Below are 57,671 nucleotides of genomic sequence, written 5' to 3' on the forward strand. Positions count from 1 at the left end.
TAATGACCAGGACTTTTGAGAATAGGTCATATTCACCACCAGTATCAAGAAAAAGAATAATATGTTTTTTTTATAGTGTATCATTTACAAATGCTTAAATATCTTTATGATGCCAGATTCTTTTCTAATCTTGTGCCAAAAACACAAATAACTGATTTTTAGTTATTTACATATAGAGTATTATTGTTTCATTTTTTAATATGTAAAATTATTATACAAATAGTGTCAAATAATTTTACACTTGTATGGTAGTACTCTTTACAATTTGTAGTTTTATATCAGTTCCGACTTGAATTTGTTCATAAGAAAACAAAATATTTTGGCCTTAGGCAAAAAAGAAAAGTTCAGCATAGCCTTAGTTATGGTTAATTTTTATTTTGAAGGATAAGAGAAAAAGATGCCGTTTTATTGGGTAAATTCAAGTCAGAAATGATATTACTAGTGTCAAGTAAATAGTTGTTATGCAGAATGGAAAAATTTTAATTATTGACGATAATAAAAGTGTGCTAAGTGCTTTAGAAATTTTATTGCAATTTGAGTTTAAGCATATACAAACCTTATCAAATCCCAACCAAATTTCATCTTTCCCTAATCTAAGTGATTTTGATATTGTGATTTTGGATATGAATTTTTCTGCGGGTGTAAACACGGGAAATGAAGGATTGTTTTGGCTTAGAGAAATAAAGAAAAAGGCAGCCCATACGTCTGTGATTATGATGACGGCTTATGGTGCTGTGGATCTAGCCGTAAAGGCATTGAAAGAAGGTGCCACAGATTTTATATTAAAGCCCTGGAATAATGAAAAGTTAATGGCCACCATAAAATCGGCGTATTCGTTACGTAAATCCAGGAAAGAAGTACAAGAGCTTAAACAAAAAGAAAGTCACCTTAAGCAAGTGATCAACCAAAATACCAATTATATTATTGGCAATTCTAAGGCACTTACTTCGGTTTTAAACCTGATTCGAAAAGTTGCCAAAACCGATGTAAACGTTTTAATCACAGGCGAAAACGGAACAGGAAAAGAGCTTATTGCCAGAGAACTGCACAGAATGTCTTCTCGTATGAACGAAGTGTTTATAGGAGTAGATATGGGGTCTATTTCTGAAACCTTATTCGAAAGCGAACTTTTTGGACATACCAAAGGCGCCTTTACCGATGCCAAAGAAGATCGTGCAGGAAAATTTGAAGCTGCCAACAAGGGAACATTATTTCTTGATGAAATAGGAAATTTATCATTGCAAACACAAGCCAAGTTATTATCTGCCATACAAAACCGAACCATTGTTAGGGTGGGTTCTAACAAATCTGTACCAGTAAACATTCGTCTGGTATGTGCTACAAATTGCAACCTACCACAGATGGTCGAAGAGGGTATTTTTCGCGAGGATTTACTATACAGAATTAATACCATCCATATAGAGGTACCGCCATTGCGAGAAAGGGACAACGACATCTTGGTATTGGCTGATTTTTATCTAAAAAAATTCGCTTCAAAATATGGAAAACCTGCTCTTAGGATTAATGCTGCCGCAGAACAAAAACTACTTGAGTATCGCTGGCCAGGTAATGTACGTGAATTGCAACATACCATAGAGCGAGCCGTTATTTTGTGCGAAGGAAATGTACTTAAACCTACCGACTTTTTATTAAGTACTACCACAGCAATCTCTATGGATAAGGGTCCAGAGACCCTGGATGAAATGGAACGCCTTATGATCAACAAAGCTTTGGATTCTAATAACGGTAATTATAGTGCCGCTGCCAACCAATTGGGTATTTCTAGACAAACATTGTATAACAAAATCAAAAAACTAGATCACTAATGGCAAGCAGAAAATTCTATCTACAGCTCATCCTTAAGGTAATATTTCTTACACTCACTGCAGTACTATCTGGTTATTTCCTTTTTAAAGAACAGTATGTATTATTTTGTGTCTTACTCTTGGGGGTTGTTATACAAACGTTAATGCTTATCAAATACCTTAACCATACCAATAGAAAAATCTCCTATTTTTTTAATGCGGTTAAAAATGAAGATTTTACACTTAGGTTTCCAGAATTTGGAGGTCCTAAGTCGTTTAACGAACTTCATAAAAGTTTAAATGCATTAAATGCGGTCATTCAAAAAGTTCATCTCGAAAATCAGACACAAGAGCAATACTATCAAGAAATTCTAAAGCAGGCAGAAATTGGTATTCTTACCTTTAATCCTAAAGGACACATTTTATATTCAAACCCCAAGGTAGAAAAACTGTTAAACCATTCACCATTAAATCATATTAAGCAATTAAATCATATTGATAAAAAATTGTACGAATTGTTTAATACTATCAAACCTTTTGAGCAGAAGCTTTTTAAACTCACCAACGAACGAGAAACCATACAGTTATCGATTAAATCTACAGAAACTACCTTAAACGGAGACATACTTAGATTAATAACCATACACGATATTCATAAAGAATTAGATGAAAAAGAAACCGATTCCTGGATAAAACTCATTCGGGTATTGACCCACGAAATCATGAATTCTTTGACTCCTATTACTTCGATTTCAGAGTCCATTTTACGCTATTATAAAAATGAAAACAAAATCATCACAACCGATCAGATCGATGAGCATAAAATTCAGAATACTGCAAAAGGATTAGAGGTGATTAAAAACCAAGGAAACGATTTGATGAGTTTTGTACAATCCTATCGAAGCTTGTTAAGTGTGCCTGCTCCCGATAAAAAAATAATCAAGGTAGCCGATTTACTAGACAAAGTGGCTATTTTAATGCAGCAAGAAATAGGGTTTAATCATATTGCTTTTGGTATCGATAACCATACAGATGGGTTGGAAATTTATGCCGACGAAAAACAGCTTACACAAATCTTGATGAATCTGTGTAAAAACGCTATACAAGCATTAAAAGAAACAGAAAACCCCGCGATTAGATTTATTTCTGGCATTACCAAGGATCATAAAAAATACATCGCAGTTTCTGACAATGGACCAGGAATTCCAGCCGATATGATCAATGAGATTTTTGTTCCTTTTTATACTACCAAAAACGAAGGTACCGGTATTGGATTAAGTCTTTCTAAACAGATGATGCATCTTCATGGTGGCAGTCTCTCTGTGCACACGACTCCTTATGAAGAAACCTCATTTTCGTTGTTATTCTAAAGACCCTGTTTTAGGATTATCTATATTGTCGTTTAGAACTTAAACCCATTTAAACCATAGAGAATCTATTATATCTTCAAGTACTATTGTATAAATCGGATTAAATTTTAGGTTTCTTATTATTACCATTCATCGTAAGAATACCTTAGGTTCGTCTACAGAAATCTAACATTCAACTAATTTCTACCTCATCAGGCCCTTATTATCTATACTTTTATATCAAAGTTTTTACAAAATAGTTTTGCAGGGTGTATAATGGATTTGTTATACACCCTTTGGGTTAAATATGAATCAACTATTTAGAGTCAATCGTATCCAACTGTAGCGTTTTTAATAAGGCATCAAAATAATAGTCTTCCTGATCAGGTACAATTACTACTTTATAGGCTGTATTTTTAATTACATAATGCGATGCTGTCTCTGGATCTAGTGTGGTAGTATGTCGATCTACTATTTTCTGAATATAGTCATTTATAAGTAGCACCTCATCATAACTTATATCTCGACGAAACGTAGGGCGTTCGCTTTTATACACCAAATAGTCACTTCTAAAACTTAATGACTTTTTAATCCCATTGTACGGAACGAATTCGAACGTAAAATCCTTTGAAGTAAATATCTTATTTACGTTCTCTACCGTAGGCTCTACCTTTTGAGCACAGGAAGCTACCAAAACAACTATTATAAGGATCTTGCTATACTTCATATTATTTTTTAGTTTACCGTATGGTAAATACCATACTATGGTCAAGGAAATTGCAACCAAAAAAATACCGTATCTTGATTATCATTAATGATAATCAAGATACGGTATTTAATCTTTACTTCTAAAAAGAATTTAGCCCATTAATTTGAAGCTAATCTCTTTATAGAATTTTCAAAATCAATATCGTTAAGATTACTGATAAGTAATCCTATTCCACCTTTTTTAGAGGCTACAATATATTCTGTCTGAAACTTTCTCTGGCTTTTATACGCTTTGAGATACTTAAGTTTTACAACTTTAGAATCTGGAGTAAAGAAAAAGCGACCGTGAATTCTTTTGTATCTAACTTCTTGTTTATTAGATTCTCGTTCCAGTTGTCTGTTCATAGCTGATACTACTTTTGCTGCTCTATGCTCAGAGAGCAAATAGAAATCACATACATAGATAAAAACGTAATTTTCGACATTGTTTTGATCAACAAAAATCTCGTAATCTACATTTTTACTTTCAACTTTTTTTAATTCATCTAATGCAATTTTTTTGAATTTTGATGTTTCATCCAGCAAATCTAATTCTTTCACAAACTCATCACGTGTTGTTTTTACATAACTACTGGTAAGAGTAAGCGTATTATTCTGAAACTTTATGGTATTCTTAGAATACATAAAAGGTTTAGAAGCATTAGGCCCTTGACTGCAACTAACAATTAGCACTGCAATAGATAATAGTAGAATTTTTCTCATAGGCTTATTTGGGTTAATTAATAAACTATTCGCGAATAAGCCCTAAACTTCGATTAAAACATAGAAAATCTATTACAATTTTCTAATATCTTAAAAAACCAATTGTGTGTGATGATTTTTATATCTAACCGTAGTAAAACTATGCAGAAATAAAAGTTTTGGTTTTTATTACTTGTAAAACTCTGTGAAAAGTTCTACAATATGTAGTGAGTTAAGTGATTGTCAAGCAATATACTAAAAAAAAAGCAGTCTACAACCATTCAACAGGTTTTTTGAGCACTTTAACTATTTTCTCTTCCTCACTTCCTACATCTGGGTTATGATCATATCGCCATTGTACATGCGGAGGCAAGCTCATTAAAATACTTTCTATCCTACCGTTGGTTTTGAGTCCAAACAGGGTTCCTTTGTCATGAACCAAATTAAATTCTACATAACGACCTCGTCGAACTTCTTGCCAATCTCTTTGTTTTTTATCATAAGAGATATCTTTTCTTCGCTCTACAATTGGGGTATAAGCATCTAAAAAGCTATTACCTACTTCTGTAACAAAATCATACCAATGTTGCATAGACATTGTATCATTTGCTTTGCAATAATCAAAAAATAATCCTCCTATACCTCTTCCTTCCTGGCGATGTGCATTATAAAAGTACTCATCACATTTCTTTTTATAGGTAGCATAAAAATCTGGATGGTGTTTATCACAAGAATTTTTACAAACCTGATGAAAGTGCTTTGCATCCTCTTCAAACAAATAATAAGGTGTTAAATCCTGCCCACCTCCAAACCAGCTATCTATAATGATACCTGTAGCATCGTACATTTCGAAATAGCGCCAATTGGCATGCACTGTAGGTACCATCGGATTTTTGGGATGTAATACCAGTGATAAGCCGCAGGCAAAAAAATCAACATCTCCTACCTTAAAATAACTCTGCATTGCTTTGGGAAGTGGTCCGTGTACTGCAGAAATATTTACACCTCCTTTTTCGAACACATTCCCGTTCTCGATCACCCGAGTTCTGCCTCCCCCTCCTTCTGGTCGTTCCCAAAGGTCTTCATGAAATTTTGCTTTTCCATCTATTGCTTCTAATCTCGAGGTAATACGGTCTTGTAAATGCAGTATATATTGATAAAACTTGTCTTTCATTCTCTATTATTGTCACGGTTGGTCTGCGACTCAACTGTAATTTTGTTGTTTTAAATACATCTCTTTAAGAAGCCTTGTTGCAATTTATGCTTCGATTAGTCCTTTTTCTTTTAAGATTCTTACAGTTTCTGTAGAAGCTGCTACCACCGACAAAGGTAAGGTAATCATAAAACCTATAATAGGAATAAACAACATTGCGACAAAAATAATTCCGTTTCCGATAGCAATCCCTCTATTCTTTTTTACAAATAGAATGCTCTCTTTATACTTAAAATGACGTTCCATGGTATAATCCATATTTCCAAAACCAGCATAATACGCTTGTATCAAGAAAATCAAAACCGTTGCTACAATACCTATAAAAGGTATAAAACTTAACACCAGTAAAGGAATCATAAAAAGTAATTCTTTGAGCAAATTTCTAACATTTATACGAATACCACGTATCAGTTGTTCTGCAAAAGAGGTTTCGCGATGAGAATGGTTTGTATCCCCCAGAAGATGGGCTTCTATTTTTTCGGAAACCGGACTCATAAATGGAGCCGATAGTGCCATTACAATATGTTTGTATAATAGTAAGCCGAGCACAATGATGCATACACCTCCTATATAAGTACTTATAGTAGTAAATGTTTCTGATCCCCATTGCCAGGGCCAAATTCTAGCTATCAATACTCCCAGGTTATCAGAAAAGAAATAGGCCAATGAGGCAATCGAAATACCAATTATCGTACTGATTAAAATGGGAATCCCAAAATACTGCCACAAACCTAGTTTTGATATTAGGTTAAACGCCCCAAAATAAGCTGTAATACCTTGAATGATTTTTTTTAGCATAGTAAAGATTATTTTGATCTACTACCTATTAGTAGCTACTTTTCGAATTTTGTTTCACGCAAAAAACAACGATCCATTTTTATCTTGGTAGTCGACTATTTACCAGAGAAATTTGCTTTTCTTTTTTCAAGAAAGGCGGTGGTTCCTTCTTTAAAATCATGAGTTCCAAAACAGTTTCCGAATTGTTCAATTTCTACCTGGTAACCATTGACACCGTCTTCATATACCGCATTCACAGATTTGATAGCCGCTCCTATTGCCACTGATGAGTTTTTGGCAATTTTTTTGGCCAACTTTTCTGCTAGAGACATTAGTTCTTGTAACGGGGTTACATAATTTACCAACCCATATTGTAATGCTTGATTTGCATCAATCATACCTGCGGTCATGATCATCTCCATGGCCCTTCCCTTACCTACCAATTGTGGTAAACGCTGTGTACCTCCATATCCAGGGATAACACCCAACGACACTTCGGGCAATCCCATTTTTGCAGTATCACTGGCCACTCTAAAATGTGCTGCCATTGCCAATTCTAATCCTCCTCCCAATGCAAAACCATTAACAACTGCAATGACCGGTGTCGAAAGATTGGCTACAAAATCAAAAAGTAACTCCTGCCCTTTGGCTGCTAGTTGCTGCCCCTCTACAACCGAAAAAGAAGCGAATTCGCTAATATCAGCTCCGGCAACAAAGGCTTTTTCTCCGCTACCAGTTACCAGAATAACCTTGGTTGCTGCATCTAATTCTGCAACTCTAAAAGCAGCGTGTAGTTCTTGAATCGTTTCTTTATTTAGCGCATTAAGTTTTGAAGGGCGATTGATCGTAATTTTTGTAATCCCATTATTTTGAGACATTAGAATATTTGTGTACATCATCTATATATTTTACCTCTTTTCGCTGAGAAATTACAGTATTATCACAATCTATGAAGGTTGTTTTGGCACTGTTCAAACCCAAAAAGAAATTTATTACTCTTTTGGAAACAGAACTTTAAAAATAGTTCCTTTTTCTTCTTGCGATGTAAAGGTAATGTTTCCTTTATAGGTCTCTACTATATTTTTTACCATCGCCAGACCTAGTCCCATTCCACTTGTTTTGGTAGTAAATTTGGGTTCGAAAACCTTTTTTGTATTCTCTTCTGATATTCCTACTCCATTATCTGCTACGGTAATTACCACATTATTATTTTCTGTGAATACATCTACAATAATTTTGGGAGTACGACCCTTTGGAATGGCTTGAATCCCATTTTTAACCAAATTAGTAACCACTCTTATAAGTTGTGTTCTGTCAAACTTTGCTATGATCTCTTCTTTTTCTGAAGGAAATATGATATAGTTCTCATTAAAAATATCCAGCGCCAATCCTACAATTTTTACTACATCCAGAGTTTCACTCTTTTGAGCCGGCATTTGCGCAAAATTAGAAAACGCAGAGGCAATAGAACTCATGGTATCGATCTGTTGTATCAGCGTATCACTATATTCCTGCACCTTTTGAAAAATATTGTCATCGTTTGGGTCAAATTTTCGCTGAAAACTCTGCACCGTTAACCGCATAGGTGTTAGCGGGTTTTTAATCTCATGAGCTACTTGTTTCGCCATCTCTCTCCAGGCAGCTTCTCGTTCACTTTTTGCCAACATAGCCGCACTTTGCTCTAGTTCATCGATCATACTATTATAAGCATTTACCAAAGAGTAAATTTCTTCGCTGGCATCGCCAATAGTTATTCGTTTGTTTCTCTTATCCAAACGAGTTTGATCGATTGTTTCTGAAATCGTTTTTAAAGATCGGGTTATATATTTGGATAAAAAATAAGCCAATAAAATTGCTATAAAAAGCATTAAAAGATACACTTGTCCCAATCGCTGAAGAAACTCTAATAACTCACGGGTAATCAAATCGTCGTCTTCCAGGTAGGGTAAATTAAGAACTGCCAATGGTCGGGCTCTACTATCTGAAATATAGGTATACGATGTAAGAAACTTATCTCCGTTTTTTTCTGATTTTACAAGATATCTTTTATTATACAATGACGCCAAAGTATCAATAATAACAGAGGTTAATTTTTTATCTACCATATTGTCTACAAAACTACCTTCAGAGGTAATCAATAGCTGACCTGATAAATCATAAATATTAATGGGTAATGAGTGTTCTTCTGAAATTTGATAAATTCTACCTTTATGCCTAAAAATCGATATTACATTTTCTTCGGTAACTGGATAGGTTGTACTTTTTAAAACATTATTAATGGTAATCTTAATACGTTCTTCTTTTCTTTCTAATCGTTCCTGGTGATATTCCTCAGCCTCCTCTTTATATTGATAAATGGTAACTGCAGCGATTAATATAGAAGCCAGAAGTATCAATACTGTCATTGAAATAAAAATCCGGGTACGAAGAGAGAGTTTTGATAGCTTCATCTTGTTTTTTGATTCGTAAATATAACAAATATCGCACCAAAAAAGGACTTTAAAAAAATCTAACGCTCTTTTGCTAATCAAATAAAAATAAACTTCTAGTTCTAGAATTTTAATGGAGCCACAAACCTTGTTTTTATAAGTTTGTTAGTCTTTACTACAGCCTTTTTTTCTTCGGTAATTGGGTTATAGGTAAATGCCTTTTCCGAACCCTCTTCTTCCGATGTCCATAGCTCAATATTCTCAAAATCATTAAATCTAACCCAGAAAAATGGATGAATACCTCCAAGTTTATCCAGTTCTTTCATCTTTTTTATTTCTTCTATAGATGGGTTTCTTACTTCTAAATCCTGTTCGACATAATTCTCTTGCCAACCCAAAATACTAATGATATCACTTTTGCGTACCAAAAGTGCTGTTCGGTTATTTTGATTTACTTCAAACACGATATACCTACTGTTTTCTGCACTAGAAAAGTCTTCTAAAGTCAAAGGGTATAGGTCTCCTATTTTTAGGTCTTTGGTGGTTATATCGATAATGGTTTTATCTTCACCAACCAATACGCTGTTATCTCTGTATTTTACATAAGGCCTAAAATAGTATTTGGTAGTAGGGTTTAAAAACCAAACCCGAACACCATGCCCTCCTAGTATGATCTGACTTTCTGAAGATTTTAGAGTGGTAAAATCTTTAAAGTCATTATTGGTGCTATATTGTACCCCTACCTCGACTGGTGCTTCTCCTATCATTTCTTTTATAGCTACTGAAAAAACAGCGCTTCTAATGGTTATCCCAAGATCAATAGGAGGATTGATTTCTAACGTAACAGATTTACTACCTCCTTCTTTTACTGTAATAACTTTGATAACATTACCATAAAAATAATCTCCTTTATCATTTTGAATAAACCCCCTGATATAGTATTCGGTATTTTGACTCAAACCCCTTATTTTACCCTTGGCTTTATCTCCTGGGCCTATTGCATCTACAGTTTTACTAACAGATGTTAAGGTAGGGTTAGGCGATGTGGCATATACAAAGCCTCTTTTAATCGAATTGCTGTTTCCATCCTCAAAACTTCCTGAAACAGTGAGTGTCACTTTTCCATCACTTTCGATAAAAAAAGTTGGACTTTCGTTTGTTATAAAGAATGCATTTTTAAAATCTTCAATCACCCCTCCTGCGTCATCATCTGTAGTACAAGAAATTAATAGTAACGAAAGGAACATTACTTGCATACAGGCTTTTAAAACCTCTTTTCTTTTACTCATCATTTTAAAGATTTGATAAGAAATCGTACATTTTAAATATTTGATTAAAATGTACGATCTTTTCTTTTATTAATAGTTTATATCCAGCACATGTCTGGTTTTAAGGGTTGTATTGGTCTTTGCTATTGATGTTTTTACCTGAGAAACAGGGTTGTAGCTATAGGCATTGGTCGCTCCATCTTCTTCATCTATCCAATAATTGGTGTTACTAAGCGTATCTGCTCTTCCTGAAAAGATTAACCATTCGGCATCGACACTAAAAATATCAGATGGTAAATTGTCTAATTTTGTTTTAATGAGTTGTAGCTCTTCTTGTTTTGGATTTCTTAGAGATAACTCACCTAAATCATATTCATCTTTCCACCCTTCATTAGCAACGATATCTTCTTTCAGAATTATCTTGGCTGTTTTTGCTTCTTTATCTACTGCAAATACAACAAAACGACTTTTTTCTACATCAGCAAACTCTGCCGTAGTTAGCGGATAATCTAAACCTATTAACAGATTTTCTGTTGTTGCTTCGATTTTGTCATTACCCCCGTTATCCACTTTTTGATCATTGTATCTCGCATAAGGTCTAAAGTAATATTTGGTAACCGGTGTTAGAAAAATAACATCGACGTTATAGATTCCAGCAACAATTTTATTAGCTGTAGATTTTGCAACTTTGGATGCTGAAAAATCACTACTCGTACTATATTCGATTCCTATTTCTAAGGGTGTATTTCCTTCAATTTCTTTAATGTTTAAGGATACTACTATATTTCTATTACCTTTACGAGGGTTTTCAAGGTTCATTTTTATTGATCTTTCGCCCTCCCATTTTGGTGTAGTAACCTTAATTTCGTTACCATAGAAATAGGAATTATCGTCTTTTTTTATATACCCCCTAATATAGTAGGTGGTATTTTGATCTAACTCCTTTATATCTGCATTTCCATCGCCATCAGGTTCAACAGTCAAACTTCCCGAAACTACTTTTAGGTCTGGAGAAGTACCATACACATATCCTCGACCGGTAGAAGCGACTCCTCCGTCAGACCAGCTCCCAGTAACTTTTACAGTGACTTTTCCTGTTCCATCCGTTTCTATAAATGCTTCAGGATTCTCATTCGTAACAAATGAAGGATCTGCTACATTTTGATTAACACTACCCGAATCATCTTCTTCTGAACAGGATACAATAAGTACAGAAAGTACAAGTACTTTAAATATTACCAACAAAAATTTCTTTCCTCTATTCATAATTTTATGTTTTTTCACAATTCTATTTTACAATTCTTATCTTTAAAAACCTGGTTTGTTTCTATGACGACCTTGTTCCTATTGTACCCTATATGTTTTTAAAAAAAAACAACAAATACCTTTTTATCAATTGCTTAAGTATGATAAAAAATTAAAAATGCGCCTATTACGTACAGTTCTTTTCAGGGATCTATTGTATAAAACGATTATTGTATAACCCAAATTCATTACATTTACCTAGTTTTCATATTATGGATAATTCTGTTTTACTTTCTATACGAGACCTCAGTATTAGCTTTCCTTCTAGGACTCATAAAAATCAGGTGCTATACAATGTCTCCTTCGATATACATACGAACAAAATCCTTGGAGTAGTAGGAGAATCTGGCAGTGGTAAATCGGTCACATCGCTTGCCATTATGGCGTTATTACCTCAAAAATTAGCTCGTATCGACTCTGGCTCTATACACTATCAAAATGATTCGTTATTAGATTTGGATCAGAAAAAATTAGAAGCATTACGAGGTAATGAAATTGCTATGATTTTTCAAGAACCGATGAGTTCTTTAAATCCATCTATGAAATGTGGTAAACAGGTACTCGAAATCTTACTTAGGCATACTTCGTTAAAAAAATCAGCAGCCAGATCCGAAGTACTTTCATTATTTCATAAAGTAAAATTACCCGATCCCGATCGTGCTTATAATGCCTATCCTCATGAATTAAGTGGAGGCCAAAAGCAACGTATTATGATTGCCATGGCAATTGCTTGTAAACCAAAACTTCTTATTGCAGACGAACCTACTACAGCACTTGATGTAACGGTACAGAAAGAAATTATCGCCCTCCTTAAAAGTTTACAAACAGAGTATAAAATGAGTATTCTTTTTATCTCTCACGACCTTTCATTGGTTTCTGAAATAGCAGACCATGTGGCGGTAATGTATCAAGGAAAGGTTGTAGAATACGGAACTGCAAATGCCATATTTCATGCTCCTGAAAAGGAATATACCAAAGCATTGATCAATGCCCGCCCCCCTATGAATGTTCGGTATAAAAAATTACCAACGATTTCCGATTTTTTGGAAGACACTACTCAAAATCCAGAAATAATTACCACAAAAGATCGAGAACTACAACATCAAAAATTATATAGCAAACCTCCTTTATTAGAAGTTATTAATGTTAAAAAGAGTTACTTTTCCAAAGCAGGATTGTTTGGTACATCAGAATTTAGAGCGGTCGATGGAGTAAGTTTTAAACTTTATGAAGGAGAGACTTTGGGATTGGTTGGAGAATCGGGTTGTGGTAAATCGACACTTGGCAATACTATTTTACAACTTGACAAAGCAGATGAAGGTCAAATTTTATATAAAGGTCAAGACATTACACAATTATCATCCAAAGAAATTAGGGTGCTTAGAAAAGAGATTCAACTCATATTTCAGGATCCGTTTGCATCATTAAACCCTAGATTGACTGTTGGTAACGCCATCATGGAACCCATGAAAGTTCACAATTTATATACTAATGATAAAGAAAGAAAAGAAAAGGTATTAGAACTACTCAAAAGAGTAAGTCTTGACGAAAATCACTTTAATCGTTATCCGCATGAGTTTAGCGGGGGTCAACGACAAAGAATAGGCATTGCACGTACCATTGCATTGCGTCCCAAACTAATTGTTTGTGATGAATCTGTAAGTGCTCTTGATATTTCGGTACAGGCACAAGTACTTAATTTATTAAACGAGTTAAAAGAGAATTTTGGGTTTACCTATATTTTTATATCTCATGATCTTGCAGTTGTAAAATACATGTCTAATCAATTATTAGTGATGAACAACGGGAACATAGAAGAACATGGAGATGCAGATCATATCTATCAAAATCCACAAAAAGAATATACCAAAAAGCTTATCGAAGCAATTCCCAAAGGAAAATAATAAGGTAGTAGCAACTATATTTTTTGCAAATAAAAAACCTGTTAAGCCATATACTAGATTAACAGGTTTAATTCATCGCGACTTGGGGAGTTGCGATTAATCAACAACAAAAAATCACATTAACAAAAATACTTTCTTAGCTACATAAATACAGTTTGAAACTAGTTCTAAAGTTGGTTTCATGGTTTTTTGTAGCTTGTTTAGACGCTTTTTCATAATAGGGACAATATGTGTGGGTTACTAACTCATTTAATTCTTAAAAACGTCTGTTATAGGGGACATCATTTTTAAGTGGTACTAATATCTAATTTATTTTTAATAAAAACGTTTAAATACTTAAAAAATAGATGAAATACACAAAACTTTAACATTTAAAACTAAAAACTTCATTTTACCTACTAAAATAGGTGTTTTTAGTTTTCAAAATACTATTATTTTGTAGCTTTTTTCTTTCAAAAAATTAAAAATATGAACGTTACATTAGAAACGAAGCAATATTAAATTTATTATTCGTTCGATATTATTTATTATTCGTTATCCTGTAATTAGAATTAGGAAGAAATCAATCCAATGTCATTTCTGGAATATTTCCCTCTACGATCAGATTTCCTTCGGTAGCGTTTCTTATATCTTCTACAGATACCCCAGGTGCTCTCTCAAGTAATTTGAAACCTTTTTCTGTAACTTCCAAAAGCGCTAAATTGGTCACAATTTTCTTTACACAGTTTACTCCTGTGAGCGGAAGTGAACATTTCTTAAGTAATTTGGATTTTCCTGCTTTATTGGTATGCATCATAGCTACAATTATATTTTCTGCACTGGCAACCAGATCCATTGCTCCACCCATTCCCTTCACCATTTTACCGGGTATTTTCCAATTGGCAATATCACCATTTTCAGAAACCTCCATCGCTCCTAGAATTGTTAGATCGACGTGTTGCCCTCTTATCATACCAAAACTCGTTGCCGAATCAAAAAAAGAAGCTCCCGGCATGGTGGTAATTGTTTGCTTTCCTGCATTTATAATATCTGAGTCTTCTTCGCCTTCATAAGGAAAAGGTCCCATACCCAGCACCCCGTTTTCACTCTGAAATTCTACTTCTATTCCTTGCGGAATATAATTAGCAACCAGAGTAGGAATCCCAATTCCTAAATTAACGTAGTATTTATCCTTTAATTCTTTGGCAATACGCCTTGCTATTCCGTTTTTATCTAACATAATACTTTTACTCTTTTTGAAACAATTGTCACATATTTCTTAAGTATTCGACTTTTAGGACACACCCCTTGATCGAACTGTGCGTTGTTCTATTCTTTTTTCATAATCCGTCCCTTGAAATATTCGCTGTACAAAAATACCCGGAATATGTACCTGGTTAGGATCCAACGTTCCCACAGGAACTAATTCTTCTACCTCTGCCACGGTAATTTTTGCTGCACCACACATACATGGATTAAAATTTCTAGCAGTTCCTTTAAAAATCAGATTGCCCGCTTCGTCCCCTTTCCAAGCCTTTACAAAAGCAAAATCTGCTTTAAATGCATGCTCTAGCACATACATCTTACCATCAAACTCTCTGGTTTCTTTTCCTTCTGCTACTTCGGTACCATAGCCTGCAGGAGTATAAATCGCAGGAAAGCCCCCTTGTGCGGCTCTGCACCTTTCTGCCAGGGTACCTTGCGGAATCAATTCTACATCCAACTCACCACTTAACATCTGCCGTTCGAATTCATCATTCTCACCTACATACGAAGAGATCATTTTTTTGATTTGCTTTTTTTGAAGTAAGAGCCCCAATCCAAAATCATCGACCCCTGCATTGTTAGAAATACAGGTAAGACCATTTATATTTGATTTTACAAGTGCAGCTATTATATTTTCGGGAATCCCACAAAGGCCAAACCCTCCAAGCATAAAGGTCATATCACTTTTTATTCCTGCTACTGCTTCGGTTACATCGGCTACCGTTTTACGAATCATATGAGTCAATTTTTAACTGACTAAATGTACTAAAAATATGGTAGTATATTACCATCCAATTGATGGCTTTATTTATGAAGTAATCCTATTCTTATAATATAATGTACATTGTTACATAAATACGAAGGAATATAGTATTATTTCCTCTTAGAATGAATGAATATACTAACAATAGCAACCATCTTTATGAATTATTATACTATTTCTAGTTTTAAAGAGTATGGGTTATCCATGTAAGTTTATAAACTAAAGTCATCTATATTGTCATCCTGATCTTTTCTCTTTCTAAAGGCATCACAATCTACTTCAATACTTAAGTTTTCTGGTTTTGTAAAAGCTGCTGTAGATACATTTAATTCTTTATCAGCATAGCACTTTTTCATATACAATCCCCAAATAGGCAATGCCATAACAGCACCTTGTCCATAGGCTACAGATTCAAAGTGTGTTGCTCTATCATCTGCACCTACCCAAACACCTGTACACAAGTTAGGAACAACACCCATAAACCAACCGTCGCTTTGATTTTGAGTAGTTCCTGTTTTACCTGCTATTGGGTTTTTAAATTCGTAGGGGTGCCCGGTGATAACATTTTTGAAAATGTAATTTGAAGAAGCTTCTGATCGCAAACGAGCACCCGAACCGTATTGTGTAACTCCCTCCATAAGGTTGATCGTTACATAAGCAGCTTCTTTACTGATAACATCTTTTGTTTCTGGTACAAACCGGTATAACACCATCCCATTTTTATCTTCGATACTGGTTATAGTAACAGGTTTGGTATAAATTCCTTGATTAGCAAAAGTACTGTATGCACCAACCATTTCTGAGAGCTTTAAATCTACCGATCCTAATGCGATTGACGCTACTTTCGGAATTTCTGATGCTACCCCCATTTTCTTTGCCAAGCGCACAATTGGCTCTGGTCCGACTCTATCCAATAATCGAGCAGAAATTGTATTCACAGAACTAGCCAACGCTTCCTTAAGGTTCATATATCCCGAATAACTTGGAGGGCTGTTTTTTGGCGTCCAATCCTTACCTATAACTCCATGAGATCCTGCCGGAATCGTTATCTGGGATTTTGGTAATGTATCACATGACGACAACTTAAGTTGGTCAATAGCGGTAGCATATACAAATGGCTTAAAAGTAGATCCTACCTGTCTCGCTCCATGATACACATGATCATATTGAAAATGCTTATAGCTTATCCCCCCAACCCATGCTTTTACATGACCCGTTTTTGGTTCCATAGACATTAATCCTGATCGTAGAAATTTCTTATAGTAGAGAATAGAATCTTTAGGAGTCATAATGGTGTCAATTTCTCCTTTCCAGCTAAAAATACGCATCTCTGTTTTCTGATCAAAAGACTTCTTTATTTCGGCTTCTGTTTTTCCCTCACTCAACATTTGCATTCTTCGAGCAGATGATCGGATACTTTTATTAATAATCCATTTTACTTCATCTTCTGCAATATTTCTAAAAGGACTAGTTTTATTGCTCTTTTCTTGTTTATCAAACTCCTTCTGAAGATTAGATACATGCTCTTTTACAGCTTCTTCTGCATATCGTTGCATACGAGAGTCTATAGTTACATTTATTCGTAATCCGTCTCGATATATATTATAGTATTGTCTTTCACCTTCCTCAACATTTTCTTTTGGGTTCTTTTTTACCCAATCAGCCATCCAACTTCTTACATATTCTCTAAAATAAGTCGCCATGCCGACATTATGCCCTTCTGGAGAATAGTTTAGCGTAAGTGGTAATTCTCTTAACTTTGCTCTTTCCTTCTTATCTAGGTATCCATACTTTTCCATTTGCTTTAAAACAACATTTCTTCTATTTCTTACTCTTTCTGGCTTACGCAATGGATTATAATAGGATGAGTTTTTTAACATTCCAATTAAAACAGCGGCTTCTTCTACCTTCAGTTCTTTGGGGCTTTTACCAAAATAAATTCTAGATGCAGAACTAATCCCAATTGCGTGATTCAAAAAATCATACTTATTAAGATACATCGCAATAATCTCTTTCTTTGTGTATTGTCTTTCCAAACGAGTTGCAATTACCCATTCTTTTATTTTTTGAAAATATTTTTTCCAATTCTTTGCTCTCTTACCAACAAATAGCAATCTGGCTAACTGCTGAGTAATTGTACTAGCACCTCCTTTTTTACCAAGAAAAACAAAAGCTCTCATAGTACCTCTAGGATCTATGCCAGAATGCTCATAATATCTAGCATCTTCTGTAGCGATTAATGCATCTACCAAATTTTGAGAAAGATCATCATAACTAACTGGAGTACGATTTTCTTTAAAAAAAGTTCCTATTTGCTTGCCATCTGAAGAAATAATCTGAGTAGCCAGATGATTTTGAGGATTTTCTAAATCTCTAAATGTTGGCATTTCGCCAAAAGCACCCCAACCGGCTAAAAGAAATAAAAGCATTACCAACAATAATCCCGATCCAAATAATATCCAAAATGCTTTAATGAACTTTAGCGTATTATTTATCTGGGATTTTACTCTCTTTTTTGGTTTAGATTTAGGTTTTGCCTTTGCCATATTCTGGTTATTTAAATCAATGGTTTTAGGTTATATAAATTCTTTTTTTTTGCTGAAGGGAGTTTCTTAAGCACATTTTATACGCTATTTACACCGTGTAAATACATAAAATATTTCAATAAAATTTACCACTAGCAGAGCGTAGGGTTATTTAAACAACACATATATGTAACAATGAAGGAAAATGTTACTTACTATTTATTAATTACTAGATAAAATATAGATGCATTCTTAATTTTTCAATCAGAATTTCGCTTAAATGCAATATTATTACGACACTTCGTAACTTATTTATAAACTAAACTCGTCGTCTATATTTTCATCTTGATTATTTTTCTTCCTGAAAGCACCACAGTCCACTTCGATACTTAAGTTTTCTGGTCTTTTAAAAGCAGCTGTAGATACATTTAAACTCTTATCTGCATAGCATTTTTTCATATACAACCCCCAGACAGGTAATGCCATAGCAGCTCCTTGACCAAAAGTAATTGTTCTAAAATGTGTTGCTCTATCATCTGCACCCACCCATACACCGGTACATAAGTTGGGAACGATCCCCATAAACCAACCATCACTTTGATTTTGCGTTGTTCCTGTTTTACCTGCTATAGGATTTTTAAATAGATAAGGATGTCCTGTCACCACACTTTTAATATCATATCGAGACGAGGGTCCAGTTCGCAATCGTACTCCAGAACCAGATTGTGTTACCCCTTCCATAAGGTTAATAGTTACATAGGCTGCTTCTTTGCTAATCACATCTTTTGTTTCTGGTACAAACTGGTATAATACCATTCCGTTTTTATCTTCGATACTGGTAATGGTTACAGGTTTGGTATAAATACCCTGGTTTGCAAAAGTACTGTATGCACCTACCATTTCTGATAGTTTTAGATCTACAGATCCCAAAGCAATAGAAGCTACTTGTACAATTTCTGATTCTACCCCCATTTTCTTCGCTAAACGCACAATAGGTTCTGGTCCCACTCTATCCAACAAACGAGCAGAAATTGTATTTACAGAACCTGCTAATGCTTCTTTAAGGCTCATATACCCAGAATATCCTCCTCCACTATTTTTGGGTGTCCAATCTTTATCTATTACCCCATGAGAACCTGCAGGAATCGTTATCTGAGATTTTGGCAATGTATCACAAGGAGATAATTTAAGCTGATCGATCGCCGTGGCATATACAAACGGCTTAAAAGTAGACCCCACCTGTCTTGCTCCTTGATATACATGGTCGTACTGAAAATGTTTATAATTTACACCTCCTACCCATGCTTTTACATGGCCAGTTTGTGGTTCCATAGACATTAACCCCGATCGTAGAAACTTTTTATAGTAAAGAATAGAATCTTTAGGAGTCATAATGGTATCTATTTCTCCTTTCCAGCTAAAAATGCGCATCTCTGTCTTTTGATCAAAAGACTTTCGTATTTCATCTTCGCTTTTACCTTGACTCAGCATTTTTTTCCTTCTCGCAGAAGATCTGATACTTCTATTAAGTATTCCTTCAACTTCTGCTTCTGATATATTTCTAAAAGGAGTAGTTTTGTTTTTCTTCTCTTGCTTGTCAAACTCTTTTTGCAGATTTGCCATGTGCTCTTCTACTGCTTCTTCTGCATATTTTTGCATACGAGAATCTATAGTCACATTAATTCGCAATCCGTCTCTATAGATATTATAGTATTGTGTATCTCCCTCATCATTTTTTTCTTTCGGGTTCTTTTTTACCCAATCGGCCATCCAGCTTCTTACATATTCTCTGAAATAGGTAGCCGTACCGTCGTTATGTCCTTCTGGAGAGTAATCTAATGTCAACGGCAATTCTTGAAGTTGATCACTTAGTTTTTCATCAATGTACCCATATTTTGCCATTTGCCCCAATACTACGTTTCTTCTGTCTCTAACCATATCTGGTCTTCGAAGCGGGTTAAACAATGATGAGTTTTTTAGCATCCCTACTAGTACAGCGGCTTCTTCAATCTTAAGATCCTTAGGACCCTTTCCAAAATAAATTCTAGAAGCTGAACTAATACCAATAGCCTGATTCAAAAAATCATACTTATTAAGATACATTGTAATGATTTCTTTTTTGGTATATTGTCTCTCCAGTCGAGTTGCAATTACCCACTCCTGGATTTTCTGCAAATACCTTTCTAGTTTATTTCTTGATCCCCCAGTAAACAACTGTTTAGCCAACTGTTGTGAGATGGTGCTGGCTCCTCCTTTGGTTCCTAAAAATATAAAAGCTCTAAGTGTTCCTCTGGCATCGATACCAGAATGGTCATAATATCTTGCGTCTTCTGTAGCTATCAATGCATCTACCAAATGCTGTGGTAGATCTTCATAATTAATCGGTGTTCTGTTTTCCTTGAAAAAAGTCCCTATTTGTACCCCATCCGAAGAGATAATCTGTGTCGCCAAATCATTCTGAGGGTTTTCTAATTCTTCAAATTTTGGCATTTCGCCAAAAGCTCCCCAGCTTGCTAAAAGAAATAAAAGCATTACAAGTAGTAATCCTGTCCCAAACAGTATCCAGAATCCTTTTATAAACTTAAGGGTACTATTAGTTGCAGGTTTTGCCTTTTTTTTGGATTTGGGTTTTGCCTTTGCCATATTTCAGTTATTTAAATCTATGGGTATGGGTTATATGAATTCGTTTTAAATCTATTTTATCGGTTTGTTAACCTTATTTTACTGTTTAATTTAGATACCTTGGGTATTGGTCCATTATCATGGCTTCTCTACATTTTCGATTCTAAAGCCAACATCTGTAATCCCTTCTAATGAAGATACCCCGTTTATTTCTCCATTCTTTCGCATGGCATGCTGCAATGAAATTGTATACTCTCCTGATTCCTTAAAGTATACTTTTTCTTTATACCATAGTTTACTCTCTTTAACATCAGAAAAACCTGTCCCAAGCCATTGACCATCGGGTGCTGCCATAGTATATTCTAAGGTATCCTTAACTATTTTACCGTTAGGAAATTTCATCTCACTAATGATAAATAAGTTACTATATTGATAATCGTTAGTATTTCGAACGTTAATAAAAAGATTATATGCTTTTAAAGAATCTAGATTAGGAAGAGAAAATTCAATTTCTTCATCTATTTCCCATGTATTTGAAACGGTTTTGTACTGATCAAAAACTCCTGTATCATCACAAGAAATCATACTTATAACCACAAAAACTAGTAAAAAAACCTTACGCTTTATCATTATTTCTGTTACGAGACTTGCGTCTTTTATTACGTTGGTTATTTGATTTATTAGAATTATTCTGTTTTTTACGTTCTGTAGCATCGCTTTTACCTTTTGTATTTGCTACTGTCTTTTTTTCTTGTGTTTTCCCTTTTTCCTGCGTTTTTCCTTTTGCCTGCGACTTTCTTTTATTTCTATTTCTTCTTCTATTACTTCGTTTTGGCTGATCGAATCTTGTTAAACTATCCTGCCCTACAACGTTTTCATAGTCGGTTTTGGTATCTTCAATAAATTCTGAAGCATATTCTTCGAGACTTGCTACCTTTTCTCCATTCGCATTTGCTGTAATTATTTCACTTACATCTTCAGTAGAAATCTTGTGCCAATTCATCCATTCTCCTTCATAAGCATACCACAATACGCCTTTAAAAATATCAATCTTTTGACAAATTGCGGTTCCTTTTTCGGTTTTCAGTTTTGTTTCTGTTTTAGGAAAATTAGATAATGCATCTATATAAGCATCTAACTCATAGTTTAAACAGCATTTTAGTTTTCCGCACTGACCAGCCAATTTCTGAGGGTTTAGTGATAATTGTTGATAGCGGGCCGCACTGGTATTAACCGATCTAAAATCGGTTAACCAAGTAGAGCAACATAATTCTCGACCACAAGAGCCTATCCCTCCCAATCGTGCTGCTTCTTGTCTAAATCCAACTTGACGCATTTCTATACGTGTGCTAAATTCTTGTGCAAATTCTTTGATCAATTGTCTAAAATCAACACGCTCTTCTGCGGTATAGTAAAATGTAGCTTTAGAACCATCACCCTGAAACTCTATATCAGAGATTTTCATCTGTAATTCTAATCGTATGGCAATTTCACGAGCACGAACTTTCATCCCTTCTTCACGATCTCTTGATTTTTGCCAAATATCGATATCTTTTTGAGTAGCTTTTCTATAAATTTTCTTAACCTCATCGCTATCTAATGCGACTTTTTTCTTTTTCATCTGGATACGCACTAACTCTCCAGTCAATGTTACTATACCAACATCGTGACCAGGAGAAGACTCGGTAGCTACAATATCTCCTATGCTTAATGATAAATTTTCGGGATTACTAAAGAAGCTTTTTCTTCCATTCTTAAATCGTACTTCGACGCAAGAAAATGGTGTCGAACCACTCGGTAATGACATATTAGACAACCAATCAAAAACTGTTAACTTGTTACAACCATCGGTACCACAGGTACCATTGTTTTTACAGCCCTTTGGTTGTCCATCCTTTGCAGAGGAACAACTGTTACACCCCATATTTTTTACTATATATTGAAATTTGTTTGTGATCAAACACAACAAATGTGGTTCTTACTATCGTTAGAAACTCTTTGTTTCTAACCTCTAAATCGTTAAAGATACTATATGATAAGAGAATAAAAAAATTATCTGCACCAGCGCTCTTTTTCTTTTTATCTTTATTGTTTGTATTTCAAGGCTTCAGAACGACCTTTTTTAAATATCTTATTACTATTCCCTTTGCCTTTACGCAATGCTTTTTGTTCTTCAAAAGGGAGCCTGTTAATTTCCTTACAAGATGTAGAACAACAATTTTCCATTGCTGTTGCGCATTCTTCACACTGAATAAATAAAAGATGACATGCCTCATTTTCACAATTTACATGTGTATCACAAGGTTTACCACATTGATGACAACAAGCAATTACATCATCAGAGATACGTTCTGATCTCCTATGATCAAAAACAAAATTCTTTCCTAAAAACTTATTTTCAAGTCCTTGTGCTTCTACTTGTCTTGCATATTCTATAATACCGCCTTCTAACTGAAATACATTCTTAAAACCTTTATGTTTATAATATGCGCTGGCTTTTTCACAACGTATGCCACCAGTACAATACATGACCAGTTTTTTATCTTCTTTATGATCTTTCAAATCTTCTTCAATTATATCTAAAGAATCCCTAAAAGTATCTACATCTGGAGTAACGGCTCCTTTAAAATGGCCTATCTCACTTTCATAATGATTACGCATATCCACCAGCACAGTGTCAGGATCTTCAATAAGCGTATTAAATTTTTCTGCATCTACATGCACCCCCTTATTTGTAACATCGAATGTGGTATCATTCAATCCATCTGCTACAATTTTATGTCGAACTTTGACTTTTAGTTTTAAGAAAGATTTTGAATCTTGTTCCCGAGCGATATTAAGTCGAACATTTTCTAGAAAAGTAATACTATCCAAATGTTTTTTAAAGGCTTCAAAATTGGGGGCAGGAACAGACAATTGCCCATTGATTCCTTCATTAGCAACATAGATTCTTCCCAAGACGTTCAAATCGTCCCAATGAATAAAAAGGTGATTTCTAAAAATTTCTGGATTTCCTATTTGTGCATATTTATAGAAAGAAAGCGTAAGTCGGTCGGTACCGGCTTCATCGATAAGCGCTGCTCTTTCTTTAGCACTTAATTTGTTGTACAGTTGCATGCTATACTTACGTTTTTAAGTTAAAGAAAAATATAAGTGCAAAAGTACAAATCATAAAGCAATCTGCAACTATTGTACTATGTTTTTGGGATAGAGCTACGGCATGTGTTTCATTAAAAAATGCCTTGAAATAAGATTCAAGGCATTTTTTGGCTAATCCGTTAATAATATAATATTTATTTTAACGACAAAATAATTTATTAACGGAGCTAGCGACCTTCTACTATACAATTGCTAATTGTACAGCCATTAATGTCATGTTTAATGACTCTTTTAAGAAACATCATAGTATCTTTTGATTCATTATTGCTTTTACTGTAGATGTAAAAAAGTAATATAGGTTGCGTAGCAGATCAAAAAAAAACATTTAATCATGTAAATTTTACTTTTTTTGGTCACAAAATCTAAATAGATTTTGTTGTTAATAACCATTTTAGAATCAATATTATTACTATTAAAAGAAATAGTATTTTAGCAAAAAGTTAATATCAATGTCAAATCCCGATATATTTGAACAACAAATGAGTACAGAGAAAGACGCAAAATTAAAAGCCCTTAAGCTTACCTTAGATAAATTAGACAAAGCATATGGTAAAGGGACCGTAATGAAGATGGGCGATAGTGCCGTACAAGAAGTAGATGTGATCCCTACGGGATCTCTTGGTTTGGATTTGGCTCTGGGGGTAGGTGGCTACCCTAAAGGAAGAGTAATCGAGATTTATGGACCAGAATCTTCTGGTAAAACTACACTTACGCTACATGCAATTGCACAGGCACAAAAAGCAGGTGGGATTGCTGCTTTTATAGATGCAGAACATGCTTTTGATCGCTTTTATGCAGAAAAACTTGGTGTAAATATCGATGATCTTATTATTTCTCAACCTGACCATGGAGAACAAGCTTTAGAAATTGCCGATAACTTAATAAGATCTGGTGCTATCGATATTATTGTTATTGATTCTGTAGCAGCACTAACGCCAAAGAGTGAGATCGAAGGTGAAATGGGAGATTCTAAAATGGGACTTCATGCTCGACTTATGTCTCAAGCACTTAGAAAATTAACCAGCTCTATTAGTAAAACCAATTGTACTGTGATTTTTATCAACCAGCTTCGTGAAAAAATAGGAGTTATGTTTGGAAATCCTGAAACTACAACTGGAGGAAATGCTTTAAAATTTTATGCTTCGGTACGACTGGATATTCGTCGTTCTACACAAATAAAAGATAGCAATAGTGAAGTTACCGGAAACAAAACCCGAGTAAAAGTGGTAAAAAATAAAGTAGCACCACCTTTTAGAACTGCAGAATTTGACATTATGTATGGGCAGGGAATTTCTAAAAATGGTGAAATCATTGATATAGGAGTAGATTATGAAATCGTGAAAAAAAGCGGTTCATGGTTTAGTTATCAAGATACCAAGCTGGGGCAAGGACGAGATTCTGTAAAAGCATTGCTAAATGATAACCCAGAACTAATGGATGAGCTTGAAGAAAAAATTAAAGAAGCTATTAAAATCGCAAAAGAATAAGAATTCTAGTCAACTACCTCGGAGCAAGCTCACGAAGCATCTAGCGGAAAAACAGTTTTTACATTTCGAGGCAAGCCTCGGAGAATTAAACTCCACAATGTGGATTAAAAATAAAACTCATTCTATTTATAAATAGGATCAATTTTTAAGGAATAGATAAAAAACCCGAAAAATCGGGTTTTTTTTATACCTTATAGGCAACCTTCTTCATTATATTACATCTAGATATAAAATAAGGTAACTTATTTCTCAAAACCCCAAAGCATGAGAATGATACATATGTTTTTGGTATTTTTTATTGTGATTGTCTTTACAAAATGTTCTGATAGTGACGATACTAGCTTTTTTTATGAGTTAGTACCCGTAGATAAGGTAACTGTTCCAGAGCAATTTGAAAAAGGAAAAAAGTATACTATTACGGTATATTATACTCCACCAACAAACTGTTATTCTTTTGTTGGATTAGACACAGAAATATCAAAAAATGAGCAAACCATAGCGGTAGTTAATCTTGTGGTTAACAAGAATGATTGTATGGAAAATTCTGAATTATTAAAAACCTCTTTTGAGTTTATTGCAGAGGAAGAGAAGGCGTATATTTTTAAATTTTGGCAAGGAAAACAAACAAACGGAAACAATGATTATCTAGTTATCGAAGTACCGATACTTTAATCAGTAAAAAAAGGTAGTAGTGGGTTTAGACCAACTTATAAAAAAATGTAAAAAGAATGATGCTAATGCACAAGAACAATTGTACAGATTGTTTTGTGGTAAGTTATTTTCCATTTGCCTAAAGTATGCTACCGATCACTCTAGTGCAGAAGATACCTTGCAAGATGCTTTTATTACCATCTTTGATAAAATAGGTCAATATAAGTTTCAGGGGTCTTTTGAAGGATGGATGAAAAGAATAACAATTAATACCGCATTGCAGAAATATCGAAAACAAAAGGTTTTCGAAATTATTAATGAAGATGTTATTGAAGAGGTTGATGTAGATATTGATGATGAACAAGTACCATTAGATTATCTCTTACAAATTATTCAACAATTACCAGATCGTTACAGACTGGTGTTTAATCTATATGTGCTTGATGGATATTCTCATAAAGAGGTAGCCAAAATGCTTGGTATATCAACAGGTACTTCCAAATCTAATTTGGCAAGGGCCCGAAATATTTTAAAAGAAAAACTCGAAACCAACAAAGAACTTTACGTTCAAACAATTGAAGGACGATTATGAGCGACAGAAAAAATATAGACCGTTTATTTCAGGAGAAGTTCAAAGATTTTGAGATTACTCCCGATGAAATGGTATGGAAAAAAATAAAAGCACGCCAAAAGGAAGATAAGAAAAGAGTACTATTCCTTCCTCTTTGGTATCGAGCTGCGGGAATTGCAGTTTTAATTGCTTTGATGACAGGAGGAAGTTTTCTTTATTTTGATACCGATGAATCTCAAAAGATTACGATTACAGACACTAACAAAAACACCACTACAAACGATGCTTTGGACAAATCTTCTGATCAAGCTCCAGTCATCGAACACAAAATAGAAAATGAAGAAATAGTATATGATACTCAAAAAAATGATGTAATCACCCCTCAAACAGAAACCCCATCTACAGTTAAGGCTATTACTTCTAAATCATCAAAAACAAGTACATCTGTAGCACCATTAGTAGCTCCTACCCAAAAAAGTGTAGCAGAAGCTCAACATTCGCATCAGAATTTATCTAAACAACAAGATGTATCTACCCCATTATCTGATCATACACAATCACTTACAAATCAACCTATAAAAAAACATATACCTAATAACAAAGAACAAGTATCGGGGATAGCAAAGCATGATTTTCAAAAGGAAAATAGCTTACCTCATCAAAAAATGACAAATGATCATCCCGATATACCCGCAAAGAAAGATATCGAAGAAATAGTTCTAACCAAAACAGATTCACAAAACACTAATGGTAAAAGATCACTATTTGATGAGATTGCCGAAACCGAAAAAGAAAGTGTCTCAGAAGAAACTGAAACTACTTCAAAAAAATGGAACATAGCTCCTAATATTGCTCCAGTGTATTACAATACTATCGGGAACGCATCTTCTATAGACCCTAAATTTTCTGACAACGATAAAAATGGGCAAGTAAATATGAGCTATGGGGTTCAAATATCTTATGCGGTAAATGATAGATTTAGTATTCGATCTGGACTTAACAACGTTGATCTAGGATACCAAACAGAAAATGTTGGATTTACACCAACAACCAGTAGTCAAAACTTACAATCTATAAATTATAATACTACATCTGATATTATTTTAATTTCTGACCTTGAAGAAAATCCTAAAATTTCTGCCGACATTAGAAAAAATCCTAATACACCGGCGCAAAATTCTGGACTACTTAACCAGAGTATTAATTATTTAGAAATTCCTTTAGAAATGAAGTATGCCATTGTCGATAAAAAGATTGGTATCAATATGATCGGAGGAGTTAGTACATTATTACTTCAAAAAAACAATATATATATAGAAACAGGTGATTTTGAAACACTGATAGGAGAAGCAAACAACCTCAATAATCTTAGTTTTACCGGTAATATAGGTTTAGGAGTAGATTATGAACTGTCTGATCAGTTCGAAATAAATCTTGAACCTATCTTTAAATATCAGTTTAATGCACTTAATGAAACAACTGATTTTAAACCTTATTATTTTGGAATTTACACAGGTATAAACATCAAATTCTAAAAAGAAGTAGACCTTTTTTAGTTGGTTAGATTATTGCCTATAAAGCAATGATGATCAAAGCCGTTTCTGGGGAGAAACGGCTTTGTTATTTTACATGAATACCATTTCTAATGTAAAATTACCCAAAAATGGTATTAGAAAATGGCATAGATCTATTGTATTCGATCACTAAAACGTATTAATTCATTTTCCACATTCGATGGAATTGCATCATTTTCAATCCATGTATGAACATCTCCCAAATACGACATTTGTAAATAATTTGCTGTTTCCTTAAACGGCATTGTAAAACCATCTTTTAATTCTGAATCCGATCCACAACTAATCATTCCCATAGATTTCTGGCTTAGTTTCCTTCCAATTTCTTTTTCAATTTGCAGACAATCGGTTATTCTATCCATAAACACCTTCAAAATACCGCTCATAGCATACCAATACACTGGAGTTGCAAAAATAAATACCTCATACTCTTCTGTAATTTTTTTTATCAATGGTAAAAAATCGTCTGTATTGTTTTTGAATTGATAATCATAATGACCTATTTTTTTGGCAGATAAGTCGATACTATCAAACCCTGTTCTTTCTTTAACAAAAGAAACTACTCGATGGGTATTACCATTGGCTCTAGAACTAGCTTGTATTATTACACCCTTTTTTTTCATTTTTTTATTCTTTAGTATTCATACAGCAAAACTAAAGTGCTAAAAGTTTACATCAAATAAGGGGTAAATTTTGCCCCATAAGATTATTGAAAAAATTCATAACTCAAAGGGTATAACCTGATCACAAGATTGATAAATCCTTAATGGGTCAATAAGTGCATTTTTTTAATCCTTCGACAATATTGTTAAGCTACTCTTTTACTCTATTATAATAAATCCCCAAAAGCTGTGAGTGATTTAAATACAGGAGAAAGCTGTATCCCAAGGTTGGTAATCGAATATTCAGTTTTTTTAGGAAATTGATTGAAATCCTTTTTTTGTATAAGACCATCATCAATCATTTCTTTTAATTGTTGTGTAAGTGCTCTTTTAGATGCCTCGGGTAATCCTTTTTCTATATTTTTAAGTCTTAAATTCTTCTTTAATAACGCACTTAAGATTGCAGGTTTCCATTTTCCAGAAATTACATGCAATGCTTTTTCTATAGAGCAATCACTTTTTATCGGGGTCTTTCTTTGATATGAACTCATCTTTAACACTTCATTTAATCCTATATCTCAAATTTAAAAATATACACCCATACGTTCTACAATCACTAATTTTCAATATCATTTATTGACATCTGATTGTAATACGTTTAATATAACATTTCGCGTATTTTCTCTTACTTCTTTTTTATGATCTTGCGACAATCCTTTAGTAAGAATTTCTTTAAGGATTCGAGCTCTCATTACTCCAGGTGCACCACTAAAAAAAGTATAAGAAAATCGTTTTTTATTATCCAAAAACACTAACGGAAGTATTGGGATTTGGTGGTCTATTGCAAGGCGAAACGCTCCATCTTTAAATTGATCTAACACTATTGATTCATCATCTGGCACTCCTCCTTCTGGAAAAATACAAATACTGGTTCCAGCATTTAATCGTGCTTCTGCACTGTCAAAAACTTCTTTTCTACTTTTTTGACTATTACGATCTACTAATATACATGTACGCTTATAGAAAAAACCAAATACAGGAATTTTCACCAATTCTTTCTTTCCAACAAATACAAAAGGATTTTTTACACAGTATAACATTAACATGATATCTGCCATAGAAGTATGATTAGCAACAAACATATAGCTCTTTTTGGGATCAATAGACACATCTCTTTTTATTCTTGGAATAAAACCACTACCGTACAACACGATCTTTGCCCAAATCCTGGCGACTATAAAAAATTGAGGATACCACTTTTCTGTAGAAGTAAGAATTAATAATAAAGGGAACATCACAATAAGAGGCACTCCCATAAGGATGTAAAACCAAATACGCCACAAAAGGATTAGAATATTCTTTACTATATGCATTTATCAAAAATACATAATTGATTTGAGCTATGTGAACAAAAAAATTACCTTTGTCAGTAAACTATAAAAATTACAATGTCCAGAATTCTAACAGGAGTACAGAGTACGGGAACTCCGCATTTAGGAAATTTATTAGGTGCAATTATTCCCGCTATAGAAATGGCCAATAAGCCAGAAAATGAATCGTTTTTGTTTATTGCAGACATGCACTCATTAACACAAATCAAAAACGCTGAAGCATTACGGGAGAATACATATTCTACCGCGGCCACCTGGTTAGCATTTGGATTAGACATTAACAAAACTGTATTTTATCGTCAAAGTGATATCCCACAGGTAACCGAGTTATCTTGGTACTTAAGTTGTTTTTTTCCATATCAACGACTAACACTGGCACATTCTTTTAAAGACAAAGCAGATCGTCTTGAGGATGTAAATGCTGGGTTATTTACATACCCTATGCTTATGGCAGCAGATATCTTATTATATGATGCAGAAATTGTGCCCGTAGGAAAAGATCAAACTCAACATCTTGAAATGACTCGTGATGTTGCTTCGAGAATACACTCGCAAGTAGGAGAAGTTTTTGTTTTACCAGAAATTGAATTAAAAAAAGATACCATGTATGTTCCTGGAACCGATGGTGGTAAAATGAGTAAATCAAAAGGAAATACAATCAATTTATTTTTACCAGACAAAAAGCTACGAAAGCAGATAATGTCTATAGAAACCGATAGTAAACCTCTAGAAGATCCTAAAGACCCTGATACTTGTAATGTTTTTGCTTTATACAAATTGGTTGCTACAGCATCACAAGAAGCAGAAATGCGTAAAAATTATGAGGCAGGTAATTATGGATATGGGCATGCAAAACAAGCCTTATTCGAATTACTAATCGAGAAATTTGCAGCAGAGCGTGAACGATATAATTATTATATAGACAATCTAAACGAAATCGACAAAGCATTAGAAATTGGTGCTAAAAAAGCAACAGAAGTTGCAAATGTCGTATTAAAACGAGTTAGAGAAAAAGTAGGATATTAAACAGTTTTAAAATAAAGAACCCAGATTTTTGAAATCTGGGTTCTTTATTTTAAATAGATGCTAACCATTTACATCTCCCTAAATACCTAATTTTATACATTTTAGCATTTTATTCCATAGGTAAAATTAAAATTTCCTATAAAACCATAAGTAACTTACGGTTTTCCATAAGAAATATTAAAAAAATTTTTATAGCTTACAACTAGAATTTTTTACATGATATTACTTGCAATAATGTTCGTAGCAAGTAGTGAATTGGTTATGAAGTGTAACATACTCAACTAGGATTTGCCTAACAAATTCATAAATCCTATATATCACACCACTTACCAAGCCTTTACTAACTAATAGGTGACCAATAGTGTAGATTACTAAGAATCACATAAACTAATATTTAAATTTAAAAAAGTCAGAAAGGGAATAGTCTAGTGCAGTGCAAAGGAGCCTAATTACTTCTACTGAAGGTCGGGTTTCTCCTTTTTCAATATCTATTACGGTACGATAACTTACTCCGGATTTTTCTGCTAATTGCATCAGCGTTAATCCGGCATCTAATCGTAGCCCCCGTAATCGATCGCCTAATATTTCTTTGAATTTATCGTCTTTAGCCATGCTCAAAAATGGCTAATTTCCTGTTAATAAGGTAGTTGAAAATAACCTTACAGATATAAGTATCTGATTGCCTGTATAAATTATGTAGTATATTGCATATTTTATTATATTTGATAAAACACATTTTCAGCTATGACTAAAGAAGAGTTATACCAATATATGCTAGCATATCAACAGGAACATCAATTTAACAAAAAAGAACAAAGTAATTTTATTACGCTATTAAATACCCTTAAAACAGAAAATAACAAAACTAACGAAAACCAAAAACTTCAAAACAAAAACAATTATGATGACAGAGGAAAAACTTTATAAACGTTTGATGGACCACAAAGACAAATATGGTGTAACACAAGAAGTAATGCAACATTATAAATGGGCTTTAGAAGTTCTTAGAAAATTCCCTATAGATCCCAATAACTTACAAGAGGAAGAAAATTAGTGATTACTATTTTTTTTAACTGTATCGCTACTGCTAAGGAAAACAAACGTCATTAATTGTTTCAAATTTGTTGCTTTTTATTCGTTAGCAGTATCGATAAAACAAAGTTAACATACACTTTTATAGTGTCAATTCATTGGGCATTATTAAACAATAAATTTATCGTCACCTTACCCAACACTTATTATAATTTCTGTATCAAAAAACAGCTTTTTAAATTATTCTTGCCTACCAACCTGTCTCTACTATAATTTAAAATACACTTTATGCAGTGAGACGGTACTTTTATACATTTATACTTGCAGTTTATACATTTATATAGCAAGAAAAAACATCTATTCTTATCTTTATTAGATTCAATTTAAACCAGCTATATATAATGAAAAAATCGCTTCACACAATCAAATCGTTGATATGGGTTGCCGCTGTATTTGGTGGTATCACTTTTGGAACTTCACAATCCAAAAAAATACCTCAACAAACCAGTAACAAGGGCAAAAATCAAAACAGAGGACATCAACTTTACAAACTTTCAAAGCTGCATAGCAACACTTCTCAAATCCAAAAAGCGGGTGATAACGCATTAGAGAGAATGAAATATGAGATTGAAAGAGCAAAAGACCCTAAAACGAATACCGTTCCAAAAGGTATAAAACAAGCAGCAATAGTCTTTTCTAATAAAATTGACATAGGAAATGATGCCAAACAATCTATGGCAAGAGGTGCTAAGTCGGCAAAATCTAAGGACTATTCATACTGGAAAAATCGAGGGCCTTATAACGTAGGAGGAAGAACAAGAGCTTTGGCTATTGATATAACCAATGAAAATGTAATTTTTGCAGGAGGAGTATCTGGTGGATTATGGCGTTCTTCTGATAGCGGAAAAACCTGGAGAAAAGTGACCAACCGAAGGCAAAATCCCAGTATCACGACTATTGCTCAGGATCCAAGGCCTGGCAAACATCATATTTGGTATTATGGTACGGGAGAAGGTCTAGGTAGCGCAAGCGCAGGAGGTGCTTTTTTTGGAGGGACAGGAATTTTCAAATCCACTAATGGAGGAAGAAACTGGAGGTTATTGCAATCGACGAATGATGGTGATATAACAACTTCTTCTCCTTTTGACATAATAAACTCTTTGGTTATCAATCCAACAAATGGAGATATTATTGTTGGAACTAATGATGGAGTTCACAGATCTCAAGATGGAGGTAACTCATTCGAAGAGGTATTAAAAGGTGGCCCAGAAAACACTACCGAAGTAACTGTAACCTCTACTGGGCAAATCTATGCAACTATTAGTAGTAATGGGATTCCTAATACAGGAATTTTTACCAGTTCTACAGGAGATATAGGAGATTGGACAAAAATATCTCCAGAATCCTACCCTAATGTATACAGAACGGTGATAGGAATTGACCCTTCTAACGAGAACATTGTATATTTCTTTGCTGCTGATGCAATTGGAAACCAAGGTGATTTCCTGTTTAAGTACAACGCCAATGCTACTACACCTGAAGAAACCTGGACAGATCTTACCCCTAATTTACCAACAGGTATTGGTGGCCGTGTAGGCAACTTAAACCTACAAGGAGGGTACAATATGGTAGTCAAAGTAAGTCCTACTGACCCCAATCTTGTATTTATAGGGGGCACCAATTTATACAGATCAACTACTGGATTTACAACACCTACGAGAAAAGAAGGTTGGATTGGCGGTTATTCACCAAAGAACGACATTACCGTCTATCCCGATCAACATCCTGATCAGCACGCATTAGTTTTTTATCCATCAAACCCTAATAAGGTCTTATCCGCATCAGATGGTGGCGTAGCTATTACAGAAGATATTACCACTAATCTTTCTGAAGATGAACCTGTAGATTGGGTATCTCTTAACAACGGATACCTTACTACGCAGCCCTATCATGTATCATTTGATCCATCAGCAGTTAGCGACAATCTTCTGGCAGGTTTTCAGGATAATAGTACATGGTTTACTTCTTCAGATGACCCAAAAGCTCCGTGGAGAGACCAGTTTGGTGGTGACGGAACGTATTCTGCAATTGCTGATGGAGGAAAAGTGCAATACGTATCTTCTCAATTTGGACGCATTTACAGACTAAACGTTAATGAAACTGGAGAAGACTTATCATTTACGAGAGTAAATCCTATTGCATCAGGATTTAGATTTGTTACCCCTTTTATTCTGGATCCAAACAATGATAATATTATGTATGTTCCTGCAGGAAATAGTATTTGGAGAAATAATGATCTTGATGAAATTCCGTTATTTTCTAATTCATCTACGCTGGTAAACTGGGTAAGATTAGAGAACTCTGAAACCCCTGTAGGAAGTGCCATCACATCATTAGACGTTTCGACATATCCAGTTGCAAACCGATTATACTACGGCACCAATACCGGAGGAATTTACAGAATGGATAACGCCATAGTAGATAATCAAGAAGTCGTTGATCTTTCTACAGGAAAAGGACTACCTCAAGGATTTGTAAACGATATTAACGTAGACCCATCTAATGACAATAGAGTCATCGTTACTTTCTCAAATTATAACGTAATTAGTTTATTCTATACCGAAAATGCCGGAGAAACATGGACTAATATTAGTGGAAATCTAGAGGAAAATGCAGATGGTACCGGTAATGGACCTTCCGTAAGGAGTACAGCATTTTTTGGAGGCAGTCAAGGTTTTTTAGGTTCACTATTGCAAAAAGTATATGCCGCTACCAGTACAGGGCTATATTATACCTATGGCCTACGAGGTGAGAACACACGTTGGTACAAAGAAAATTTCCGTATTGGCAATGCTGTTGCAGATGAAGTAGTCACCAGAAAAGATGGTTTTATTGCACTAGCAGCACATGGTAACGGATTATTTAGCGCAAAATTCCCTGTTTTTAACGAAGTGCCTCAACCTTCTCTACACGTTACTTATTCTATCGATGATATTCGAACCGTGAACAGAGATACCCAAAAGATCAATATCAAAGATTTATTTGTTCATTCTGAAGGGGACCCTATCGATATAGAACTTACCAACACCAATCCAGAACTTGTTGCAGCAACTATCAAAAATGATTCTCTGGTTCTTAATTTGGATGCTACATCATCAGGTGTAGCAACTGTAAACCTTATTGCAACTTCTGGGCCAGAACAAGTATCAGAAGGACTAACCATTACATTGGCAGAACCAGGAATTTATGATCAAATAGGCTCGTTGGCAGAAAGTACAACATCAGAAAACATTACCGATTTTAGTATTTTAACGCAATCTGCAGATGATTTTACAGTTCCCGAAGGAAATACCTGGACGGTAGAAAGAATATTAGCATATGGTTCCTCTGGTTCATCCAAACTAACCAATGTAACTGTAATTATATACAATGATGACCAAGGAAAACCTGGAGAAGAAGTTTACAATAGTGGTGTTATTGCTCCAATCTCTGACTCATCAGACCCTACTCTAAATATTCAGTTGCCAGAAGCACAGGTATTAAACGGTGGAAATTATTGGGTATCTGTATATACTATTATGGACTTTTCTCCAGAAAGAAACAGATGGTTCTGGTTAACACAACGTGAGCGTGTAGGTGCAGAGTCTCATTTCAAAAATGAAGATGACTTTTTCGGGACAGGAGCAACCGATTGGACTCCAACTTCTGTAGCATTTCAAAGAAATCCTAGCGATCAGATTTTCCAAATTTTTGGAACAGTTAATGAGAACCCAGAAGGAGAAAAGGAACTTGCGACTTTAAAAACCATAGAAAAAAGTGTTACGACATCTCCCAATCCTTCATCAGATAGATTTACTTTTAATTTTAACAATATAGCATCCAAAGAAAAGGTATCTATCAAAATTTACAATATTGTAGGTAATGAAGTATTCTCTAGATCAAACATTGATACAAATTCTGATCTCATCTGGGATGCTTCAGAAATGGCTTCTGGTTTTTATGTGGTAAAAATACTGGCAAGAACCCACAAGCAAGCTTTTAAAATTTTAAAACAATAAAGACAATTAAAAAATAAGGAGCTAGCATATGCTAGCTCCTTATTTTATTTTATAACTATGTACAAAATTCTATATATAACATTAGTAATCATCACTATTTCTTTCTCTTGCAAATCACTTTCTTTTGCTAAAGAAAAAAAAATAAATCAAACAACACCATTACCCAAAAAAGAAAAGCAAACAACTCCAGCCCCAAGTCAATTAAGTCCTAACGCAATACAACTAACCGCAGAAATTTATGACATTCTAAGTGATTTTAACGTATGTAACAGAAATTACAAAAAAGCCATTTTGATAAAGATCAAAATTGTATCAAATGGTTTTGCTGTTGTAAACCCCTTATCTACAGGACAAGAAATAACTTTAGGAATTCACAAATCCTTATTAGAAGGGCTCAATCAAGAACCCGAAAAACTAAAGGTAAAGCATCATGTTTCGGTTATAGTTCGTGAAAGATTATGTCTGGACACTAACATCCCTTCTTATGAAATTACTTCTATTCTTTCTAAATAATCAAGTATTATTTGAAATCCAGATAACCACACCGATAACAAGGATCACAAAAATCACAAAGAAGAATATTTTCCAGAAAGAGTATGGCCTGTTACCAGCAATATTTCCTGTTTGACCATTTATAAAAAAATTATATTTTTTACCGCTGTATCGATAGGCACTTATATAAACAGGAAGCAAAATGTGCTTAAATGTTTCTTCCGTTAATTTCATATCTATATCATGCACTCTTTGCGTATCTCCTCCAATATCAACACGAGCCCAAGATATTGCAATATTTTTTGCTTCTTTGGTAGATGCTAAATGTCCATCTTTTAAGGAGATGGTATATTTTTCTGTAACAAACCCAGCCAAAAATTTTGTATTAAAAGACTCTAGCCCCTCAAGATTCCAATTAGAAATCTTTTTAGGGATTGGGTTTTTACGTTGATGAGATGCTTTGATCAACGTATCATCTACAAAGCCACTTATTGCCCCACTTGCTGGAGTCCATCGAGTTCTTCTTTCTTGTCGTGTTTTTGTGACTGTTTTTCCGTTTACCGTAGTTGTATAAGGAACATTTACATAATAATAATCTCCTCTTTGACCGGTATAATTGGCATGCAGCTGTGCATCAAAAGTCCAATAGGGTAAATACAATCCTTTTGTATGCTGTGGGTCTAATGCGGCTTTTTTAAGATTATTTGGAGCAAACCACAATCCTTTTACCCATTTAGAAAAAATCTGATGTGATTTTTTTTGATCAAACTGAAAAGGCAATACAGCACCAGGCAAGATCCAATCTTCTTTATAAGCGTCTTCAATTATAAGAGGCATCGTACAATACACACAATGAAGTGATTTATAATTCTCTTCGATATGTTGATTTGCACCACAATTTTTACAATGCAACATCATGATCTCTTCTGAGTGAGACTGAGAGCCCATTTCGTCAAGATATGGTTTCAATTCTAATTCCTGAAACCCATTTTCATCGGGAGGAATAACTTCGTGATGACCGCAATATTCGCAATTAATTTCTGTAGTACCTGGCTTATATTTTAGTTCGGCCCCACAATTAATGCACGCTTTTTTTAGTTCTGAAACTACTTTTTCTTCTTCCATAACATCATTATCTCGCCATAAGACGAGAACTCATAAAATTGTATGTTCTACCACACACTTCATATCAAAAACTTAGAGGATATACGTATGTAAAGTATTTTATCGAGGTTGATCTGATTTACCACCAACCTCGAATAATGGATTTGCTTTTTAATTACCTGGTAAAGGAGGAGGTGTGTTACCACCCAAAAATGATTTTAATTCTTCGATATCCTTTAATGCTGTCCAATTGCTCATGCCCTGTTTCCAGATTAAAGAATCTTTATTTATAGTTCTATTGGCGAACAAAGTTTTTAATTGATCAAATGACACAGGGCCTGCTTGTTGCCCATTTTGCGCATAAAAGTATTGCACCTGTACAGGTATTGGAGGCGGAGCAACCGGTGCTGTTTGTTGCTGTTGTATTACTTGCTGTTGCCCTCCTGCCATGGGATTCATCATTCCTCCCATTTGCTGGGCCAATACAAATCCCATACCCATACCCATACCTGCTCCTGCAGTACCTCCTTCGTTAGCCGCCGCGGCTTCGATTGCTTTCGCCGTCTTAAATTTGGTCAATTTATCAAGGTCCAATTTATCAATTCTACTATACTCGAATATTTCTTTTTTCAAATCCTCTGGCATAGAAACGTTCTCGATATAGAACTTTTCTAATGAAATACCCACCGAATTAAATTCGGGTTGCATTACAGATAAACAAGTTTCTGACAACTCTGAGGTATTCGCAGCATACAGCTCTATAGGTAGATTGGCCTCGCCGACAGTATCTGTAAACCTAGTTGATATTAAGCTTTTAAGGTGCTCATTAATTTCAAAATTGGTAAAATTCGCATCGGTACCTACTATATCTATTATGAACTTACCAGCATCATTAATTTTGAATGCATACGTACCAAAGGCTCGAATTTCTACTAATCCAAATCGATCATCATTTAATGTTATTGGATTCTTTGTACCCCATTTTTCGTTGGTAAACAAATGTGTGTTTACAAAATATACTTCAGCTTTAAACGGGCTGTTAAATCCGTATTTCCATCCTTTTAACGTTGTTAAAATCGGAAGATTTTGCGTAGTAAGTGTGTAGGTTCCTGGTGTAAACACATCTGCTAATTGTCCTTCATTTACAAAAACTGCTGTTTGTCCTTCTCTAACAATTAACTGCGCCCCATTTTTTATTTCATTTTGATAGCGTTCAAATCTATGAACAATAGTATCATCTGTATAGTCCAACCACTCGATTATATCTATAAATTCGTGGCTTAGCTTTTTCTTAATTTCGTCAAAAATTCCCATCGATGAATTAGTTTTTAAATTTGTGTCCTAAAACTACAAAATAGAAAGGGTGAAGAAAAGTTTTTTTTAGCCAAACTAAAAACCTCAAAGATTACATATACTCTTTGAGGTCTTGACTACCTTTATTAAGTTTTAATGCTGTTACTGCTAATCCTTCAAATCATAGAGACTTTCAATTTCTTTATAATTAGAAAAATTGATTGAATTAGCGTCTACACCAGCAACTAATATAAATCTAAGCTTTAAATTAGATTGCGTAAAAGTGGCCTTTAGTGTAGCTTTTCCGACTTCGATTTTATCTATTTCTAATATTATTTGCTGACCAAGACTTAATGGCAATGTCTCCCAATAATCATTTCCTGTTACGGTGACATAAGCAACTACAAAACCGGTATCATAAATTTCTTGTGTTAATTCAGGAATATCAAATACATTATTACTACCGTTATTGATAGTTTGATTTTCGAATAAAACAGAAATCACATTCGCATTTCCATCTTGCCCCGTTGCACCAGTGGCTCTTGTCGCACCTGTTACCCCATCTTTTCCATCAATTCCATTTACACCGTCTTCTCCATCTTCTGGAGAACATGAGGTAATACTTAAAATCAACACTAAAGCAATACTCTTTAAAAAAATCCTTACTATTTTCATACCTAATTACATTATTTTGTGTGAATAATTAATTGTAAATATGCGCTGTTACAATAACCGCACATACATATCTACAATCTTAATAATGCAAAGATGAAGCAAGTCTATTTCATCATCAAGAGGTTAATACCCTAATTAAATAGAGTCAAAACCATAAAACAAAAGCGTTTAACCTCCTGTCTTTATAAAGTCATTAGCCCTGTTAACCCATTAGTTTCTCCCTTTTTCGTTCGGATACAATTTATATACTGGATCACTCTGCCACCATTCTTTGGTTTCGACATCCATGATGGTAAGAGGTCCTTTAAAAGCTGCCCCCGTATCAATATTCCATACACCTGTTGCATGTACCGGTATCGTTTTATTAATTCTGGTTACCGGGGTATGGCCAATATAAATTTCATCAAAAAGTAATAATCTTTTAGGGTACTTATCGTCTGTTTCTTCGAGTTTTGGGTCCAAGGCTAATGCCGTTTCCCACAATGTTCTATCCCAATAGCATAGTTTATTAAAATATTCTTTATGTGGACCGTGAAGGCTTGTGAAACCTGCATGTACAAATAACCTATTATCACTATCTATATGATAATCAAATAGGTTTTCATAAAACAAAAGATGTTCCTTGATATGGTTATCTGCTATCTTCTCATAAGAATTCATTGTGGCTTGCCCCCCATGTTTTACCCATTCTGGGTAAAAGGCTTCTTGAGTAAGCCACGTATAACATAAATCATCATGATTTCCTCTAATAAAAATACAATTATACGATGTTTTTAGTTCTATTAACAATGAGATCACCTGCGCACTATCGCTCCACCCATCTACGTAATCTCCTAAAAAAATAAGCGTATCATCCCTGGTTATTTTTACTTTTTCTAATACTTGTTCTAAGGCTTTTAACCCGCCATGAATGTCTCCTACGACTAATTTTCTTCCCATATATTAAATACTGATTTTGCAATGATTTATGTTTACTATATTTATTTGGTTACTAAATTATTTACACACATCAAAACGTTTTTTACAATTGCCATTATGGTAAAATACTGCCAAATAAGGAGGTTTGTTTATAGATCGTTAAACTGTGACTACTTTTAGAAAGTCATCACTTTATCAATACCAAACTTGATGAATATTGATCTTTTAACTATAACGAACTTTTCTAAGAATTCGAATACTTTCTTTATAAAGTGAATAGATAGCGGGGTCATAAACTTTTAAGTGGGGTTTTGATTCTTCTAATTTTTCTTTTGCCTCATCAAATTCGTTAAAATAACAAATCAGATAGGTAGCAGGAAGATTAACAAGATCTTTTTCTTCATTCTTTGACAATGGAATTTTACGTTTTAATTTCTCTAAAAGGGTATTATTACTATTATATAAATGATGTAATGTTTTACGATCAAACTGCGGAGGTTCAAAAAGCAATTTGCTTTCTATATCATAACTTGCGTTATCTTTAAAAGTAATTACTACTTCTTCTAAAGGATAATAACTAAAGGTATCCTTAAACCCTAATTGCACATATTCTACTATTTTAAACTGATCTTCTGTAAACGATATACTAACTTCATCCAACTCAGAATAAAACAACTTAACATGTTCATTAATCAACTCAATATCTACTCTAGAATAATATATTTCTCCGTTCTGCCTTTTTTCTTTCGCTGCCCAACATACCACAAAATACTCTTTAAACACTTTATATATTGGGTTATAATCTGTTCTCGAGTCCATAAAGTGAAATACTCCATCCAGAGTAAGCTCAATATTATTCTGAGCATGACTTTCTATCGCACTTACAATTTTAGAATTAACATCTTTCACCTCGATATCGAATACTTTGGGCATACTTATACTTCCGTCTCTAAAAAAAACGGCTCCGCCATAGTATTTCCATATGTTTTTACGAAGTGAACATAATTTACCCGCATTAGAACGAATAGAAACCAGCCCTACCACTTTTCCAGAAGGAAGATGAGGAAACGGGATATTTTCGTAAGAAACTCTAGGGGGATTAGAAAGATAGGCATTTACCAAATTCTGGATTTTACTATCATCAAAAAAATCAACTCCTACTATCTGATTATCAGAATCTTCAACTCCTATTACTATATACGAATTGTTTTTTGGGTTAGAATTCGCTAATGCACAAATGTGCTTTAAAAATTTTGCTTTCCCTTCTTTTTCACCAATATTAAGCTTCAGTTTTTTGTCATAAAAACTGTTTTCATCATTATGCGCAAGCAAATTTTTAATGAGTAAGCGTTTATTGATCACTTTTTATAGCTTTTTCATAACTACTATCATTCAAAACTGGTGGTGTCTTGCTTTTTTATAGTAATTAAAGTAATATTTTTATGATAAACTTAGCCAAATTAATTGGGGTAACAATGAATTAAAAATAAAGAAATTAAAAACTTTTTTTCACAATCGTACTATTTGCCTGAGCAGTTGGTAGTACTACAAGATCAGCTATATTTACATAGTACGGCCGTGTAACCACAAACGCAATAATATCTGCAATTGCTTCTGGAGTTAACGGATCAAAACCTTGATACACTTTTGATGCTTTTTGAAGATCTCCTTTAAATCGTACTTTACTAAACTCTGTTTCTACCAACCCAGGATGAATTGCTCCCACTCTGATATTATGATCGTTAAGATCGATTCTCATTCCTTTGGTAATTGCATCTACTGCATGCTTAGTCGCACAGTATACATTTCCGTTAGGATACACTTCTTTACCTGCGGTAGAACCGATATTTATAATATGCCCTTTTTGTTGTGTAATCATTTTAGGAATTACTGCTTTTGACACATATAGTAACCCTTTTACATTACTATCGATCATAGCATCCCAATCCTCGATATTTCCTGTTTGTATCGGATCCAGACCATGAGCATTACCTGCATTGTTAATTAAAACATCTATCGAACCAAACGATTTTGGAAGATCACCAATAGCAGAAAAGACCTCTTCTTTATTACCTACATCAAAACACAAAGTATGTATCTTGACGGTTCCTTCTAATTCTGATCGCAATGCTTCTAATTTATCTTTTCTTCTACCGCAAAGAATAAGATTGACCTTACGCTTTGCAAATTCAATTGCTGTAGCCCATCCAATCCCACTGGTAGCGCCCGTTATCAAAGCTGTTTTCATTTGTTTTTTTTATATTATTATTTTTCGATGATTAGGTAAAATGGGTAACTGTTATGTTTGGGTACCACTACTCAAATGGTCACTGTTCATTTTCACCCTCAATTTTTTTTGCAAAAAACTGCAACACCCTTACAAGCAATACGTCTTTTCATATACTCATCATATAAATGATGAAAATCGTTGTGTTCATATTTTTGTAAAAGCTGTTAAATATACTATGAAAAGGATAGAGAAAACCGGGTTTTAAGCATACATTTAACCAAGAATTAACAAGTTTGCAAAATTTATTTCAACAATTTGCAATGTTGAATTATGAATATTAAATTCACGCCTTTAAAAAATTAAAATAAATGGAAGAAAACAGTTCTATTGATATTGCTTCGATCAACCAAAAAATAGAAAAAGAGTCTGCTTTTGTAGATTTACTTACTTTGGAAATGAATAAAGTAATTGTTGGCCAAAAACACATGGTAGAGCGTTTACTTATTGGATTACTTGGTCAAGGTCATATTTTGCTAGAAGGAGTTCCTGGATTGGCAAAAACACTGGCTATAAACACACTATCCAAAGCAGTTCACGGTAGTTTTAGTCGTATTCAGTTTACACCCGATTTATTACCCGCAGATGTTGTAGGTACCCTAATATTTAATATGAAAGAAAATGATTTTTCTATTAAAAAAGGGCCCATTTTTGCCAATTTTGTTTTGGCAGATGAGATTAACCGTGCCCCTGCAAAAGTACAAAGTGCTTTGCTAGAGGCTATGCAAGAAAAACAGGTTACCATTGGTGATGAAACTTTTATACTTGACAAGCCATTTTTGGTTATGGCTACACAAAACCCTGTCGAGCAAGAAGGAACCTATCCGTTACCGGAAGCACAGGTAGACCGTTTTATGTTAAAAACAGTGATTGATTATCCAAAATTAGATGAGGAGCAACTTATCGTGAGAGCGAATCTTAAAGGTTCTTTTGAGAAGGTAAACCCTGTGGTTTCTCTCGAACAAATCCTGAACGCTCAAAAAGCGGTAAAAGAGGTATATATGGATGAGAAAATCGAAAAATATATTCTTGATATTATTTTTGCTACTCGATATCCAGAAAAATATGGTTTAGAAGAATTAAAACCACTCATTAACTTTGGAGCATCACCACGTGGTAGTATTAACCTGGCGAGCGCTGCCAAATGTTATGCATTTATTAAGCGAAGAGGGTATGTAATTCCAGAAGATGTACGTGCCGTAATACATGATGTTTTACGTCATCGTATTGGTATTACTTACGAAGCAGAAGCAGAAAATGTAACTTCAGAAGATATTATCAATAAAATTGTAAACGAAATAGAAGTACCATAGCGATTGTTGATTTTAGAATTACGAGTCGTACTACCAAAAAGTGTTACCATCGTAAATCACATAATCATAAATCAAAACAACAACCATGGATACCAAAGAGTTACTTAAGAAAGTACGAAAAATCGAAATCAAAACACGTCGCTTAAGCGATCATATTTTTGGAGGAGAATATCATTCTACCTTCAAGGGTCGTGGTATGACTTTTAGTGAAGTACGGCAGTATCAATTTGGAGATGACGTAAGAAATATTGATTGGAACGTAACCGCTCGGTACAATGAACCATATATCAAAGTTTTTGAAGAAGAACGAGAACTTACTATGATGCTTATGGTAGACGTTTCTGGATCTCAACTTTTTGGAACCCAAGAACAATTCAAAAAAAGTATTCTAACAGAAATTGCAGCTACACTAGCTTTTTCTGCAACACAAAACAATGATAAAATAGGATTAATCCTATTTACCGATGAAATCGAACTTTTTATACCACCCAAAAAAGGGAGATCTCATGTACTACGCATTATTCGTGAATTATTAGAATTTGAACCAAAAAGTAAAAAGACGAATATCACCGAAGCTTTAAAGTTTTTATCCAATGTTATGAAAAAGAAAGCTATTGTATTTATACTTTCTGATTTTATAGCAGATGATTATCAGCAAACCTTAAAAATTGTTTCAGGAAAACACGATGTAACAGGTATACGTGTTTATGATAGAAGAGAAGAAGAGATTCCAAATTTGGGAATGGTACAGATGGAAGATGAAGAAACAGGAGAACTTTTATTAGTGAATACAGCTTCAAAAAAGACACGAATTAATTATAGTGCGTACTATCGTGAAAAAGTACAATATTTTAAAGATAGCTTTACAAGAAGTGGTGCCGGTTCTTTGAGTAGTAGGATTGACGAAAGTTATGTAAAAAAATTACTAGGCTATTTTAAAAGAAGAGGATAACTAAGATTTAAGAATGGCGAATTACGAATTACAACATACAATAAATACCGAACGTACTATTTTCTTTTTTAAAAAGTTTAAAAGGCTATTTTTCATAGTTTTTTTTATTGTTTTTATAGGACAACAGGGGTATACTCAAGTATCTGCAACTATTGACTCTACCAGTATAAGAATAGGCAGTGAACTAAAATACAAGATGCAGGTTGAAACAGATTCTACCCAAATCGTTGTATTTCCAGAAGGACAAACCTTTATGCCTCTCGAGGTAATAGAATCCAGAAAAATAGATACTTCAAAAAACGGAAATCGTTTCAACTTAACCAAAGAATATGCCCTTACCCAGTTCGACTCGGGGCATTATACGATTCCTCGTCAAAAAGTGCTGATAGGAGACCGTGTATTTTTTACAGATTCTTTAAAAGTAGAAGTACGAGATGTGTTGGTAGATACTACCAAACAAAAGATGTACGAGATCAAACCTCTTGTGGATGTTAATGCAAAATCGATCATCAACTGGAAAAAATGGATTTTATGGATCATTGTTCCATTACTTTTGCTTGGTCTCATTGCTTTTTTAGTATTTAGAAGAAAGAAACGCAAAGAAGCCAAAGCCAATGAGCTTCCTCCCTACGAAAGAGCCATATTAGCTTTGCAGCGTATAGATGAATCTCATTTATTAGAACAAGATTCTCATAAAGAGTACTATTCGCAATTAAGCGATACTGCTCGTAAATATATTGATGAAGAAGTGTACGATCATGCCATGGAAAGTACCACAGACGAATTGATTGCCAGGTTAGATGAGGAAATTAAATCTGGATCGCTTAATCTGGATAAACAAACGGTAGAGGAACTTAAAAAAGTACTGAAAACTGCCGACATGGCTAAATTTGCAAAATCCAAACCCGATGTGTTAACTGCAAGGGCAGACCGTAATGTTATCGAAAACGTAATTCATAAAACCAAAAGTGCAATTCCAGAACCTACAGAAGAAGAATTATTGGCAGATGAAGAGTATCGTAAAGAAGTCGCTGACAAAAAGCGTAAAAAGAAAATCATATTAGGGAGTCTGGCTGCTTTTTCTGTAATTGTGATTACACTAATTTCTTTTATAGTAATTAAAGGATATGATGTTGTAAAAGATTCGATTCTTGGCCATCCAACAAAAGAATTGGCAGCATCCGAATGGATTACGAGTGCCTATGGTTCTCCTCCAGTGACTATTGCCACTCCAAAAGTTTTGATCCGTAATGCGTTTCAGTTAACCGAAGAGCAAAAGCAAATTCTAAAAGGAAATGAAACCTTTGTGTATGGTAGTCTTTTGGGTAACTTTTATATTACAGTAAGTACAGTTACCTATAACAAAGAAATGAAAATAGATCTGGAAAAAGCGGTAGAAGGTTCTATTGGAGGAATGGAAGCAGATGGAGCTAAAAACATCACATTTAAAACAGATGAATACGAAACTTTAAATGGTGCAAAAGGACTAAAAGTATATGGAGGGCTCGATGTAAAAAACCTGGTAACCAATAAAACTCAAAAATCTGAATATTTGATGTTGAATTTTAAGGAAAAAGGAGGTTTTCAGCAGATTCTTGTAGTTTACTCTAAAGAAGACCGCTATGCAAAGGATATTGCAGAACGTATTATTAATTCTGTAGAACTTAAAAACGCCAAGTAACAATGTTTGAAAATTTCACATTCGAAGACCCTCAGTTTTTTTGGCTGTTTCTATTACTTCCGTTTGCGATAGCATGGTATATCTGGAAACGTAACAAGCAGCAGGCCGCACTTAAAATCTCTAGTATTAAAGGGTTTAAAGTGTCGGGAAGTTGGTTAACAAAACTAAAACCTTTGTTATTTGCTCTACGCTTAATCGCGTTATCGCTTATCATCACCGCGCTTGCCAGACCAAGAACTGTTGATGTTTCTACTAAGACCAAAACGACCAAAGGGATCGACATAGTGATGTCTATAGATGTTTCTGCCAGTATGCTGGCAAAAGACCTTAGGCCCAATCGATTAGAAGCACTTAAAAATGTAGCCGCAGAGTTTATCAAAGACAGACCTAATGATCGTATCGGTCTTGTCGTATATGCAGGAGAGAGTTTTACAAAAACTCCTATTACCAGTGATAAATCTATTGTATTAGGAAGTCTAAAAGGAGTAAAATATGATAATGTTCTCGAAAATGGAACCGCTATCGGAATGGGATTGGCAACCTCTGTAAACCGCCTTAAGGATAGTAAAGCCAAAAGCAAAGTAATTATCTTACTAACCGATGGATCCAATAACTCTGGATTTATCGATCCCAAAATTGCATCAGAACTTGCCGTAGAATATGGCATTAAAACCTATACCATTGGATTAGGAACAAATGGAATGGCCCTTGCACCAGTAGCGCTATTACCCAATGGATCATTTCAATACGGAAGAGTAAAAGTAGAGATCGACGAAGAGTTATTAAAAGAAATAGCAAAAGTTACGGGAGGTAAATATTTTAGAGCAACTAATAACAAAAAATTACAACAGATTTATCAAGAAATTGATAAATTAGAAAAAACAGATATCGAAGAATTTAAGTTTTATAATTATGAAGAAAAATTTAGATTCTTAGTGCTTCTTGCAGGAGCATTGATTTTTATAGAATTTTTGTTGCGCTATACAGTATTTAGAAGTTTTATTTAACCCATGATAATAGTGTCAAAACGAATTTTATAAAGTAGAAATAGTATTATTTATGTATTTACTCGAAGAAAAAATATATTTCTGGCTATTGTTAAGTATCCCTGTATTAATTCTTTTATTTACAGGTGTTGTGATCTGGAAAAAAACAACGCAAAAGAAATTTGCCGATACCGCATTACTTAAAAAATTAAGCCCTAACCAATCGATTTTTAAATCTGTTTTAAAGATTGTTGTCATTAGTCTGGCATTAACCTGTTTTATAGTGGCACTGGTAAACCCAAAAGTAGGAACCAAATTAGAAACCGTAAAACGCGAAGGAGTAGATGTTGTATTTGCTATTGATGTTTCTAAGAGTATGCTTGCAGAAGATATCGCTCCTAACCGATTAGAAAAATCGAAACAACTGGTTACTCAGATCATTAATAATTTGGCTAGTGATCGTATCGGTATTATAGCCTATGCAGGTAGTGCATTACCGCAATTGCCAATTACTACCGATTATGCTTCTGGAAAAATGTTTTTACAAGCAATGAATACCGAAATGCTATCTTCTCATGGTACTGCAATTTCTGATGCTATCGAATTAGCCAAAACCTATTACAATGATGAAGAGCAGACCAACAGAGTACTATTTATCATTAGTGATGGAGAGGATCATGAAGGAAACGTAAAAAATATTGCTGAAGAAGCTTCAAAAGAAGGGATCAAAATTTTTACCATTGGTGTTGGTTCCGAAAAAGGCGCCCCCATTCCAATAAAACGAAACGGAATTATTGAAAGTTATAAAAAAAATAACCAAGGAGAAACTGTTATTACCAAATTAAACACCATTACTTTACAAGATATTGCTAATGAAGCAAACGGTATTTATATCGATGGTAGAAACACTACCCAAGTAGTAGAAGAAGTCAGTACTATATTGCAAAGCATGGACAAAAAAGAGTTTGAAGCCAAACAATTTGCAGATTTTAAAGATCAGTTTCAATGGTTTCTTGCGGCAGGATTATTATTATTATTTTTAGATATTTTCTTACTAGAAAGAAAAACATCCTGGGTAAGAAAGCTAAATCTGTTTAACGAACAATAAGACGAGGAGCATATGAAGACGATTTTAAGTATTATATTTTGTTTACAAGCTGTAGTTCTATTTTCTCAAGAAGAAGATCGAGATCAAATTATTAATGAAGCCAACCGATTTGTAGCAACGGGTAACCAAATATTGGTAAAAGACGGTAACTTTCCTAAAGCTGAAGGAGAATATAGAAAAGCTATATCTAAAAACCCGGTCGGTTCTACGGCAAAATACAATTTGGCCAACGCATATTATAATTCTCAAAAATATGACGAGGCTACCCAACGTTATACAGAAGCCACAAAAGTAGCTACCACAAAATCAGAAAAACATAAAGCGTTTCATAATCAAGGAAACACTTTTATGGAGCAAAAAAAATATAAAGAAGCTGTCGAAGCCTATAAAAATGCGTTAAGAAATAACCCAAAGGATGATGAAACCAGGTACAATCTGGCTTTAGCAAAAAAAATGCTCGAACAGCAGCAGCAGCAACAAAAAAACGATCAGAATAAAGACGATCAAAACAAAGATCAGGATCAGGATAAAGATCAGAACCAGGATCAAAACAAAGATCAGGATCAGAAAGAAGGAGATGATGAAAAAGATAAAAAAGGAGATGACGGAGATAAAGAAAAGGACAAGGGAGACGAAGAAAAGGATGAAAATAAAGATAAGGGTGATGAGGATAAAAAAGACAAAGGTGATGAAGAAAAGGATGAGAACGGAGATCCTAAAGAAAATGAGCAAGACAAAGATCAAAAAGGACAACAGCAGCCACAGCAAGTACAAGGTAAATTATCTCCAGAACAGGTTAAAAGTTTGCTAGAAGCCATGAACAATCAGGAAAAAAAGGTTCAGGATAAGATCAACGCTAAAAAAGTAAAAGGAGCAAAAGTAAAAACAGATAAAGACTGGTAATATTAAAAGATTTTTTAGAATAGATAGCATTCTTAAAATCTAAAATAATAGTATAGACACATGAAACTAAAATTAATTTTTCTAACCCTATTCTTAGCTACGGTACAGCTAGCGATGGCTCAGGTAAAATTTGAAGCCAAGGTAAGTAAGAAAAAGTTAGGTGTAAATGAAAGATTACGGGTTGATTTTGAAATGAATCAGGATGGGGATAATTTTAGACCTCCCGCATTTTCTGGGTTCACAGTTGTGGGCGGCCCTAATCAATCTATTAGTAACTCCTGGATCAATGGTAAACGATCCTATTCCAAAAAGTTTAGCTATTTTTTGGAACCCACAAGAAGAGGAAAATTTACCATTAAGCAAGCCGTTATTGAGATTGATGGTCAAACCTATAAAACACTTCCTGTTACTGTCCAAGTCACCAGTGCGGTAGACAAGCCAAAAGATGGTAACAATACCGATTTTGTGGCCAGCGAAAATTTACATTTGGTCGCAGAGGTTTCAAAGTCCAATCCGTATCTAAATGAAGCCATTACCGTGGTTTATAAACTATATGTAAGCACAAGAATAAGTGTAAGTAACTGGAGAGAACTGGACAACCCAAAATACAGTGATTTTTGGAGCCAGGCCATCGACATGAAACAACTTAAAATAGAAAATGGCGAATACAAAGGAGAACCCTATCGATATGTGGTACTTAGAAAAACGGTATTATACCCTCAAAAGACAGGAAAACTTAACATAGAACCCCTTTCTTTAACAGTCTCTGTAGATGTACCTACTAACCGTAGAGATATTTTTGGAGGTCGCCTATACTCTACCGTTAATAAAGCGGTAGCTGCTGGTAATAGAACCATCAATGTAAAACCATTACCTCTAGAGGGAAAGCCTGATGATTTTTCTGGGGCAGTAGGATCCTTCGATTTCAAGGTAGCAACCAGTAAAACAGCATTAGATGCCACAGAATCTTTGGATGCCAAAGTGATCGTATCTGGTAACGGTAATTTAAAATTATTTGACTTACCAAAACTTAATGTCCCTAACGGACTAGAGCAATACGAGCCCCAACATAACGAACGAGTTCGAACGAATCTGACAGGTATGGGTGGTAATATATCAGATACCTACACCTTGGTACCGCAGTACAAAGGCAAGTATCCCATCCCTCCTATTTCATTCTCTTATTTTGATCTTAAAACTGAGACCTATAAGAGGATTTCGTCAAGCGAAATTGTAATCAATGTTAAAAATGGCCCTGATAATAATGGCTCACCTACCACTTCACAATCTAACGGGACCAATAAAAAACTGGTAACTCAAACAGGAAGTCAGTTTAGATTTTTAAAATCAAAAGCTGATCTGCAGCCAATCGCAAAAAAACATTTTTTTAAATCTTCGGGCTATTGGATTTCGCTAACCGCTCCTCTATTAGCAATTCCTCTCTTTCTTTTCTTCGGAAAAAAGAGACAAGAACGCTTAAGCGATGTTCGAGGTAATAGAGTTCGAAAAGCAGATAAATTGGCAAGGAAATATCTTTCTGAGGCCAAAAAGAATTTAGGAAATCAAAAAGAGTTTTATATTGCTATGGAGCGTGCTTTGCACAACTACTTAAAAGCAAAATTACATATCCAAACTAGTGATATGAGTAAAGACCGCATACAACGATTATTAAAAGAACGGGATGTAGAAGATGCAGTAACTATAGAGTTTATTGCACTCTTAGAAAGTTGCGAGTTTGCCCGATACACCCCTTCATCTACATCGGCTATGCAGCAAGATTATGATAAAGCATCTAGGGTAATTGCTACAATGGATAAACAACTATAAACGTATGAAGAAAATAGTTCAAATACTTTTATTTTTAGGGATTTCAATGGGTTATGCCCAAAATGAAGAAGCATTTCAGAGAGGAAATTCTTTATACAATCAAGAAAAATATCAAGAAGCAATTGATGCTTATCAAACGATTATTGATGCTGGTAATGAATCTCCATCGCTTTATTACAACCTTGCAAATGCACATTATAAATTAAGCAATATTGGCCCTAGTATTTATTACTACGAAAAGGCCTTACAGTTATCCCCTAATGACGAAGATGCCAAAAACAACTTGATTTTTGCCCAAAAAACAACAATCGATGCCATCGATGTTATCCCAGAAGGGTTTATATCGCGTACTTTAAAAAAGTTTACCAATATTTTTAGTTTTGATGGATGGGCTTGGTTTTCAATTTGCTGTGTGATCCTCTTTGTCCTCTTATTTATGGTATATCATAACACCAGAAGTTCTTCTAAAAAAAGGTTATTTTTTGCTGGTTCATGGCTCTTCTTATGTATAGGTATTGCCGCAATATTTTTTGCTTTCAGACAGTACCATATGGTCAACAATAATCAATATGCTATTGTCTTTGCCCAGAAAACTGTAATCAAAAGTGAACCCAATTTGCGCAGCGAGCAAGTTTTTGAACTTCATGAAGGAACCAAAGTTAGCGTAATAGAAACCGTGAACGATTGGAAAAAAATTAAGCTGGCAGATGGTAAAATAGGTTGGATTTCTAAAGCCGATATCAAAGAGTTGTAATTGGCAATACAAAATCATACAGCTGTTATATAGTTAAATCTATATTATTTTTCATGCTGAACTTGATTCAGCATATTAGTTAACAGATGTACAGCCTAGAACGATGGGATCCCAAATCTAGTTTGGGATGACATCATGTACTGTTTTTGCTATATGATCTAGTTAGAATATCCTTCTAAAAAATATAAATATCCAAATTGGTTTAATCGTGTTAGTAAATAGTTGTCCTCTTGTTTAAGGGCAAATTGAATCGTAATGCAAATTAATCACCCTAACATTTAAATGCAAAAAAGATTGACTTTATGCATTAGTTACCACAAATTTTCACAAAGAACTGTTTTAAACTTTTTTGATTCCTGCGAAAAATGATGTTTTTTTGGTCAATTGAAATGTTTTTTACACTTCATAACAGCACTACGAAGTAAGAAAAAGATGAAAATTGGGTGAAAAAGGACATTTTTTAGCAAATCGAAAAAAGTTTAAACCAGTTCAATTAATAATTTACCAGGGTTTCAATGTAATTTTATAAATTCACATTGAAATCCCGGTATTTAATTTGTAAAAGAAAATACTCTCTTTACTTGACTTTAATTGATTGAAAAGGATATGACTCCTCCAGTTTTATTGGCTGAGCTAAATGGAGCAAAGCCAAATTGTCTTGAAATATTGTTTTCGTAAGGCACATTTAAATCTCTGTTTGAATTGCTAGATATTGTATATTCTTGCAATGCTAAAATACCATTATCAAATGATTTTAAAGTACCCCTTACAACTTTATTAGCATCTACACTAACTACAAGTTCCCTTTCTGGGGTGTCAAATATTCCCGTGTTAAATGCGAGAGGACGAAAAGTAAAATTAACTGTATTTGCATTTGTGCCATAAAGAAGAGCTTTATTTGCAGGAATATCTTTCCACATGTTATTAACTTTGAAATAAACAGTTTGGTTGGTATAATTAAAAGCAGAAAAAGCATACTTGTTTTCAGAATAAATTCTATTCTGCGCAGCTCTATAATTAATAAGGCCGGTTTGAGAAATATCATATAGCGTAGCAACATTACTTTGCTTTTCTTCCACATTCTGTAATGTGGTATTTGTTATACTCTCATTTTGTTGCGAAAACGCTTCATCTTTTTCGCAACTTCCTAATAGTGCAACACTAATAGAAGCTAAAATCATAATTTTTGAAGACAAAAATAACGAATCAATTCTGGGATAATTTTTCATAATAATAAGGTTTTAAAATATTGATTTTCATATCACTAAAACGTAAAACAACAGATATAATTATCAAAGATTATTATCAATGTATAAACAGTCATTATGACTGTATAAAAGGTAGATATGATTGTATAAACGGTAGGCATGAACTTATAATTGTAAAACCAGAATAGTTACCTATATCTAAAGAACTGGTTCAAAACAGTTCAACATAAAGATTATCAGGATGATTGTGTTCTACAGTTAACAAAAGTTACTTAGCAAGAAGCTTACAGATACTTCTTCTATGTATACCATATTCATAATCTCAAGTGTATAGATATAACAAAAATGCCTAGCAAATAGATAGCCAAAGACTTGTAAATTCAGTTTAATATTAAAGCTACTGCTGATAGTTTAAAATGGCACCTTTCAACTTTACAAGAAAAAGAAGAGAAAACAAAAAATTAAGTGTCGAAATAGTTCTTTTATAAAGTTTTAAATCGAACTGGTTAAAACCACAAATACTTAGTAAAAGAAATTAACTACAAGATAATGCTACAATCCAAAATACTATAAACAATATCAAAGAATTATAGTGTTATAAGATATTTTTAGGGTTGATTTAACTGTTTAAAACAGAAATACTCTTATTTTAGCTCAAAAATTGCTCAATATTTGACAACAAAAATTAAAATAGCGAAGTTTTTAATTGTTTTTGGCTTTCTACTAAGCATCGTAAATTATTGCGTAGAATTAGCAGATTTCTACAATTGTAGTGATCAATTATCTATGGTAGTTGAAGAAGCCGAGAATTCTGAGCAACAAGAAAAAGAAGCTCCGGAACAAGATGACCATAAAGAAAAAGAAAAAATTTCTCAGTTTGGTTCAGAAAACCGTACTGCATTAGTAGCTTCTGGTAAAGTACATTTCCATTTTGTTTTTGTTGACAATACTCTGGTTTATCTAGAGAACAATACTCCTCCCCCAGAGTTTTCATAACCTTTTTATCAGCGTCAAATTTTCGAATACAGATGTTTCTTAGTTGAGAAGGGTCAGTTTATTCTTTTTGGCATTTTCTAAAAATCAAATATTTTATATAAAAATAAATTATAGCTATGAGCTTATTTAAAACTTTAAAAAATGATCTACCGGCAAGTATTGTCGTATTTTTTGTGGCATTACCATTATGTTTAGGTATTGCCCTTGCCAGTGGTGCCCCACTATTTTCTGGATTGATTGCAGGGATCATCGGGGGTATTGTTGTAGGAGCCTTAAGTGGTTCTCAAATTGGGGTTAGTGGCCCTGCTGCAGGATTAGCTGCAATTGTATTAACATCGATAGGAACCTTAGGAGGTTTTGAAAACTTTCTGGTAGCCGTAGTTCTTGGAGGAGTAATCCAGATCGTATTAGGATTACTAAGAGCAGGGATTATAGGGTATTATTTCCCATCTTCTGTAATTAAAGGAATGCTAACCGGTATTGGGATTATCATTATTCTAAAACAAATACCTGTCTTTTTTGGATATGTAGGTGAAAAAGGAGAAGGTACTTTCGAACAAATTTTGAGTTCTTTTACAGGTTTTAGTTTAGGGAGTACCATAATTGCCTTTGTGAGCTTAGGAATTTTAATTCTTTGGAGCAATGTTTTATCCAATAAAGGAAAAATATTTCAATTGGTACAAGGTCCATTGGTTGCCGTAGTAGTCGGAATTGTATTCTTCACAGTGTTCGGTTCTTCTGAGGTTTTAGGAATCAATGCCAAAAGTCTGGTAAGTGTACCTATTCCATCTGATATAAGTTCTTTCCTTGGGCAATTTAGCTTTCCAAACTTTGAAGTAATTACACAAGGTGAGATATGGATAGTTGCTTTTACCATCGCATTAGTAGCAAGTTTAGAAACCCTTCTTTGTGTAGAAGCAACCGATAAAATTGATCCCCAAAAAAGAGTAACACCTACCAATAGAGAGCTAATGGCACAAGGAACAGGTAACGTTATCTCTGGACTTATAGGAGGATTACCTATTACTCAGGTAATTGTTCGAAGTTCTGCAAATATTCAATCAGGAGGTAAATCAAAACTAGCAGCTATCATACATGGATTCTTTTTACTGATTTCTGTTATTGCCATTCCAAGATTACTAAACCTTATTCCTCTTTCTGTTTTGGCAGCAGTACTGCTAATCGTAGGGTATAAATTAGCCAAACCTTCAACTTTTGCATCTCTTTGGAAATCTGGTTGGAAACAATTTGTTCCTTTTATTGTTACCGTATTAGGAATCGTATTTATTAATTTATTATGGGGAATCGGACTAGGTCTTTTGGTAGGAATCGTAGTAATTCTTATTAAAAGCTACCAAAATTCACATTTCTTACATATCGAGGATGTTAGTAATGGTAAGCATAGAGTAAAAATGACCTTGGCAGAAGAAGTTACATTTTTTAACAAAGGTGCAATTTTAAAAGAGTTAGATAGCTTAGAAGAAAACACGTATCTTACTCTTGATGTTAGAAAAACACGTTACCTGGATTATGACATTATAGAGATTTTAGAAGATTTCTCAGAAAAAGCCAAAAACAGAAATATTGATATCAACTTAATTTCAGAACGAGGTGTCGTAGAAAATCCAGATAGTTATATCAAGTTTTTTAAATTAAGACCTAAATCGGCATAATATGGAGAGGCCCCTTAACTAGGGGCTTCTTGTAACAATAAATTTAAATCTAATAGAAAATACCTACGGGTGATTTCGTATAATCAAAACAATAAAAAGAGATGAAAGCACATACTCAAGAAACACAAGCTGCAATTACACCACAGATTGCGTTAGATTTATTAAGAGAAGGAAACCAAAGATTTCAGAAAAAACATATGGCAGATAGAGATCTTTTGGGTCAGGTAAGTGATACCAAAGGAGGGCAATATCCTTTTGCTACTATCCTAAGTTGTATCGATTCTAGAGTTTCTTCAGAACTTATTTTTGACCAAGGAATTGGTGATATTTTTAGTGCTCGTGTTGCTGGTAATTTTGTAAACGAAGATATTTTGGGTAGTATGGAGTTTGCATGCAAACTTGCTGGTACCAAGTTGGTAGTTGTATTGGGGCATACGGCTTGTGGAGCTGTAAAAGGTGCCTGCGATGATGCAAAACTTGGTAACTTAACCGCTTTGTTAAGCAAAATTAAACCTGCGGTATCAGCCGTAACAGAACCAGCAGATCCAGCAGAAAGAACCTCTAAGAATATAGAATTCGTTAATAACGTAGCCGTTAAAAACGTAAATTTAACTATCAATAACATAAGAAATCAAAGCGAAGTTCTTAAAGAAATGGAAGCGAACAATGAAATCAAAATTATTGGTGGAATGTATGATATAAGTGACGGAAGTGTTACTTTTTTTGAGTAATTTTATGTCCTAAAATTTTATTAAAAATACCGATGCCTCTTAGTATCGGTATTTTTTTTAGTATTTTTTAGAAAACTTTAACAAAAAACATCATAGATCAATGAAAGGATTTTTTAGTAATTTAAGAGGAGATACCTTTGGTGGATTAACTGCAGGTATTGTTGCATTGCCACTAGCACTTGCCTTTGGAGTATCATCGGGTTTGGGGCCAACAGCGGGATTGTATGGTGCTATTTTTATTAGTTTTTTTGCGGCCCTATTCGGAGGTACTAATACCCAGATTTCTGGTCCTACAGCACCGATGACTGCAGTAAGTATGGTGGTTATTGCAAGCATTATAGCCGCCAACGATGGAAGTGTAGAAAAAGCATTACCTGCTATACTAATGGTGTTTTTACTAAGCGGACTAATGCAAATAGGTTTGGGAGCTATTCGTTTAGGAAATTATATTAAGTATATCCCCTATCCCGTAGTATCAGGATTTATGACTGCCATTGGGGTGATCATTATACTCACACAGATATTACCATCATTAGGATATTATCCTAAAGAAGATGCAGAACTA

General features: G+C 34.1%; 50 protein-coding genes (2 of these 50 cut by a window edge). 23 read left to right on the forward strand and 27 right to left on the reverse strand.

Features of this window, described 5'->3' with window-relative positions; genetic code table 11:
* A protein-coding gene (locus tag ABW636_RS13550) for a TolC family protein (protein ID WP_367590576.1) crosses the window boundary here: on the reverse strand, positions 1-84 show its 5' end (the start). It extends 1,278 nt beyond the left edge of the window; 84 of the gene's 1,362 nt are visible here — the first part of the coding sequence; it begins with the start codon at positions 82-84; the stop codon falls past the left edge of the window.
* 377 nt (positions 85-461) lie between these two features.
* Between ABW636_RS13550 and ABW636_RS13555 the strand changes: the two genes are divergently transcribed.
* Both ABW636_RS13555 and ABW636_RS13560 read left to right on the forward strand, forming a co-directional pair.
* Entirely contained in the window at positions 462-1,826 is a 1,365-nt protein-coding gene (locus tag ABW636_RS13555; protein WP_367590577.1) for a sigma-54-dependent transcriptional regulator, read from the forward strand.
* A complete protein-coding gene (locus ABW636_RS13560) occupies positions 1,826-3,175 on the forward strand; it encodes a sensor histidine kinase (RefSeq protein WP_367590578.1) in 1,350 nt (449 codons plus the stop codon). The genes ABW636_RS13555 and ABW636_RS13560 overlap by 1 nt, the downstream gene beginning before the upstream one ends.
* Positions 3,176-3,470: 295 nt before the next feature.
* On the opposite strand, the gene ABW636_RS13565 is transcribed toward ABW636_RS13560, so the two are convergent.
* The 8 genes from ABW636_RS13565 to ABW636_RS13600 form a co-directional block, all read right to left on the reverse strand.
* Positions 3,471-3,881, reverse strand: a complete 411-nt coding sequence (locus tag ABW636_RS13565) for a hypothetical protein (protein WP_367590579.1) — start codon at positions 3,879-3,881, stop codon at positions 3,471-3,473.
* A 140-nt stretch (positions 3,882-4,021) separates the two neighbouring features.
* Positions 4,022-4,624 (reverse strand): hypothetical protein, encoded by a 603-nt coding sequence (locus tag ABW636_RS13570; protein WP_367590580.1) that lies wholly within the window; start codon positions 4,622-4,624, stop codon positions 4,022-4,024.
* Positions 4,625-4,874: 250 nt separating this feature from the next.
* Positions 4,875-5,777 (reverse strand): oxygen-dependent coproporphyrinogen oxidase, encoded by a 903-nt coding sequence (gene hemF, locus ABW636_RS13575; RefSeq protein WP_367590581.1) that lies wholly within the window; start codon positions 5,775-5,777, stop codon positions 4,875-4,877.
* A gap of 84 nt (positions 5,778-5,861) precedes the next feature.
* Complete coding sequence (locus tag ABW636_RS13580; RefSeq protein WP_367590583.1) at positions 5,862-6,614, reverse strand: EI24 domain-containing protein; 753 nt, start codon at positions 6,612-6,614, stop codon at positions 5,862-5,864.
* Between the two features lie 95 nt (positions 6,615-6,709).
* Positions 6,710-7,492: an enoyl-CoA hydratase/isomerase family protein gene (locus ABW636_RS13585; RefSeq protein WP_367590584.1), complete on the reverse strand. Its 783-nt coding sequence runs from the start codon at positions 7,490-7,492 to the stop codon at positions 6,710-6,712.
* A gap of 93 nt (positions 7,493-7,585) precedes the next feature.
* A complete protein-coding gene (locus tag ABW636_RS13590; RefSeq protein ID WP_367590585.1) occupies positions 7,586-9,043 on the reverse strand; it encodes a sensor histidine kinase in 1,458 nt (485 codons plus the stop codon).
* 101 nt (positions 9,044-9,144) lie between these two features.
* Positions 9,145-10,311, reverse strand: coding sequence for a hypothetical protein (locus tag ABW636_RS13595; protein ID WP_367590586.1), 1,167 nt, complete (start codon positions 10,309-10,311; stop codon positions 9,145-9,147).
* Between the two features lie 69 nt (positions 10,312-10,380).
* Complete coding sequence (locus ABW636_RS13600; RefSeq protein WP_367590587.1) at positions 10,381-11,556, reverse strand: hypothetical protein; 1,176 nt, start codon at positions 11,554-11,556, stop codon at positions 10,381-10,383.
* 251 nt (positions 11,557-11,807) lie between these two features.
* On the opposite strand from ABW636_RS13600, the gene ABW636_RS13605 reads away from it, so the two are divergent.
* Entirely contained in the window at positions 11,808-13,499 is a 1,692-nt protein-coding gene (locus ABW636_RS13605; protein ID WP_367590588.1) for an ABC transporter ATP-binding protein, read from the forward strand.
* A gap of 562 nt (positions 13,500-14,061) precedes the next feature.
* Here ABW636_RS13605 and ABW636_RS13610 read toward each other — a convergent pair.
* The 7 genes from ABW636_RS13610 to trhO all read right to left on the reverse strand — a co-directional run bounded on the left by ABW636_RS13610 (position 14,062) and on the right by trhO (position 23,771).
* Positions 14,062-14,718 carry a CoA transferase subunit B gene (locus tag ABW636_RS13610; protein WP_367590589.1) on the reverse strand — a complete coding sequence of 219 codons (657 nt, stop codon included), beginning with the start codon at positions 14,716-14,718 and terminating at the stop codon, positions 14,062-14,064.
* Positions 14,719-14,772: 54 nt separating this feature from the next.
* Positions 14,773-15,480: a CoA transferase subunit A gene (locus ABW636_RS13615; protein WP_367590591.1), complete on the reverse strand. Its 708-nt coding sequence runs from the start codon at positions 15,478-15,480 to the stop codon at positions 14,773-14,775.
* Between the two features lie 239 nt (positions 15,481-15,719).
* Complete coding sequence (locus ABW636_RS13620; RefSeq protein WP_367590593.1) at positions 15,720-18,053, reverse strand: penicillin-binding protein 1A; 2,334 nt, start codon at positions 18,051-18,053, stop codon at positions 15,720-15,722.
* Between the two features lie 291 nt (positions 18,054-18,344).
* Complete coding sequence (locus ABW636_RS13625) at positions 18,345-20,675, reverse strand: penicillin-binding protein 1A (protein ID WP_367590594.1); 2,331 nt, start codon at positions 20,673-20,675, stop codon at positions 18,345-18,347.
* Between the two features lie 117 nt (positions 20,676-20,792).
* Positions 20,793-21,284 (reverse strand): gliding motility lipoprotein GldH, encoded by a 492-nt coding sequence (locus tag ABW636_RS13630; protein WP_367590595.1) that lies wholly within the window; start codon positions 21,282-21,284, stop codon positions 20,793-20,795.
* Positions 21,271-22,578: a PSP1 domain-containing protein gene (locus tag ABW636_RS13635; RefSeq protein ID WP_367590596.1), complete on the reverse strand. Its 1,308-nt coding sequence runs from the start codon at positions 22,576-22,578 to the stop codon at positions 21,271-21,273. Before ABW636_RS13635 ends, ABW636_RS13630 begins: the two co-directional genes overlap by 14 nt.
* 161 nt (positions 22,579-22,739) lie before the next feature.
* Positions 22,740-23,771, reverse strand: a complete 1,032-nt coding sequence (gene trhO, locus ABW636_RS13640; protein ID WP_367590597.1) for an oxygen-dependent tRNA uridine(34) hydroxylase TrhO — start codon at positions 23,769-23,771, stop codon at positions 22,740-22,742.
* Positions 23,772-24,292: 521 nt separating this feature from the next.
* Between trhO and recA the strand changes: the two genes are divergently transcribed.
* The 4 genes from recA (at position 24,293) to ABW636_RS13660 (ending at position 28,057) form a co-directional block, all read left to right on the forward strand.
* Entirely contained in the window at positions 24,293-25,300 is a 1,008-nt protein-coding gene (gene recA / locus ABW636_RS13645; protein WP_367590644.1) for a recombinase RecA, read from the forward strand.
* 264 nt (positions 25,301-25,564) lie between these two features.
* Positions 25,565-25,972, forward strand: a complete 408-nt coding sequence (locus ABW636_RS13650) for a hypothetical protein (RefSeq protein WP_367590598.1) — start codon at positions 25,565-25,567, stop codon at positions 25,970-25,972.
* 19 nt (positions 25,973-25,991) lie between these two features.
* Positions 25,992-26,543: an RNA polymerase sigma factor gene (locus ABW636_RS13655; protein WP_367590599.1), complete on the forward strand. Its 552-nt coding sequence runs from the start codon at positions 25,992-25,994 to the stop codon at positions 26,541-26,543.
* A complete protein-coding gene (locus ABW636_RS13660; protein WP_367590600.1) occupies positions 26,540-28,057 on the forward strand; it encodes a hypothetical protein in 1,518 nt (505 codons plus the stop codon). The genes ABW636_RS13655 and ABW636_RS13660 overlap by 4 nt, the downstream gene beginning before the upstream one ends.
* A 152-nt stretch (positions 28,058-28,209) precedes the next feature.
* Here ABW636_RS13660 and ABW636_RS13665 read toward each other — a convergent pair whose 3' ends face one another.
* From ABW636_RS13665 to ABW636_RS13675, 3 genes are all read right to left on the reverse strand, one after another.
* On the reverse strand, positions 28,210-28,719 hold the full coding sequence (locus ABW636_RS13665; protein ID WP_367590601.1) for a flavodoxin family protein: 510 nt from the start codon (positions 28,717-28,719) through the stop codon (positions 28,210-28,212).
* Between the two features lie 206 nt (positions 28,720-28,925).
* Positions 28,926-29,249: a winged helix-turn-helix transcriptional regulator gene (locus ABW636_RS13670; protein WP_367590602.1), complete on the reverse strand. Its 324-nt coding sequence runs from the start codon at positions 29,247-29,249 to the stop codon at positions 28,926-28,928.
* 78 nt (positions 29,250-29,327) lie between these two features.
* Complete coding sequence (locus ABW636_RS13675) at positions 29,328-30,071, reverse strand: lysophospholipid acyltransferase family protein (RefSeq protein WP_367590603.1); 744 nt, start codon at positions 30,069-30,071, stop codon at positions 29,328-29,330.
* A gap of 75 nt (positions 30,072-30,146) precedes the next feature.
* On the opposite strand from ABW636_RS13675, the gene trpS reads away from it, so the two are divergent.
* Positions 30,147-31,115 carry a tryptophan--tRNA ligase gene (gene trpS, locus ABW636_RS13680; RefSeq protein ID WP_367590605.1) on the forward strand — a complete coding sequence of 323 codons (969 nt, stop codon included), beginning with the start codon at positions 30,147-30,149 and terminating at the stop codon, positions 31,113-31,115.
* A gap of 387 nt (positions 31,116-31,502) precedes the next feature.
* Here the strand turns inward: trpS and ABW636_RS13685 are convergent, their stop codons facing one another.
* Positions 31,503-31,727, reverse strand: a complete 225-nt coding sequence (locus ABW636_RS13685; RefSeq protein ID WP_367590606.1) for a helix-turn-helix domain-containing protein — start codon at positions 31,725-31,727, stop codon at positions 31,503-31,505.
* A 132-nt stretch (positions 31,728-31,859) separates the two neighbouring features.
* On the opposite strand from ABW636_RS13685, the gene ABW636_RS13690 reads away from it, so the two are divergent.
* The 3 genes from ABW636_RS13690 to ABW636_RS13700 all read left to right on the forward strand — a co-directional run bounded on the left by ABW636_RS13690 (position 31,860) and on the right by ABW636_RS13700 (position 36,718).
* Positions 31,860-32,042, forward strand: coding sequence for a hypothetical protein (locus ABW636_RS13690; protein WP_367590607.1), 183 nt, complete (start codon positions 31,860-31,862; stop codon positions 32,040-32,042).
* A 506-nt stretch (positions 32,043-32,548) separates the two neighbouring features.
* Entirely contained in the window at positions 32,549-36,205 is a 3,657-nt protein-coding gene (locus ABW636_RS13695) for a T9SS type A sorting domain-containing protein (protein ID WP_367590608.1), read from the forward strand.
* A gap of 57 nt (positions 36,206-36,262) precedes the next feature.
* Positions 36,263-36,718 carry a hypothetical protein gene (locus ABW636_RS13700; protein ID WP_367590609.1) on the forward strand — a complete coding sequence of 152 codons (456 nt, stop codon included), beginning with the start codon at positions 36,263-36,265 and terminating at the stop codon, positions 36,716-36,718.
* On the opposite strand, the gene ABW636_RS13705 is transcribed toward ABW636_RS13700, so the two are convergent.
* The 6 genes from ABW636_RS13705 to ABW636_RS13730 form a co-directional block, all read right to left on the reverse strand.
* Positions 36,719-37,822 carry a TFIIB-type zinc ribbon-containing protein gene (locus ABW636_RS13705; RefSeq protein ID WP_367590610.1) on the reverse strand — a complete coding sequence of 368 codons (1,104 nt, stop codon included), beginning with the start codon at positions 37,820-37,822 and terminating at the stop codon, positions 36,719-36,721. It lies immediately after the preceding gene.
* A gap of 150 nt (positions 37,823-37,972) precedes the next feature.
* The gene (locus ABW636_RS13710) at positions 37,973-39,115 is read right to left on the reverse strand and encodes an SPFH domain-containing protein (RefSeq protein WP_367590612.1); all 1,143 of its coding nucleotides are present in this window, start codon (positions 39,113-39,115) and stop codon (positions 37,973-37,975) included.
* 147 nt (positions 39,116-39,262) lie between these two features.
* Positions 39,263-39,769 carry a hypothetical protein gene (locus tag ABW636_RS13715; protein ID WP_367590613.1) on the reverse strand — a complete coding sequence of 169 codons (507 nt, stop codon included), beginning with the start codon at positions 39,767-39,769 and terminating at the stop codon, positions 39,263-39,265.
* A gap of 210 nt (positions 39,770-39,979) precedes the next feature.
* Positions 39,980-40,708 (reverse strand): metallophosphoesterase family protein, encoded by a 729-nt coding sequence (locus ABW636_RS13720; protein ID WP_367590614.1) that lies wholly within the window; start codon positions 40,706-40,708, stop codon positions 39,980-39,982.
* 204 nt (positions 40,709-40,912) lie between these two features.
* Positions 40,913-42,049, reverse strand: a complete 1,137-nt coding sequence (locus ABW636_RS13725; RefSeq protein ID WP_367590616.1) for an ATP-binding protein — start codon at positions 42,047-42,049, stop codon at positions 40,913-40,915.
* Between the two features lie 133 nt (positions 42,050-42,182).
* Positions 42,183-42,935, reverse strand: a complete 753-nt coding sequence (locus ABW636_RS13730) for an SDR family NAD(P)-dependent oxidoreductase (RefSeq protein ID WP_367590617.1) — start codon at positions 42,933-42,935, stop codon at positions 42,183-42,185.
* A 350-nt stretch (positions 42,936-43,285) separates the two neighbouring features.
* Between ABW636_RS13730 and ABW636_RS13735 the strand changes: the two genes are divergently transcribed.
* The 8 genes from ABW636_RS13735 (at position 43,286) to ABW636_RS13770 (ending at position 52,498) form a co-directional block, all read left to right on the forward strand.
* Positions 43,286-44,287, forward strand: a complete 1,002-nt coding sequence (locus ABW636_RS13735) for an AAA family ATPase (protein WP_367590618.1) — start codon at positions 43,286-43,288, stop codon at positions 44,285-44,287.
* Positions 44,288-44,372: 85 nt separating this feature from the next.
* Positions 44,373-45,239: a DUF58 domain-containing protein gene (locus tag ABW636_RS13740; RefSeq protein ID WP_367590619.1), complete on the forward strand. Its 867-nt coding sequence runs from the start codon at positions 44,373-44,375 to the stop codon at positions 45,237-45,239.
* A 13-nt stretch (positions 45,240-45,252) separates the two neighbouring features.
* The gene (locus ABW636_RS13745; RefSeq protein WP_367590620.1) at positions 45,253-46,920 is read left to right on the forward strand and encodes a DUF4381 domain-containing protein; all 1,668 of its coding nucleotides are present in this window, start codon (positions 45,253-45,255) and stop codon (positions 46,918-46,920) included.
* 2 nt (positions 46,921-46,922) lie between these two features.
* Positions 46,923-47,927, forward strand: coding sequence for a vWA domain-containing protein (locus ABW636_RS13750; protein WP_367590621.1), 1,005 nt, complete (start codon positions 46,923-46,925; stop codon positions 47,925-47,927).
* Positions 47,928-47,979: 52 nt separating this feature from the next.
* Entirely contained in the window at positions 47,980-49,014 is a 1,035-nt protein-coding gene (locus tag ABW636_RS13755; protein ID WP_367590622.1) for a vWA domain-containing protein, read from the forward strand.
* Between the two features lie 12 nt (positions 49,015-49,026).
* Positions 49,027-49,917: a tetratricopeptide repeat protein gene (locus ABW636_RS13760; RefSeq protein WP_367590623.1), complete on the forward strand. Its 891-nt coding sequence runs from the start codon at positions 49,027-49,029 to the stop codon at positions 49,915-49,917.
* A 60-nt stretch (positions 49,918-49,977) separates the two neighbouring features.
* Positions 49,978-51,744 (forward strand): BatD family protein, encoded by a 1,767-nt coding sequence (locus ABW636_RS13765; RefSeq protein WP_367590625.1) that lies wholly within the window; start codon positions 49,978-49,980, stop codon positions 51,742-51,744.
* Between the two features lie 4 nt (positions 51,745-51,748).
* Entirely contained in the window at positions 51,749-52,498 is a 750-nt protein-coding gene (locus ABW636_RS13770) for a tetratricopeptide repeat protein (RefSeq protein WP_367590627.1), read from the forward strand.
* Between the two features lie 587 nt (positions 52,499-53,085).
* Here ABW636_RS13770 and ABW636_RS13775 read toward each other — a convergent pair.
* On the reverse strand, positions 53,086-53,727 hold the full coding sequence (locus ABW636_RS13775) for a hypothetical protein (protein WP_367590628.1): 642 nt from the start codon (positions 53,725-53,727) through the stop codon (positions 53,086-53,088).
* A gap of 651 nt (positions 53,728-54,378) precedes the next feature.
* Between ABW636_RS13775 and ABW636_RS13780 the strand changes: the two genes are divergently transcribed.
* The 4 genes from ABW636_RS13780 to ABW636_RS13795 form a co-directional block, all read left to right on the forward strand.
* Positions 54,379-54,702 (forward strand): hypothetical protein, encoded by a 324-nt coding sequence (locus ABW636_RS13780; protein ID WP_367590629.1) that lies wholly within the window; start codon positions 54,379-54,381, stop codon positions 54,700-54,702.
* 116 nt (positions 54,703-54,818) lie between these two features.
* Positions 54,819-56,375 carry a SulP family inorganic anion transporter gene (locus tag ABW636_RS13785; RefSeq protein WP_367590631.1) on the forward strand — a complete coding sequence of 519 codons (1,557 nt, stop codon included), beginning with the start codon at positions 54,819-54,821 and terminating at the stop codon, positions 56,373-56,375.
* A gap of 101 nt (positions 56,376-56,476) precedes the next feature.
* Positions 56,477-57,106: a carbonic anhydrase family protein gene (locus ABW636_RS13790; protein WP_367590632.1), complete on the forward strand. Its 630-nt coding sequence runs from the start codon at positions 56,477-56,479 to the stop codon at positions 57,104-57,106.
* Positions 57,107-57,206: 100 nt separating this feature from the next.
* Positions 57,207-57,671, forward strand: partial view of a SulP family inorganic anion transporter gene (locus ABW636_RS13795; RefSeq protein WP_367590633.1) — the 5' end (the start) only. The gene runs 1,419 nt beyond the window's last position; only the first 465 of its 1,884 coding nucleotides appear in the window; the start codon lies at positions 57,207-57,209; the stop codon falls past the right edge of the window.

Origin of the sequence: Aquimarina discodermiae, assembly GCF_040786235.1 — a bacterium.
Lineage (GTDB): Bacteria > Bacteroidota > Bacteroidia > Flavobacteriales > Flavobacteriaceae > Aquimarina.

Excerpts from the sequence above, each read along its gene's own strand:
- ABW636_RS13555 (WP_367590577.1), top strand. The coding sequence starts at position 462 with ATGCAGAATGGAAAAATTTTAATTATTGACGATAATAAAAGTGTGCTA.
- ABW636_RS13560 (WP_367590578.1), top strand. The coding sequence starts at position 1,826 with ATGGCAAGCAGAAAATTCTATCTACAGCTCATCCTTAAGGTAATATTT.
- ABW636_RS13565 (WP_367590579.1), bottom strand. The coding sequence starts at position 3,881 with ATGAAGTATAGCAAGATCCTTATAATAGTTGTTTTGGTAGCTTCCTGT.
- ABW636_RS13570 (WP_367590580.1), bottom strand. The coding sequence starts at position 4,624 with ATGAGAAAAATTCTACTATTATCTATTGCAGTGCTAATTGTTAGTTGC.
- hemF (WP_367590581.1), bottom strand. The coding sequence starts at position 5,777 with ATGAAAGACAAGTTTTATCAATATATACTGCATTTACAAGACCGTATT.
- ABW636_RS13580 (WP_367590583.1), bottom strand. The coding sequence starts at position 6,614 with ATGCTAAAAAAAATCATTCAAGGTATTACAGCTTATTTTGGGGCGTTT.
- ABW636_RS13585 (WP_367590584.1), bottom strand. The coding sequence starts at position 7,492 with ATGATGTACACAAATATTCTAATGTCTCAAAATAATGGGATTACAAAA.
- ABW636_RS13590 (WP_367590585.1), bottom strand. The coding sequence starts at position 9,043 with ATGAAGCTATCAAAACTCTCTCTTCGTACCCGGATTTTTATTTCAATG.
- ABW636_RS13595 (WP_367590586.1), bottom strand. The coding sequence starts at position 10,311 with ATGAGTAAAAGAAAAGAGGTTTTAAAAGCCTGTATGCAAGTAATGTTC.
- ABW636_RS13600 (WP_367590587.1), bottom strand. The coding sequence starts at position 11,556 with ATGAATAGAGGAAAGAAATTTTTGTTGGTAATATTTAAAGTACTTGTA.
- ABW636_RS13605 (WP_367590588.1), top strand. The coding sequence starts at position 11,808 with ATGGATAATTCTGTTTTACTTTCTATACGAGACCTCAGTATTAGCTTT.
- ABW636_RS13610 (WP_367590589.1), bottom strand. The coding sequence starts at position 14,718 with ATGTTAGATAAAAACGGAATAGCAAGGCGTATTGCCAAAGAATTAAAG.
- ABW636_RS13615 (WP_367590591.1), bottom strand. The coding sequence starts at position 15,480 with ATGATTCGTAAAACGGTAGCCGATGTAACCGAAGCAGTAGCAGGAATA.
- ABW636_RS13620 (WP_367590593.1), bottom strand. The coding sequence starts at position 18,053 with ATGGCAAAGGCAAAACCTAAATCTAAACCAAAAAAGAGAGTAAAATCC.
- ABW636_RS13625 (WP_367590594.1), bottom strand. The coding sequence starts at position 20,675 with ATGGCAAAGGCAAAACCCAAATCCAAAAAAAAGGCAAAACCTGCAACT.
- ABW636_RS13630 (WP_367590595.1), bottom strand. The coding sequence starts at position 21,284 with ATGATAAAGCGTAAGGTTTTTTTACTAGTTTTTGTGGTTATAAGTATG.
- ABW636_RS13635 (WP_367590596.1), bottom strand. The coding sequence starts at position 22,578 with ATGGGGTGTAACAGTTGTTCCTCTGCAAAGGATGGACAACCAAAGGGC.
- trhO (WP_367590597.1), bottom strand. The coding sequence starts at position 23,771 with ATGCAACTGTACAACAAATTAAGTGCTAAAGAAAGAGCAGCGCTTATC.
- recA (WP_367590644.1), top strand. The coding sequence starts at position 24,293 with ATGAGTACAGAGAAAGACGCAAAATTAAAAGCCCTTAAGCTTACCTTA.
- ABW636_RS13650 (WP_367590598.1), top strand. The coding sequence starts at position 25,565 with ATGAGAATGATACATATGTTTTTGGTATTTTTTATTGTGATTGTCTTT.
- ABW636_RS13660 (WP_367590600.1), top strand. The coding sequence starts at position 26,540 with ATGAGCGACAGAAAAAATATAGACCGTTTATTTCAGGAGAAGTTCAAA.
- ABW636_RS13665 (WP_367590601.1), bottom strand. The coding sequence starts at position 28,719 with ATGAAAAAAAAGGGTGTAATAATACAAGCTAGTTCTAGAGCCAATGGT.
- ABW636_RS13670 (WP_367590602.1), bottom strand. The coding sequence starts at position 29,249 with ATGAGTTCATATCAAAGAAAGACCCCGATAAAAAGTGATTGCTCTATA.
- ABW636_RS13675 (WP_367590603.1), bottom strand. The coding sequence starts at position 30,071 with ATGCATATAGTAAAGAATATTCTAATCCTTTTGTGGCGTATTTGGTTT.
- trpS (WP_367590605.1), top strand. The coding sequence starts at position 30,147 with ATGTCCAGAATTCTAACAGGAGTACAGAGTACGGGAACTCCGCATTTA.
- ABW636_RS13685 (WP_367590606.1), bottom strand. The coding sequence starts at position 31,727 with ATGGCTAAAGACGATAAATTCAAAGAAATATTAGGCGATCGATTACGG.
- ABW636_RS13690 (WP_367590607.1), top strand. The coding sequence starts at position 31,860 with ATGACTAAAGAAGAGTTATACCAATATATGCTAGCATATCAACAGGAA.
- ABW636_RS13695 (WP_367590608.1), top strand. The coding sequence starts at position 32,549 with ATGAAAAAATCGCTTCACACAATCAAATCGTTGATATGGGTTGCCGCT.
- ABW636_RS13700 (WP_367590609.1), top strand. The coding sequence starts at position 36,263 with ATGTACAAAATTCTATATATAACATTAGTAATCATCACTATTTCTTTC.
- ABW636_RS13705 (WP_367590610.1), bottom strand. The coding sequence starts at position 37,822 with ATGGAAGAAGAAAAAGTAGTTTCAGAACTAAAAAAAGCGTGCATTAAT.
- ABW636_RS13710 (WP_367590612.1), bottom strand. The coding sequence starts at position 39,115 with ATGGGAATTTTTGACGAAATTAAGAAAAAGCTAAGCCACGAATTTATA.
- ABW636_RS13715 (WP_367590613.1), bottom strand. The coding sequence starts at position 39,769 with ATGAAAATAGTAAGGATTTTTTTAAAGAGTATTGCTTTAGTGTTGATT.
- ABW636_RS13720 (WP_367590614.1), bottom strand. The coding sequence starts at position 40,708 with ATGGGAAGAAAATTAGTCGTAGGAGACATTCATGGCGGGTTAAAAGCC.
- ABW636_RS13730 (WP_367590617.1), bottom strand. The coding sequence starts at position 42,935 with ATGAAAACAGCTTTGATAACGGGCGCTACCAGTGGGATTGGATGGGCT.
- ABW636_RS13735 (WP_367590618.1), top strand. The coding sequence starts at position 43,286 with ATGGAAGAAAACAGTTCTATTGATATTGCTTCGATCAACCAAAAAATA.
- ABW636_RS13740 (WP_367590619.1), top strand. The coding sequence starts at position 44,373 with ATGGATACCAAAGAGTTACTTAAGAAAGTACGAAAAATCGAAATCAAA.
- ABW636_RS13745 (WP_367590620.1), top strand. The coding sequence starts at position 45,253 with ATGGCGAATTACGAATTACAACATACAATAAATACCGAACGTACTATT.
- ABW636_RS13750 (WP_367590621.1), top strand. The coding sequence starts at position 46,923 with ATGTTTGAAAATTTCACATTCGAAGACCCTCAGTTTTTTTGGCTGTTT.
- ABW636_RS13755 (WP_367590622.1), top strand. The coding sequence starts at position 47,980 with ATGTATTTACTCGAAGAAAAAATATATTTCTGGCTATTGTTAAGTATC.
- ABW636_RS13760 (WP_367590623.1), top strand. The coding sequence starts at position 49,027 with ATGAAGACGATTTTAAGTATTATATTTTGTTTACAAGCTGTAGTTCTA.
- ABW636_RS13765 (WP_367590625.1), top strand. The coding sequence starts at position 49,978 with ATGAAACTAAAATTAATTTTTCTAACCCTATTCTTAGCTACGGTACAG.
- ABW636_RS13770 (WP_367590627.1), top strand. The coding sequence starts at position 51,749 with ATGAAGAAAATAGTTCAAATACTTTTATTTTTAGGGATTTCAATGGGT.
- ABW636_RS13775 (WP_367590628.1), bottom strand. The coding sequence starts at position 53,727 with ATGAAAAATTATCCCAGAATTGATTCGTTATTTTTGTCTTCAAAAATT.
- ABW636_RS13785 (WP_367590631.1), top strand. The coding sequence starts at position 54,819 with ATGAGCTTATTTAAAACTTTAAAAAATGATCTACCGGCAAGTATTGTC.
- ABW636_RS13790 (WP_367590632.1), top strand. The coding sequence starts at position 56,477 with ATGAAAGCACATACTCAAGAAACACAAGCTGCAATTACACCACAGATT.